This window comes from Gallibacterium genomosp. 2 (genome assembly GCF_000771895.1).
Classification (GTDB): Bacteria; Pseudomonadota; Gammaproteobacteria; order Enterobacterales; family Pasteurellaceae; genus Gallibacterium.
On sequence record NZ_JPXY01000012.1, the window covers coordinates 1 to 43,430 of the forward strand.

A 43,430-nucleotide genomic window follows, 5' to 3' on the forward strand; every position below is an offset into this window, starting at 1 on the left:
ATAGTTTTGGAGGCGTGTACCGGAATCGAACCGATCTACATGGATTTGCAATCCAGTGCATAACCGCTTTGCTAACACGCCATAATTGAGATATTGATGGGTTTCAATTTTGAATGGTGCCCGAAGCCAGACTTGAACTGGCACGCCCCGAAAGGCGAGAGATTTTAAATCTCTTGTGTCTACCGATTCCACCACCCGGGCATTGGAGCGGGAAACGAGGCTCGAACTCGCGACCCCGACCTTGGCAAGGTCGTGCTCTACCAACTGAGCTATTCCCGCTTATTATTAAATGGTGCCCGGGGCGAGACTTGAACTCGCACAGCTCGAAAGCCGAGGGATTTTAAATCCCTTGTGTCTACCGATTCCACCACCCGGGCATTGGAGCGGGAAACGAGGCTCGAACTCGCGACCCCGACCTTGGCAAGGTCGTGCTCTACCAACTGAGCTATTCCCGCTTAGATTAATTATGCTAACAGCATCGCTAATCAACGAGGCGCATTTTACGGAATTGAATTTTTTTGTCAAACGATTATTTTTAATTTCTTGTCTGATTGATGAAAAAAGAAACTTATTAATTAAGGATTAAAAATTAATGCCGTTTTTTTACCCATAAATGTGAATAATTTGATGATTTACATAGAATCCCTTTTCTGTCATAGCTGTTTATGCAAGAATGATGAGTTTGATATAAAAATATTTTAAATTTTGTTAGGAATCATTATGGCACAACAATTAATAGACACCTTATTAGTACAGCTTGGTAATCGTACTGATGCTACAACCGGCGCTGTTGCAACCCCGATTCATCTTTCAACTGCATTTGGTCATACCGATATTAAAGGCATTGCCAAAGATAATTTCGACTATATCAGAACTAAAAATCCGACTCGCCAAGTATTGGAAGATGGTATTGCACGTTTAGAGCAAGGCGATCGTGGTTTTGCCTGTTCATCAGGTATGGCTGCTATTCGACTGATTATGAGCCTGTTTACCAGCCCGGATGAGTGGATTATTTCTAGTGATGTTTATGGTGGCACGTATCGTTTGTTGGATTTTTGTTACAAAAATAATCACGGAGTTAAACCGGTTTACGTTAATACAGCCTCTTTGGAAGCAATCGAAGCGGCAATTACATCAAATACAAAAGCGATTTTTGTGGAAACACCATCCAATCCATTGATGGAAGAGTGCGATGTTTCCGCCATTGCTAAATTGGCAAAAGCACATAATTTGTTACTGATTGTGGATAACACTTTTTTAACACCTGTATTGTTTAGACCGATTGAGCACGGAGCGGATATTGTTATTCACAGTGCAACTAAATATATCGCTGGGCATAATGATGTGTTGGCTGGGTTGATTGTAGCAAAAGGACAGGAACTTTGTGATCGTCTTTATTATATGCAGAATGGTGCTGGTGCTGTGTTGGCTCCATTTGATTGTTATTTAACCATTAGGGGGTTAAAAACACTATCGTTACGTGTTGAGCGCCACCAACAAAATGCGAGACAAATCTCGGCATTTTTAAATGATTTGGATGATGTTACCGATGTGCTTTATCCGAATAAAGGCGGAATGCTATCTTTCCGCTTGCGTGAAGAAAAATGGGTAGTGCCGTTTTTGAAAGCATTAAAATTAATTACTTTTGCTGAGAGTTTGGGAGGTACAGAAAGTTTTATTACTTATCCGGCAACACAAACGCATATGGATATTCCTGAAGAGGAGAGAGTTGCGCGTGGTGTGTGCAACCGCTTATTACGTTTTTCAGTTGGTCTAGAGAATATTGAAGATATTAAATCGGATATTCTACAAGCGTTACAGGCAGCAAAAAAATAGATTCTCAATAGCACATCTTAGCGTGTGCTATTTTTTTAAATGTTCTCTTGGTCTTATTCAAAATGATTTTATGCTAAACTTAGCTCCTTTTTAAAAGCATTATTTAGTCGAATGAAAAAATTTCTTATCTTTTTATTGGTTTTAATCATTAGTGCAGTAGTAGCGACAACATTGATTTATCGTCATCTCACTCAGTTATTGACATTACCGATTTCACATCAGCCGGAGCAGTTATTAACGATTGAGAAAGGGACGAGTAGTAAGCAATTTTCCGAATTGTTATTGCAGCAAGGTTTGATCGACAAAAAGATTTGGGGTTTGCCTTATCTATTTAAGCTACATCCGGAATATACTTTGAAAGCCGGTACATTTTCTCTTAAGAATATCAATAATCTTGAGCAATTATTGTCATTGATACACAGTGGAAAAGAGGTTCAATTTTCTTTAACGTTACCGGAAGGAACGACATTTCAACAGTGGCAAGCAGCTTTGGCAGCAGCTCCGAATCTTCAACACAATTTAAAAGATAAGAATGAAGCTGAAATTTATCAGCTTTTGGGCTTGCCGAAAGAGGCAGTGAAAGTAGGTAAACTTGAAGGTTGGCTTTATCCTGACACCTATTATTACACTGCAAATTCAACCGATCTTGCCCTGTTAAAACGCGCTGCAGATAAAATGCAAAAAACATTGAAACAGGCGTGGGAACAACGAGATAAATCATTGCCGTTAAAATCAGAATATGAGCTGTTAATTTTAGCTTCAATTATTGAAAAAGAGAGTGCCGTAGCGGCGGAACGCCCACAAATTGCCTCTGTTTTTGTCAATAGATTAAAACGAGGTATTAAATTGCAGACTGATCCGACCGTGATTTACGGAATGGGCGAACATTATCAAGGCAATATCCGTAAGCAGGATTTGAATGCAACAACGCCATATAATACCTATGTTATTGATGGTTTACCGCCTACACCGATTGCAATGCCGGATAAATCATCGTTGGAAGCAGCGGCAAATCCGGCGGATACAGATTATCTCTATTTTGTTGCTGACGGTAGTGGCGGACACAAATTTAGTCGTTCATTAAATGAACATAATCGTGCGGTACAGCAATATTTACGTTGGTATCGAAATTGGAAAGCGCAGCAAGGAAATAAAGAATGATAGCAAAATTTATCGTACTGGAAGGTTTGGAGGGTGCGGGAAAAACCAGTGCAAGAGAGACCGTAGTGGCTGTACTGAAAGAACTAGGTATAAAGGAGTTCGTATTCACGCGTGAACCGGGTGGCACACCACTGGCGGAGAAATTACGTCAATTAATCAAGCAGGGCGAAGGTGATGAAGTTATTACCGATAAAGCAGAATTATTGATGCTTTATGCTGCTCGAGTTCAATTGGTGGAAAATGTGATTAAACCAGCATTGGAACAAGGTAAATGGGTTATCGGTGATCGACACGATTTATCATCACAAGCCTATCAAGGTGGTGGACGTGGTTTGGACATTAATTTGTTGATGACCTTAAAAAAGGCGGTACTAGGTGATTTTACACCAGATTTAACGCTCTATTTGGATGTTGATCCTGAAATCGGATTAGCAAGAGCGCGTAGCCGAGGTGAGTTGGATCGTATTGAACAGCAGCAGATAGATTTTTTCCAACGTACTCGTCAACGCTATTTGCAACTGGTTAATGATGATGAGAAGAGTATTACTATTAATGCCAATTTAGATTTTTCAAAGGTAAATGAACAACTTAGAAAAGCAATTACACAATGGTTTCAACAACAAAAATAGTGGATTTACCTTGGGTATTTCCGATTTATCAACAAATTATACAAGCATTTTTAGCTGGTTACGGACATCACGCACTGTTAATTCGCAGTGCTGATAATAATGGAGCTGAGCAATTTTGTTTTGCCTTAGCTCAATGGTTGTTGTGTGAAGATAAACAATCACAAGAAGCTTGTGGGCATTGTCGTCAATGTCAACTTTTTTTGCATCATTCTCATCCCGATTTTTATTTTATTCATAGTGAAGAAGGCAAAAAAATCAGCGTTGATACGATTCGTGAAGTGGCGGATAAGCTATCTCGTCGCAGTCAACAGCAAACATCAAAAGTGGTTTATTTACAAGGAATAGAACAGCTTACGGAAGCTGCTGCTAACGCATTGTTGAAAACATTAGAAGAGCCGACAGAAGATTGCTATTTTATTTTGCAAACTAATGTTGAACATCGTGTATTGGCAACGATTCAGAGTCGTTGTCAGCAATGGGCATTGCCATTACCGACAATGCAACAAGGAATAGATTGGTTGCAACAGCAAGGTTTTTCCGATCTTGAACAAATGAAAACAGCTTTGTTGATGAATTATCAACGTCCATTCGCCGCTAAAATCAGTTTAGAAAAAGGGGAAATTGCGCAACGACTCGCTTTTTTACGACAATTTTGGAAATTTTATCGCAATAAAAATTTACTTATATTGTTGCCCTATTTTGAAACAGAACAGTCAGTTACACAGATTAATTGGTTGGAATCATTTTTATTAGATACTTTGAAATGCAGTTTGCATATTTATCAAAATTGGTTATGTCGGGATTTGCAATCTGGGATTATTGCATTTGCGCAAGCAGTACCGACATTGAAAATTTATCGTGCATTGCTAATTGTTCGGCAAATGCGCGCAGATTTAATGTCGATTAATGGTGTAAATCAGGAACTGATTATTACAGATGGATTAATTAAAATGATAGAACAGGTATTTGAAGGTTAAAAAATGTTTATTGTAGATTCCCATTGTCATTTAGACGCATTAGATTATGAAGCTTTACATAAAAATGTGGATGAGGTGTTGGAAAAAGCGAAACAGCGTGATGTGAAACACTGCTTGGCAATTGGCGTAGGTATTTCTCGCTTTCACCAGCTACAACAGCAGTTATCGCATCGTAATGATATTTCCTATTCTTGTGGTATACATCCGTTGGATATTGGTGAAGAGGTATTTGATAGCACCAAATTGAGAGAGATTATTGCCTTGCCTGAAGTGGTGGCGGTAGGTGAGATCGGTTTAGATTACTATTACAGTGCGGATAATAAGCAGCAGCAACAAGATTGTTTCGCACAGCAGATTGATATTGCTAATGAATTTAAGAAACCGGTGATTATTCATACCCGTTCTGCTGGAGAAGATACTATTCGTTTATTGCAGGAACAGCATGCTGAACGTTGTGGTGGTGTAATCCACTGTTTTACTGAAAATCAATGGTTTGCGGAGCAGGCATTAGCATTAGGTTTTTATATTTCTGTTTCCGGTATTATCACCTTCAGAAATGCAGAAGATATTCGCCAAGTGATCCGTCACGTGCCGCTTGAACGTCTTCTAGTAGAAACGGATTCCCCTTATCTTGCGCCGGTGCCATATCGTGGTAAACAAAATCAGCCTGCTTATGTCAGAGAGGTGTGTGAATATGTTGCAACCTTAAAAGGTGTTTCCGTTGAAGAGTTAGCCCAGATCACTACTAATAATTTTAGCAACTTATTTGGCGTTAATTTGTCACAATAATATGCTAGGATAAAGCAATGTTATCTATGAAATGAGGAAATAATTATGGCTCAGCATTCTACATTACGCCGTTTTTTCTTTTGGTTTTTCCTATTGGTTACGTTATGTGTGCATTTGATTTTGGCTGCAGGAGTAAATTATACCTTTCCAAGTTATGCAATCAAAGAAGTGACGGGCGTTGAAGTCAAACGTGTTGATAAGGATGGCCCGATTACTAAATCTAATCCGGCAGATGGGCCGACACGTGATGTTTATTATATTTATACACAAGATCCCAAAACAGATAAAGTGATGGTGTATCGTAATGAAGACACTCGATGGGGGTTTCCTTTCTACTTCAAGTTTGATTCAGCTAATTTGCAAGCTAAAGCTCAGGGCTTTGCTAACGAGCGTAAATTGGTTGAAGTAAAATATTATGGGTGGCGTATCACAATGTTTGATGAGTTCAGTAATGTCGTTTCGATTAAAGAGGTTGCGCAGGATGCTACTGCTTCAAAACCAATTGTGAGCTATATCTTATATGTCATATTGTTAGTAACATTATTTTTATCTATTCAGTTTATTCGTGGTTGGTTTGACAGCGAATAGACTAGCTTTTTAATTGTTTTGTTATTTTCTAAAGGAGTCATATGAAAAAAACATTTATTCACTATTTTTCAGGTTTTGTTTGTTGTTTAATGATGGTAGCTTCGCCGGTAAAAGCGGAGCCGACTAATAGTGAAGAAACATTAAAAGTCAGTTTTAGGGTTTCAGCTGAAACGGTTGTGCCTCAAGATAAAGTTCAGTTAATTATCAGCACTCAACTCACCGGAGAGCATCTTTCGGCGAAAAGTTCTCAGGAAATTGAGGAGCGGGTAGAAAAGGCGGTCACTAAAATAAAACAATATAAAAATATTAAATTATCCAATAATCAACGACAAAGTTACGCTAATTATGATCAAAAAGGCAAAGTGGCAAGTTGGACGTTAAAAGCGAATTTAGTGTTAGAAAGTAGTAGTTTTAGTGAAATTGCACAATTTGTTTCGGATTTACCGAAAGATTTCCTTGTACAGTCAACCAAATTTTTTGTTTCTACTGAATTGCAAAAACAGCAACGAGATAAGTTATTGCAGTCATTGTTGACACAGGTACAGCAGCAGGCGGAATTAATCAAATCTGGATTACATTACAATCAATATCGAATTATTAATATGAATATCGACCAAAATAATGTTGATTATATGATGAGAGCAGCGCCTTTGCGTATGGCTAAAGTTGCTGAAATACAGGAAGATGGTAATGCTGTTAGTTTTACACCGGGGGAATCTCAATTATCGATTGAGGCAAATGTTGTTATTGCTCTATCGGAAAAGTAGAAATTCCGTTACAATCCGCACTTTATCCCTAAATAATTGGAGAAATTAATGAAAGTTGCAAAAAATCATGTAGTAGGTATTGCATATCAAGTTCGTACTGAAGATGGTGTGTTAGTAGATGAAGCACCTGCGAATCAACCGTTACTTTATTTACAAGGTCATAATAATCTTGTTATCGGCTTAGAAAATGCATTGGAAGGCAAAGAAGTTGGTGAAAAATTTGACGTGAAAGTATCACCACAAGAGGGTTATGGTGAATATAATGACAATTTAGTGCAACGTGTGCCGAAAGATGTGTTCCACGGTGTTGATGAGTTACAGGCGGGAATGCGTTTTATTGCTGACACTGACATCGGACCATTACCGGTTGTTATTACTGAAGTAACGGATGAAGATGTAGTAGTTGATGGTAACCATATGCTTGCCGGTCAAACTTTATTATTCACTGTTGAAGTTGTTTCTGTGCGTGAAGCTACAGCAGAAGAGATTGCACATGGTCATTTACATCAAGAAGGTGAGGGGTGTTGCGGAGGACATCATCATCACGATGATGAAGATGGCTGCTGCAGAGGTGGACACGGTGGCTGTGGCTGCGGTGGGCATCATCACCACTAAGCGAGAGATGGAATTTTGGAGTAAGCCTGATATTTTCGATATCAGGCTTTTTTATTGGTTAAAAAGCAGCGTGGATAATAGATAGTGATTTTTAATTGAAGATTTTGGTAAATATTTAATTCCAAATATTTAATCAAAATTGTTTTTCAAATAACAGATTGATGTTCTTATCTGTATAAGAATACATTGACGGAATATTACTTACCTGTTGTTTCCAATTAAATTGTAGTTTTGGTGTAATATTCCACCATTGCCAATCACGTTTCCATAGGGTTAAGTTAGCTTGATAGATATGATCTTTCCTCGTTTTATTAAGCGGTAAAATGCCCCCTAGTACAGCTTGATCATGATATTTACGTTTTGAAATAGAAAAATTTATCTGACTAGAAATTCCAAGCTTCCATTCCTGTTTCCAACCTAAGCGTAGGCTATGCGTATGATGAGAATATTGCTTTTCTTGTGTATTTTCCCACAGTGCATCAAATCCTATATATATAAATTGAGTGCTTTTCGGTAACCAAAATAAAGTGCTGGAGATGGATTTGCTATTCCCATCTAATATTTTGGTTTGTGAATATTTATTTTTTGCGTATTCAAGTGTGTTAGATAATTGAAAATGATTATTTAGCCAATGCGACCACGCTAGGGAAATACCATAACTTTGTTGATATCGTTTATTAGCTACCCATCGCCATTGATAAAAAGGTAAAATTGCTAATTGTTGAACTGCATTTTTATATTTATAGCCTAGATTAAGGCGATCTTGAATATCAGTATAATAGTGATTATCCCAATAGTATTTACCATTAAGATAGTTTCCTAAGGCAAGATAATGCGTAGATATTAGATTGAAATCTTTTCCTATGTTGTTGCTAAAAGCAATACCGTGTGCCGATTGAGGCAGCATACTTGGATTTTTCCGAAAACCTGTATTCCCAATATTTATATCTGAAGAAACGTTATTGACATTATCGGTTTGGGTATAATAGGCGTTAAATTGACTATACCAACGATTACGTCGTTGAATTGCTTCAAGATATAAATCAATGAGTTGTTCAAGAGCCGGAGGTAAATTATCTGATTTGACAAGCTCAAATTGCGCTTGTGCTTCATTATTTTGTTGATTTAAAAAGAGAGCTTTGGCTAATTCGAGCCGTACCGGATTTAATTTAGGATTGATAGCAAGGATTCGTCGTAATAAATTGATCGATTTGGTATAGTTTTGTTCATTCTGAGCTAAAAGACTTTCAGCGAACAGAACTAAGAACTGATCCGGTTTAGGAAAAGTTAGATATAAAGATAAAAATGTATTAATTAAATTAAAATCTCTTTGTTGAATAGCAAGATTTAATCCTTTTTCAGTAAGGTCTTTATTATTTTTAAATTGTTCTTGCCAAAAATCAATATTAGTGTTTGGCATATTTTCTGTAGATACAACAGAATTTGCTTGAACAGAGAATGATAAAAAAAGGATTAAAGGAAAGAGAAATTTATTTTTCATTATGGTCATAAAACATTAATGTTACAGAATAATCAATACACTTCTTATGAAGTGTATTGATTGGTTATATTATTGTTTGCTACCAGCGAATACGCCTTGCGCTTCAATCTGTGTCGTTCCTTGTTTTAAATTACCGGTTATTGCACCCACAACCTCTTCATATTGTTTACCTGCAACAGAACCGTAGAAATAACCGTTAAGGGTATAACCTTTAATATCACCGTTTACTTCACCGAACATATTAAAAGCACGCCCATTACCCATTTTGCTGATTTCAGCCATATTTTCTTCAGTGTTAATTTCTCCGCCAATAGTAAGTTTTCCATTTTGAGCAAAGTCAAACGCTCCAGTAATTCCCTCATCCTTAATGGTCATATTCATTGTACCGCTTAAGAATTGATTTGCTTGTTCTGGATCAGTGAAAATAGCTTTTCCTTGATAACTGGCATCTAAGTTAGTTGGTAGGGTATTAGGTATATCTTTTGCTGCAAAAACAACACGATAGTCCGGTGAATCAGATGTTCCCATATTGTGTAATCCATAAGCAGTATAGGATTGATGATACGCATTTTCTCCTGTTTGATTGACGAGTGTTTCATAAACTTGTTTATAAACGCTTGCATTACTCTCCGACGCATTAACAATTTTATGTCTTGCATCAACGAGTTCTCCTGCGCCATCTCTCTCAAATCTTACATCACCAATTGCATAAGTACCGCTTGATGAATTGTTACCACCACCGGAGCTCCCACAAGCAACAATACCTAGTGAAAAAAGTGTAACAAGCGCAATTTGTTTAAAAGGAAGTTTTTGCATAGAAATCTCCGTTAAAAGTGTTGTGAAATTAATAAAAAATACAATGAAAGCTTTGTTTTGCTACTAAACTGTTTTAGTAAACAAAAACTTTCTTAGTTTAAAAAAAAAAAAAAAAAACAAGGGGTTGGCTTCAAAAAGATAAAATTTTTAATGGTGAAATAGTGGCAGAAGAAAAGAATTTTTTGAAAAACAACGATCTTTTGTGATCGTTATTTTAGGGCTTAAGTGAAAATAATGATTGCTAATTCTGTAGGCGATAAGAGCCAAAATGAAATCGGCAGTGCTATTCAAGTAGATCCAGAATAGGCTGGGGAATTTGTTCGGGAGAGGGAATAAAAACCTGCTTATGTCGGCTTAATTCACCTTTGCGTAATTCAATTTGTGTTTTTGCAACTTTGAATTCTTTACTAAGAAACTTAATTAAATGTGCGTTAGCTTTGCCATCAACAGGTGGTGCGGTAATAGTGATCTTTAATTCATCACCATATAAGCCGACAATTTGATCCTTGCCGGCTTTGGGCTGCAGGATAATATTTAACAACAGCCCATTTTCAGTACGATTGACTGCCATTACGCAATCATCCAAAGTTGACCAAAGAGATCAAGCAATACGTTATTGAGTAGAATCAGGATAATCCCTAACACCATTACTGAAAAATCAAGCATTCCGGTGCGTGGTAAAATACGGCGGATCGGTGCCAGCAACGGTTCACTGATTTGATATAACACATAATCTAACGGATTGCCGCCACGACTGAACCAACTCAAAATAGCACGTAAAAATATCGCCCAAAAGATGATTTCACCCCACGCTTTAACGACAGAAAGCACGCCTAATAACAGCACATAAGGCAATTCTAATGAAAGATGGCCGGAAACCACAAAATAGAGCAAAGGCAATTTGATTGCACCTAGAATAAACGCAAGCAAAACCGCTGCAAAATCAATGCCATATTTCATTGGCACGATTTTACGTAACGGCAACAACACCGGTTGTGTTAATTTCACTAATGTTTGCGACAACGGATTGTAGAAATCAACTTTGCAATATTGCAACCAGACTTTTGCGACTAAAATAAAAATATAGACGCCGATAACGGTTTGAATGATAAATTGTAAAGTATTCATCCGGATTCCTTTTCATTAAATAATACGTGAAAACTGCTGACGTTTTGCCTGTTGGCGAGAGTAAGTATCAAAACACATACAGATGTTGCGAATTAACAGACGTCCTTTTGATGAAACGGTAATGCCTTCATCATCAATGCTAAGTAATCCGTCTTCAACTAAAGGGGCAAGCAATGCCAAATCTTCAGCGAAATGCTGCTTAAAGTTGATTTGATATTGTTGCTCGATAACCGTAAATTTCAATTTGAAGTTGCAGATTAAGGCTTTAATGACATCACGGCGTAAACAGTCTTCACGTGTCATCACTAAGCCTTTATTTAATGCGATACCGCGAGTTTCAATGTCGGCATAGTAACTTTTCAGTTCTTTTTGGTTTTGTGCATAAGTGTCGCCTAAAAGACTGATTGCAGACACGCCCATTCCCAACAAATCGCACTCTTCCTGAGTGGTGTAGCCTTGGAAATTACGATGCAAAACGCCATTTGCCTGCGCAATAGCCAATTCATCATCCGGTTTGGCAAAGTGATCCATTCCGATAAATTTGTAACCGGAGCTGGTTAAAAATTCGATGGTATTTTGCAGTATAGATAATTTTGTTTCCGGTGAAGGCAACATTTCCTGTTTAATTTTGCGTTGACCGGCAAAACGTGTCGGTAAATGTGCGTAATTGAAAACGCTTAAGCGATCAGGATTTAATTCAAGCACTTTCTGCAAGGTAAACATAAAGCTGTCTAATGTTTGCAACGGCAAACCATAAATCAAATCAAGATTGGTAGATTGAAAGCCCAACTCACGAGCGTGATGCATTAAGTCAAAAATAAACTGTTCATCCTGTTCTCGATTGATTGCTTTCTGAACCTCTTTATTAAAATCCTGCACGCCCATACTGATGCGATTGAAACCGATTTTACGCAGATGATCCAACATCGAAAGCTCAATTTCACGTGGATCCATTTCGATACTGATTTCCGCATTTTCACTAATTGTGAAATGGTTACGCAACATAGACATTAAACGGTCAGATTGCTCTTCCGTCAAATAGGTCGGTGTACCGCCGCCCCAGTGAATTTGGGTAACGGTACGTTTTGAGAATAACGCTGAACGGGTGCGGATCTCTTTTTCCAAGTAGTCCAAATAAATATCCGCTTTATGTTGATGCCGTGTAATGACTTTATTACACGCACAGAAATAACAGAGCTTATGACAGAAAGGAATATGCACATATAATGATAACGGCCGTGTCGGATAACGTTCCGCCGCCATAATAAAATCATCATTGTTATAAACTTCATTAAATTCCAATGCTGTCGGATATGAAGTATAACGCGGTCCTGATTGGTTATATTTCCGAATCAGATTATGATCCCATAAAATTTCTGACATAATAAATACCCACTAATTATGATTATTTAAGCCCCTCAAGTAATTGAGGCAACTCCAACTTGATTTGCTTTTCTAATTTTGCTTCTTTACTTTCTCTGGTGAGATCGAGCTTCCTTCTCTCTTTTTTATCCAATGCCTGACGTTCTTCCTTAATCGGCATATCTCTAACGGTGAGGTAAAGCTCCTGCATCGCAGGGAAGGCATTCAGCTGAATTTTGCCATAGGCTTCCAACAACGGTTTTAAGCGTAACACACCTTCGGAATGATTGCATTCATCACTCAACATTGCTTTGGCTATAATTTCGATACTTTCTAACAATCGATCCATTCGCTGTTGATAAGCCTGCTGTAATAAGCGTTTCTGCTTTTTGATGGCAAGCAGTAGCCAAATAAGATAACTTGCCATTGCAATGATAATGACACAGCCAACAATTAATAGTAATACTGAAATATTCATCGTAATTTATTTAAATTGGTTGATATTGATTTTTTCAAATTGATGGTAAAGATCCTGCTCATCGTCATCTTCCGGCTCAATACCTAATTCTGCCATTAATTCGTCAATACGATCTAAACATTGATCAACGAATTCTTGATCTTTCTTCGAAAGTTTTGCTCCCGCTTCGAGTTGATCAAGCAATTGATTCAGAATTTCGTTATTTTCCAATTCAAATAATTCCTGTTCGGCGGAACGCTCTTTTTTCGGACGAATGACAATCTCAATGGGTTCAACGGATCTGTTTTGTTGCTGATTCACTTCTTCCACAATGAGTGGGATTTTCTTACGGCTGCCGACACGCGGATCTTTTTTGACATTCTCCACAATCATATCCGCTTTTTCAGCGTTAGCATAACGGCTGCCGGAAGGGCGACCTTTATGTTTTTTCTTACGTTTTTCTTCCCAAGCCTTGTTATCCAACTCATATCTTGTTGGTTTTTTACCTTTTTTAGTGCTGGAAATATCGGTTTTATCCTGTTTACGTGCAGGCATTAAATCACTGATTTTTCTTGTTTTTTTCTGACGACTCATAATTAAAAGTTGTTATAAGGATGAATTAAGTTGCGATTATAACACTGAATTGTAAAATTTATCATCCGTTGCTTGAGGTATATTAGCGATTTATATCAAAGGACACATAAGAAAATGAAAAAAGTATTTTTTATAACAGTAATTTTGTTGTTAGCTGCCTGTGTACAGCAGAATGAAGTAAAGCCAGTGATTGGTTTGCCATCGCAACAGATCGTAAAAAGCACTTATGCACCGGTTTATCAGGTCACACAACAGACTTACTATGGGCGAGTCAACCAACATTTTAATGTTGATTCTTTTGTACATGGTGTTATTGATTGGTTTAATGGTAAATATAAACAGCCGATTTCAGAGTTAAAACATCAGCTTTATGAGCAAGGTAAAGGTTTTGATGCCTATATTTATGATTATTACAGCGGCATTATTTTTGCAGCTGATTTACAGACCAATTTTCAACGTTTGAATTGTTGGCAACAAGTTGACATTCCGACATTGGAACAGGCAATTTATGATGCATTACGAGATATGAAAAATCAAACCCCATCCCATAATCGAAGTTGGTTAGATCAATCCAGCGAACAATTTGCACGGCAATGCCTGAGTTAAGGCATTGTTTCTCCAGAAAACAAGAGTGATAAAATCGGTATGTTCTAGGATTTAAAGCCCTTTTCTGCTATAATTCAGCCTAATTTTTTGAATAAAACTAGAGATAATAATTATGTCAAATCAAACGTCAAATTCTTACGATTCATCAAGTATTAAAGTATTAAAAGGGCTTGATGCGGTGCGTAAACGTCCGGGTATGTATATCGGTGATACCGATGATGGTACAGGTTTGCACCATATGGTGTTCGAGGTCGTTGATAATGCGATTGATGAAGCTTTAGCCGGTTATTGTAAAGACATTGTGGTGACTATTCACGAAGACAATTCCGTTTCCGTACAGGATGACGGGCGTGGTATTCCGGTCGGCATTCACGAAGAAGAGGGCGTTTCAGCAGCGGAAGTGATTATGACGGTATTGCACGCCGGCGGTAAATTTGACGACAACTCTTATAAAGTTTCAGGCGGTTTGCACGGCGTAGGGGTGTCGGTGGTAAATGCACTTTCCGACAAGTTACAGCTAACCATTCGCCGTGAAGGACACGTTCACGAACAATTTTATCGTTTGGGCGAACCACAGGCACCATTGGCAGTTATCGGTGAGAGTGATAAAACCGGAACTACTGTGCGTTTTTGGCCAAGTCCGTCTATTTTCAGCGACACTGAATTCCAATATGAGGTCTTATCTAAACGCTTGCGTGAGCTTTCATTTTTGAATTCAGGCGTATCCATTCGTTTAATAGATTTACGTACTAACCGTTCCGATCATTTTCATTATGAAGGTGGTATTCAAGCATTTGTGGAATATTTAAACAAAAATAAAAATCCGATTCATAGTAAACCTTTCTATCTTAATACCGAGAAGGATGGTATCGGCGTGGAAGTTGCATTGCAATGGAATGATGGTTTCCAAGAAAATTTATACTGTTTTACTAACAATATTCCGCAACGTGATGGTGGTACTCACTTAGCTGGCTTCCGTGCTGCAATGACGCGTACACTGAATAATTATATGGAAAAAGAGGGTTACAACAAAAAATCGAAAGTGGCAATGGCAGGAGATGATGCTCGTGAAGGATTAGTTGCGATTGTTTCCGTTAAAGTACCAGACCCGAAATTTTCATCACAAACTAAAGATAAATTGGTTTCTTCAGAGGTGAAAAGTGTAGTCGAATCCGCTGTTGGTGAGCGTTTGCAAGAATATTTATTGGAAAATCCGAATGATGCCAAAATTATTGTAGGAAAAATTATTGATGCTGCCCGCGCAAGGGAAGCAGCACGTAAAGCCAGAGAGATGACTCGTCGTAAAGGTGCATTGGATTTGGGAGGATTGCCGGGCAAATTAGCGGATTGTCAGGAGCGTGATCCTGCATTATCAGAACTCTATATTGTGGAAGGAGATTCGGCAGGTGGTTCAGCAAAACAGGGACGTAATCGTAAAAATCAGGCAATTTTGCCGTTAAAAGGAAAAATTTTAAATGTTGAAAAAGCCCGTTTTGATAGAATGCTTTCTTCTCAGGAAGTTGCTGCACTGATTACCGCATTGGGTTGTGGTATTGGTCGTGATGAATATAATCCGGACAAATTGCGTTATCACAGCATTATTATTATGACTGATGCGGATGTGGACGGCTCACATATTCGTACCCTGTTATTAACTTTCTTTTATCGTCAAATGCCGGAATTGATTGAACGTGGACACGTTTATATTGCTCAGCCGCCACTTTACAAAGTGAAGAAAGGTAAACAGGAACAATATATTAAAGATGACGATGCAATGACCCAATATGAATTGGCGATTGCGTTAGACGGTGCGGCGTTGTATGTCAACTCGACTGCTCCAGCAATGAAAGGATTACCGCTGGAAAATTTGGTAGCGGAATATAATCGAGTTAATAAAATGATTAATCGTGTATCTCGCCGTTATCCAGCGGCAATTTTGCGGGAGTTGATTTATCAGGATGATTTAACACCGGCATTAATGCAGCAAGAAGCGGAAGTGAAGAGTTGGGTGGATACGCTAGTAGCAACATTGAGCCGCAAAGAACAACACGGCACACATTATTCTTCAAAAGTGCAATATAATGCTGAACGTCATTTATATGAGCCAGTGATTACCGTGCGTACTCACGGTATTGATACCGATTACGCCTTGGATTTCCACTTTATCGAAGGCAGTGAATATGCATTATTATTGAAACTTGGTCATCAATTACGCAACCTGATTGAAGATGGAGCATATGTTACTCGTGGTGAACGCCGTTTTAACATTACTTCATTTGAACAAGCAATTGATTGGTTAGTGAAAGAATCTCGTCGAGGTTTGTCTGTACAACGTTATAAAGGATTGGGAGAAATGAATCCTGAGCAATTATGGGAAACGACAATGGATCCGGAAGCGCGTCGTATGTTAAAAGTTTCCATTCGTGATGCGGTGGCGGCAGACCAAATTTTCACTACTTTAATGGGAGATGAAGTTGAACCTCGTCGTGATTTCATTGAAACTAATGCATTGCACGCTAATTTAGACATTTAATTTTAGCTATTAAAAAAACGGTATAACTTACTGTAATGTAGGTTATGCCGTTTTTGTATTGGGTTATTTACAACGTTTTTCTACAAAGTTACTCCACTCTTAAATATTGCCAGTTCTCTAAATTGGTTTATTTCATTTTTTGTTGGTTTTCCGTTTACGATTTCAACAACATTATTAATAAAGTCATTCAATAACTGAGGCATATCAATGTCTTCAACTAAGCGCCCAGCATTGAAATCAATCCAGTTGCGTTTTCGTTGTGCTAATTCACTATTGGTAGAGATTTTCATTGTTGGCACAAAGCCACCATATGGTGTGCCACGACCGGTGGTGAACAACACCATATGACAACCGCAAGCTGCCAATGCACTGGTCGCTACAGCATCATTTCCTGGGGCAGTCAATAGATTTAAGCCTGCTTTGGAGAGGCGTTCGCCATATTTCAATACATCAACAATTTGGCTGTGTCCTGCTTTTTGTGTGCAACCGAGGGATTTATCTTCCAATGTTGTAATCCCACCTGATTTATTTCCTGGAGAGGGATTTTCATAAATAGGTTGATGGTGAGAAATAAAATATTGTTTAAAGCCATTTACCATAGCAACGGTTTTATCGAAAGTTTCTTGATCGCGGCAGTGGCTCATCAAAATGCGTTCTGCACCAAACATTTCTGGAACTTCAGTCAATACTGTTGTTCCGCCGTGAGAGGTTAGGTAATCAGAGAAATTACCTAACAATGGATTGGCGGTAATGCCAGATAACCCATCAGAACCACCACATTCCAAACCGAATTTCACTTCGCTTAATTTCCCTGCTTGGCGGCGATCATTGCGCATTTGTTGATAGAGTTGCTGCAATAATTCCAATCCGGCTTCGACCTCATCTTCAAAATGTTGCGACACCATAAATTTCACACGTTGAGGATCGTAATCGCCCAAAGTTTCCCGAAAGGCATCAATTTGGTTATTTTCACATCCAAGACCGATCACCAATACAGCGCCGGCATTAGGATGTTTAACCATATTTTGTAACATCACTTTGGTGTTTTGATGGTCATTACCAAGTTGTGAACAACCATAGCTGTGAGAAAAGGTAAATACGCCATCAATGTCATCAGCCGGATTTTGTTGCAAAAATCGTTGGCGAATTTGATTAGCGATGCCGACCACACAACCGACAGTCGGGATAATCCAAAGTTCGTTACGGATAGCAACATCACCATTGGCACGTCGATAAAGTTGTACTTCACGATCTGCCTCATTAATTCTAATTGCTGGAAAGTTTGGTTGATAGCTATAGTCATTAATATCGTTTAAATTGGTTTTAACATTATGTGTATGCACATAATCACCACACGCAATAGCACAATTGGCGTGTCCGATTGGGTAACCATATTTGATAATGTTTTCCTGTTCAGCAATATCTTTTATAGCAAATTTATGTCCACGTGGAATATCTTGTTTTAGAATAATTTTTTTATCAGCAGGAGGAATAACCGTGCCTGCGGTCAAATTTTGTAAAGCAACAGCAACATTATCCTGTGTTTGAATTTGAATAAACTGCTTCATAATTTCCTCTAACAATATTGTGATAGTGAATTACGTATTCCTTTATTGAGGATAGCATCAAGTTTTTCTGCAACGTTATCCACTAAATCAGGAATCTGTGTTAAATCCTGCTGCCAATGTTCAGTTTGGCTTAAAACGTTTTGAACTAACTGTTTAGTGGAAAGCTTTTTTTGCTCCCATTGTTGCCACCAGTCTGCAAAATGATCTAACCAAATTTGATCATCCTTCAATGGAATAATTTGTTGATCACGTTTTCCGCGATAAAAAGCAATAAGTGCTGATAATGCGAATGTTAAGCGAGCTGGTAATTTTTTATATTTTTGCTGATAAGCTAATAATTGTGGCAGAATACGAGTACGATATTTGGTCATACTATTTAGGGAAATGGATAATAGTGCGTGCTGAATAAATGGATTTTGGAAACGTCCGATAACTGCATCGGCAAAATGTTGTAATTCTTCTTGTGGTAAAGAGAGTACCGGAATAATTTCTTGTGCTAAAGTATTGATCACAAATTGGCGCAATTGTTGATCTTGCATTGCATCTCCAACATAATCCACACCTGAAAGGTATGCAACCGGTACTAATGAAGTGTGCGCTCCGTTTAAAATAGCCACCTTGCGCTCTTTATAAGGTTTGATGTCATCAACCACTAAAATATTCAGTTTAAGTTGATCCAAACGGAACAATTTTTCTAAAGATTTTGGACCTTGAATCACAAATAAATAAAAATATTCAGCGGTATCTAAGAATTGATCTTGATAGCCGAGTTCGTTAGTGAGTTGCTCTACTTCATTGCGGGGATAACCGGTAACAATACGATCTACCAAAGTAGAGCAGAAAGTATTTGCCTGTTCTAGCCAATCGATAAATTGGGTTGGTAGTTGCCATTCTTGTGCATAGCGGAGCACCAGACGTTTTAATGCTACGCCGTTATAATCGATTAATTCACACGGCAATAAAATAAAACCTTGAGTATTATCACCATTAACAACTTTGAAGCGTTCATAGAGAAGTTGAGTCAATTTTGCTGGATAACTTACAGCTGGACGATCAGTTAATTTATCACCTTCGTGATAACTAATACCTGCTTCAGTGGTATTAGAAAAAATAATTTTAATATCAAGGTTATGAGCTAATTGAAGGTAATCATCAAATTGTTGGTAAGGGTTAATTTCATTATTGACTGAACGAATAATCCGCGCCTGTTTTACCGCCTCGCCTTTTTCATTTAAACCACGAATAATAGTGGTATAAAGTCCGTCTTGGGTGTTTAATGACGGCGGAAAATCGGTATTAATCGGGCGTACAATAGTTACACCGCTATTAAAATCAGTTTTTTCATTTAATAAATCAATTTGCCAATCAATAAAAGCACGTAAGAAATTGCCTTCACCAAATTGAATGATTTTTGTTGGATATTGATTTCCCGGAAAGTTTGTACGGTTGAGTTGTTTCATAGTTATCCCCTTTTATTTTTGATTTAGTTCAATAGCAAAGTAATCACGTGCATTGTCAAAACAGATATTTTTAACCATTTCACCTAATAGTTTGATATCGTTAGGTGCTTCACCATCTTTAACCCAATGACCAATCATTCGGCAGAGAATACGGCGGAAGTATTCGTGACGAGTATAAGAAAGGAAGCTACGACTATCGGTGAGCATTCCTACAAAGTGACTGAGTAAGCCTAGTTGACTTAATTGGGTCATTTGGCGAATCATTCCATCCTTTTGGTCGTTAAACCACCAACCTGTACCAAATTGCATTTTCCCTTTAATGCCAGCTTGTTGGAAATTTCCAATCATTGTAGCTAATACTTCATTATCTCTAGGGTTTAAGCAATAAAGAATAGTTTTTGGTAATTGATCATTTTTTGCTTGAGCATCTAATAAATGGGAAAGTGCTTGTGCTATTGGCTCATCATTGATTGAATCAAAACCTGTATCCGGTCCTAATTGATTAAACATTAATGTATTGTTATTACGTAATGCGCCAATGTGATATTGTTGAACCCAACCACGTTTATGATATTCGTTGCCTAAGAATATAAGAATAGCGGTTTTAAATTTGGCAATTTCTATAGGTTCCAGTTCTTGGTTGGAAAGTTTTTTCTGTAGAATCTGATCCAGTTCATTTTCTGTAGCTTCAGCGTAAACAACCACATCCAATGCGTGGTCAGATACTTTACAACCGTGTTGTGCAAAATAGTCAATACGCTGTTCTAACGCATTACATAACTGATAAAAACGACAGATATCAATATTGGATACTTTCGCTAATTGGGAGATATAGCGATTAAAGGTCGGTAAATTAATATTAATTGTTTTATCTGGTCGGAAGCTTGGTGCAACTTTAGTAGTAAAACTTTTATCTTCTGCGATAAGTTTATGGAAACGAAGATCATCAATAGGGTCATCAGTGGTACCAATAAATTTTACATTCATTTGTTCAATGATACCTTTAGCAAAGAAATTTTCTTGTTGTAGTAATTCATTGCCACGTTGCCAAATATTATCAGCAGTAGTTGGTGAGAGCAAAACGTCCGTAATGCCGAAAGGTCTTCTTAATTCAAGATGAGTCCAATGATAAAGGGGATTACCGATAGTATATGGTACAGTTTCTGCCCATGCTAAAAATTTATCGTAATCACTAACATCTCCTGTACAAAAACGTTCATCAACACCATGAGTTCTCATGGCTCGCCATTTATAGTGGTCTCCCTTTAACCAAATATCATATAAGTTTTTGAACTGGTAGTTTGTTGCAATCTGTTCTGGTGGCAAATGACAATGATAGTCAAAGATAGGTTGATTTTCAGCATATTCAAAGAAAAGTTGTTTAGAGAATTCTGTATCTAATAAAAAGTCATCATTGATAAATACATTCATTTTTTGATCTCCATTATAGGTTATTGGTGGAATAGGAATGGATAATATATTAAACGTGTTATACCAATTTTAAAATAGAAATATATTTTTTTTGTGAGATCGATCTCATTTTTGATAAATATGTATGACATCTTGTTGCTATAAATGCTAGCATTAGTCAGGTTTTAAAAATCATATTAAATGTTTAAATACATTTAATGAAAAATTTGTCATACATTTAACTCACTTTTGGAGATAGCTTATGAAACTAAATAAACTTGTTTTATCCGGATTTTGCTTGGCATTGCCAATGTTATTTTCTAGTAATAGTGTATTGGCTCAACGAGTAACTTTGAAGTTAGCACATAACTTGGATCAATCTCACGTTGTACATCAAGCATTAGAGCAAATGGCTAAAGAAGTACAGGAAAAATCAAATGGAGAATTAAAAATCCGTATTTATCCTAGTGGACAAATGGGAGGTCCGAGAGAAACAATTGAATTAATTCAAAATGATGCTTTGGATATGACTAAAGCTAGTGCAAGTGAAATGGAGGCATTTGTAAAGGAGTTTTCTGTATTTAGTTGCCCTTATTTATTTGATGATGAAAACCATTTTAAAAAGGTTTTATTTGGTTCTATAGGTAAAGAAATTACAGATAAAACAACAAAAAGCGGATTTAATGTATTGGCTTCGTATGTAGCAGGAACAAGAAGTTTTTATGCTAAAAAAGAAATAAAATCTCCTGCTGACATGAAAGGATTAAAAATTCGTGTTGTTTCAACACCGACTACAAATAAATTAATTGAATTATTAGGTGCAGCACCAGCACCAATTCCATTTGGTGAGGTATATACTGCTTTGCAGCAAGGTGTAATTGATGGGGCTGAAAATAATATTCCATCATATAATCAAACTCGACATGTTGAAGTTGCTAAATATTATATTGAAGATCAACATACAAGTGTTCCTGATTATTTAATTATTTCTTCTAAAACTTGGAATAAATTAGATGATAAGCAAAAAGAAATATTAACTGAAGCAGCTCATAATTCAGAAATTTATCAACAAAAATTATGGGATGAAGAAGTAGCGCGTTCAACTGAAGAAGCGAAAAAAGCAGGTGCAAAATTTATTACTGTAGATAAAACACCATTTAGAGATGCATTAAAACCATTGTATGATGATTTTAATAAAGACCCTAGCTTGGCAGAGATCATTAAACAGATAAAAGAATCGAATAAATAATATTTTCTCCTTATCCATAATAAATGGATAAGGAGATTTTTTTATTCATATTTAGGGAGGAAGAGTTATATGCTTTTAACCAATTTGAAAAAGTATATTGATATGTTTATTTCAACATTCTCGGTTATTGTTATGGTATTGCTTGTTATTTGTGTTACCTGGCAAGTTTTCAGCCGATATGTTTTGCAAATTCCTAGTACGGTAACAGATGAAGTGGCTCGTTTTAGTATGATATGGGTAGGGCTATTAGGGGCTGCCTATACTGTAGGATTGCAAAAACATTTATCTATAGATCTTTTTACACATAATTTGACCCATTACAAAAAAGCAATTAGTAATATTTTTATAAACATATGTATTTTTCTTTTTTCTTTAGGTGTAATGGTATTTGGTGGAATTAATTTAGTTTTGAATGTTTATGCATCGGGACAAATATCTTCTTCTATGCAAATTCCTATGGCATATGTCTATATCGTATTACCGATTAGTGGGGTATTAATGATGTTTTATAGCTTAATTTTCTTAATTGAAAATGTGGCTGAATTGAAGGAGACTAAATAATGGAATGGCTTTTATCTTGGGAATGGTTTGTTCCTTTAGCAATGTTTGTATCCTTTTTTGTTCTAGTGTTCTTAGGAGTACCAATTTCATTTTCTATTGGAATAGCAACTTGTGTAGCTGCGGGATTTATGCTTCCCTTTAAGACTGTTTTGATTGTTTCGGGACAAAAAGTAGCGACAGGATTGGATAGTTTTTCTTTACTAGCAATACCATTTTTTATACTTGCTGGTTCATTAATGAATAGTGGTGGAATTGCAACACGATTAATTAATTTTTCTCAAATATTAGTTGGTAGGATTCCAGGCTCTTTAGGGCATGTCAATGTTATGGCTAATATGATGTTTGGATCTATTTCTGGGTCTGCAGTGGCTGCAGCTGCCGCAGTAGGTGGTACAATGGCACCATTACAAAAGCAGGCAGGTTATGATCCATCTTATTCTGCTGCAGTTAATGTATCTTCTTGTATTACAGGTTTATTGATTCCACCTTCCAATGTTATGATTGTTTATGCGTTGACTGCAGGTGGTATTTCTGTTGCAACTTTATTTATGGCTGGCTATGTTCCGGGATTCCTTATGGGATTAGGTATTATGGTTGTTAATTATGTTGTTGCGAAAAAACGTAATTATCCTGTTTCAGATAAACCAACATTAGCTATCGTTGTTAAATATGCATTGGATGCAATTCCTAGCTTATTAATGGTTGTCGTTGTAATTGGCGGAATTTTAGGTGGAATTTTTACTGCAACAGAGGCTTCTGCAATAGCTGTGGTTTATACATTTATTCTTTCTGTTGTTATTTACAGAGAGATTAAAATATCTGATTTACCAAGAATTATTTTAGAGTCTGTTGTAACAACTTCTATTGTATTATTTTTGATCGGTGTTTCTGTAGCAATGTCATGGGCAATGACAAATGCTGATATTCCTTATATGATCAACGACTTATTATTAAGCGTATCTGATAATTTAATCGTCATTTTATTAATCATTAATGTATTGTTATTAATTATCGGTGTGTTTATGGATATGACACCGGCAGTATTAATCTTCACACCTATCTTTTTGCCTATAGTTACTGATTTAGGAATGGATCCAGTGCATTTTGGTATTATGATGATTTTTAATCTCTGTATAGGATTATGCACGCCTCCTGTAGGAAGTGCTTTGTTTGTAGGGTGTTCAGTATCAGGAGTTAAATTGCAAGATTTGATTAAACCGATGTTGCCGTTTTTTGCGGTGTTATTGGTATCCTTACTATTAGTAACTTATATTCCTCAATTGTCACTCTTTTTACCTAATTTATTAGGTATATAGCACCTGTTTGTTGCTACAGTTTTTATAACTGTAGCAACAAAAACCTTGTAAGTTAGAAGTAAAAAAATTCAGATGTGGTATAATTTTAGCCATAATTTAGTCGAAATAGGTGTAATAGCAAAATGAAGTTGAATGACAACCAACGTCTTTATCAACAATTGGCACAAGATCTAAAAAATAGAATTATATCAGGAATTTATAAAGTTGGAGAAAAATTGCCAGCTGAAAGATTTATTGCTGAAGAAATGGATGTGAGCCGAACAGTTGTCCGTGAAGCAATTATTATGTTGGAAGTAGAAGGATTTGTTGAAGTAAAAAAAGGGTCGGGAATACATGTGATTTCTACATCACCAAAGAAATCATCACAATTGAATGAGTTTAAGGGATTAGAGTTTTCAAAATGTGGTCCATTTGAGTTACTTCAAGCAAGACAATTAATAGAAAGTATTATTGCTGAGTTTGCTGCAACACAAGTTACAAAAGAAGATATTATTGATCTGATGGAAATTCAAAAAAATGCTCTTCAAGAAGATCGTTTTAGAGATTCTGAATGGGACTTGAAATTTCATACAAAAATAGCACAAATTACAAGAAATAGTGCATTAGTAACAATTGTTCAAGAAATGTGGCAACAGAGAATTTTAAACCCATATTGGCGGAAATTACATGACCATATTGATTCCCGTTCTATTGATAGTTGGTGTAAGGAGCATGATGATATTTTACATGCATTAATGAAAAAAGATCCTGAAGCTGCAAAGATTGCAATGTGGCGACATTTAGAACATACAAAACAGATGTTGTTCAATGGAGCAAACGATGATTTTGAAATCAGTATTGATAAATATATGTTTTCAGATAATCCAGTAATTCATTTATCAGATAGTATTTTCTCTTCATCAGATAATCTAAATAATAAGAAAGATATTTAATTATTTTATATTTAAGATTTTTAATAAGAGTGATCTGCACCTCAAAAGTTGGATGAACCAACTTATCAAGGTGCAGATTTAACTTAATCATTATCTCTGTTATCTTACTTATTTGTTTATAAATTAAGCTGCTAACGTTAAATTCTAGACAACTTATTCAAGTTGAAATTGTACTTTTAATCTGTGATAAGCGAGTAGACGATATTCCTTCTTCATATCTTATCCTTACTACCCCAAAAATTCTTTGTAAAGATTGAACTAATCGCTTGCAATCAGGGTTTTCAAAGCATAGACTTAGCAAGAAGTGGTAAATTGTGGTAAATAGTGGTAATAAATTCTCTTTTTCGGTTCATTTTATAGGTAACGAGTATGTTTCGAGGCGCATCGTTGATTAATCTTGATGCAAAGGGTCGTTTGGCGATCCCGACTCGTTATCGTGCAGAATTACAGGAAAAAGAGCAGGGACAATTAATTTGTACTGCCGATATTCGTCAACCTTGCCTTTTACTTTATCCTCTCTCTGAATGGGAAATTATTGAGCAGAAATTACTGCAATTACCGAATTTTGATGAAACTGGACGACGTTTACAACGTGTTATGTTGGGATATGCAACAGAATGCGAGTTGGATAAGACCGGTCGTATATTGCTTAGTCCCGCATTAAGACAACATGCCGCCCTAGAAAAAGAAATTATGCTGGTCGGTCAGCTTAACAAATTTGAGATTTGGCAAGCCGACAGATGGCAGCAGCAAATCGAACAAGACATTCAAATTGGTAGCAGTGGTACGATGGCAACGTCTGAAGAGTTAAAAACTTTGTTTTTATAAGTGAATTTTTATATGGAACAAGTCATCTATTCAGATCCTTCACACTTTACTGTTTTATTGAATGAAGCAGTGGATGGTTTAGCAATCAAGCCGAACGGTATTTATATTGACGGTACTTTCGGTCGTGGCGGTCATTCTCGTCGTATTCTCTCCTTGTTAGGCGAACACGGTCGCTTGATTGCGATTGATCGTGATCCGCAGGCTATCGCCGCTGCGCAATCCATTCAGGATCCTCGTTTTTCCATAGAACACCACAACTTTTCAGAAATTAATGAAATTTGCGAAAAATATCAGCTAATCGGCAAAATTGACGGCATTTTGTTGGATTTAGGTGTTTCTTCGCCACAGCTTGATCAAGCGGAACGCGGCTTCAGTTTTATGCAGGATGGGCCTTTAGATATGCGTATGGATACGACAAAAGGGCTTTCCGCAGCACAATGGTTACAACAGGTTTCGGAAAGTGATCTTGCTTGGGTGTTAAAAACATTCGGTGAAGAGCGTTTTGCGAAACGTATTGCGAGAAATATTGTTCAATTCAATCAACAAGCCAAATTAAACGGTACAGAACCACTTACCCGCACCCTTCAGTTGGCACAATTAATTGCACAATCTATTCCGGTTAAAGAGAAACATAAACATCCGGCAACCCGGAGTTTTCAGGCAATTCGTATTTTTATTAATAGCGAATTGGAGGAGTTAGAGAAAATTTTAACGGCAGCCATTGAGGTGTTAGCCCCGCAAGGGCGCTTATCAATTATTAGTTTCCATTCGTTAGAAGATCGTTTAGTCAAACGTTTTATGAAAAAACAGAGCAAAGGTGACGATATTCCAAGAGGCTTGCCGTTGACAGAAGATCAAATTGAACGCAATCAAAAATTGAAGATTATCGGTAAAGCAATTATGCCAAGTGAACAGGAAATTGCTGTCAATAGCCGTTCTCGAAGTGCGGTATTACGTGTTGCAGAGAGGTTATTATGATTTTTAATCGTTATGATCGTTATCCGTTATGGCGAATTATTGTGGATGATATTTTCCAAGCCAATAAAACAGTGATGTTGCTGTTGATCGCTTTATTGATTATTGCGGTGTCAACCATTTGGGTAACGCATTTAACCCGTTTGGCGATCAGCGAAAAGAATCAGTTGCAGACGGAATATCAAGCATTGCAGAGCGAAGCACTTAATTTGCGTTTGGAAGACAGTGCATTGAGTGATCGCACACGTATTGAGGGGATTGCAAAACAGTTGGGAATGCAATCTACGCAAGATGATCAGGAAGTGTTAATTATTGAATAATTAGAGGACAGTAAATAATAATGGCAAAGGTGAAAAAAAAATCTTCTAGTTATAGTCAGAACTCAAGCAGTTTTGTGAAGGGTAGATACTGGTCTACCATCGTTATTGTCTTGGCTCTATTAGCAGCATTGGTGGCAAGAGCAGCTTATGTGCAGCTGGTGCAGTCAGATGTCTTAATTTCCGAAGCAAATAAACGTTCACTCCGTACTGAACAAATTCCTTATATCCGTGGTGATATTTTAGATCGTAACGGTGAGTTGCTTTCTGTCAGCGTGGAAAACTACTCCGTTATTGCTGATCCGAAAGAGATTTTCAGCAAAAACTCATTAATGGAGAAAGATCGTTGGCAGCGTTTATCTGAAGCGTTAAATACTTCATTGAACGGGCTTATTTCACGTTTAAATAAAAATCCTAAATCCCGATTTGTCTATTTAGATCGTCAAATTTCACCGACTATTGCCAATTACATTCGTGAATTGAAAATTACAGGCGTTTCTTTGCAGAAAGAGTATCGCCGTTTTTATCCGACCGTTGAGGAGTCTGCTCAATTATTGGGTTATACCGATATTGACGGTCAGGGAATTGAAGGCATTGAAAAGAGTTTTAACGCATTGTTGACCGGAAAATCAGGTTTTAAAACATACCGTAAGGATAAATCTGGTAATGTAATTGAAAATATTTCAACTACGCAAAAATATGATGCACACGATGTAACATTAAGTATTGATAAACATTTGCAATCAATGGTATTCCGTGAAATCAAAAAAGCAGTAGCGGAAAATAAAGCAGAATCTGGCACTGCTGTATTGGTTAGTATCAGTACTGGTGAGATTTTGGCTATGGCGACTGCACCTTCGTATAACCCAAACAATATTTTAGGATCACAAGCGGAAATGCGTCGTAACCGAGCAATTACCGATACATTTGAACCGGGGTCTACTGTAAAACCGTTCGTAGTATTAACGGCATTGACGCAGAAAATTGTATCACCGGATACTATTGTAAATACCAAACCATTTGTAGTGAATGGGCATACTATTCGAGATGTTGCCCCGAGAAACGAACTTTCCATTACCGGTATTCTGCAAAAATCGAGTAATGTTGGTGTAAGCCGTTTATCGTTACAAATGCCGATTTCGGTGTTGATGAATACCTATCATAAAGCAGGTTTCGGTATGCCAACCAATTTAGGTTTGGTGGGTGAACAGTCTGGAACTTTGCCATACAATCGTAAGCGTTGGGCAGATATTGAGCGTGCAACCGTAGCATATGGTTATGGTTTGACCGTTACGCCACTACAATTGGCTAGAGCTTATGTTACTTTAGGTAGTTTCGGTTTATATCGCCCGTTATCCATTACAAAAGTGGATCCTCCAGTTATTGGTGAACGTATTTATTCAGAAAAAGTGACACGTGAAGTGGTGCATATGATGGAAAGTGTTGCTTTACCTGGAGGAGGGGGTATTGCTGCAGCAGTACCGGGGTATCGTGTTGCAATTAAAACTGGTACGGCGAAAAAATTGGAAAATGGTCGCTATGTTGATAAATATATTGCTTATACTGCTGGGGTAGCGCCGGCTAGTGATCCGCAATTTGCATTGGTCATTTTGATCAATAATCCGACCGCTGGTAAATATTATGGTGGTTCAATTTCTGCACCGGTCTTCTCAAAAATTATGGGGCATACCTTAAGAGTGAAGAATATTAAGCCGGACGGTATTGAGGGTGAAACGAAAAGTGCTAAACGAATTGTGCATATTGATTCACTTAAAACAGAAAATCAACGCCATAATTAAGGATAAAGAAGATGCAGCGATTAAATCAATTTTTTTCGATTTCATTACCGGAAAAAACGTTAAATGAATTACAGTTAGATAGCAGAGCAGTACAGGCAGGTGATGTTTTTATCGGTCTAATTGGGCATCAGGTTGATGGCAGAGTGTTTGCTGCACAGGCAGTGTCAGCTGGTGCTGTTGTTGTTATTTTAGAAAGTGAAGATCCTCAGGATCAGGCTCGAATCGAATGGTATGATAGTATCCCTTTCATTTATGTTTATCAGCTTTCGCATCAATTATCCTCATTGGCAGGAGCGTTTTATCATAATCCTTCTCAAAAAGTAACTTTGGTGGGGGTTACTGGCACGAATGGTAAAACAACGGTTGCTAATTTATTGACACAATGGACACATTTGTTAGGCAAAAAAAGTGCGGTAATGGGGACGATTGGTAACGGTTTTTATCAGCAAGTTAAAGCAGCAACGAATACTACTGGTTCAGCGATTGAAATTCAGCGCAATTTGGCAGATTTTGTAGCACATCAAGCCAATTTTGTTGCGATGGAAGTTTCTTCGCACGGTCTAGTGCAACACAGGGTTGCTGCATTGCAGTTTTCGGCTGTGGTATTTACTAATTTAAGTCGAGATCATCTAGATTATCATCACACTATGCAGGCTTATGCCGATACTAAGAAAATGTTATTTACTGATTTTAATGTGCCAAATCGTATTATTAATGCGGATGATGAGGTTGGTAAGTTGTGGTTGCAACAAATGGACGATGCGATAGAAGTGAGTTTGCAAAATGATTTTAAGCCACAGCATAAACGTTGGTTAAAAGCGACAAATTTGGTTTATCACCAACAAGGAGTAACAATTGATATTGATTCGAGTTGGGGTAAAGCTGTTTTCCATTCGCAGTTAATTGGGGAGTTTAACGCTTGCAACTTGTTATTGGTAACGGCAACTTTGTTGTCTTTGGGATATTCGCTTTCTGAATTGAGTTGTAGTGTTAATCAATTACAAGGTGTTTGTGGAAGAATGGAATGCTTTACTGCAGAAGGCAGACCGACTGCTATTGTAGATTATGCGCATACGCCAGATGCATTGGATAAAGCTTTGCGTGCGGCACGTTTACATTGTGATGGACAGTTGTGGTGTGTTTTTGGGTGTGGCGGTGATCGTGACAAAGGCAAAAGACCACAAATGGCGAAAATTGCCGAACAACTTGCAGATCATATTGTGATTACTGATGATAATCCACGCACGGAAGATGCGGTGGCAATTATTAATGATATTGTGCAGGGGCTAGACTTTCCAAATAACGCTACTATAATTCACCAGCGGAAACAGGCATTGATTTATGCTTTTGCCTGTGCCAACGCCAATGATGTGATTCTTGTTGCTGGAAAAGGTCACGAAGATTATCAAATTATCGGGCATACTAAGCATCATTTTTCTGATCGCGAAATCGTTTCTCAATTATTAAATTTTACATAGATATCATAACAAATGATAAAAGTAAGTTTTGCTGCTTTAAGTGAGTTGTTGTCAGCAAAAGAGGTAAACTCGCCTCAGGCTGAACTTGAAGTGGATAAGGTAACAACAGATAGCCGCACAGATTGTTGCGGCAGTGTTTTCTTTGCTTTACGTGGAGAAAGTTTTGATGCACACCGTTTTTTGTCGCAAGTATCGCAACAAGGTGCAAAAATTTTGGTAGTTGAACAGGCTAATCCTGCTATTTCGGTTCCTCAGTTGGTTGTTGCTGATACTAAAAAAGCATTGGGACAGTTAGCATTATGGGTTCGTCAACAGGTTAACCCTAAAGTGGCGGCTATGACGGGATCGTCAGGTAAAACTACCGTAAAAGAGATGACGGCAGCAATTCTGCAACAAACAGCGAAAAATGCTGATGAAGTGTTGTTTACTGCCGGTAATTTTAATAATGATGTCGGTGTGCCGTTGACATTATTAAGATTAACTGATCAACACCGTTTTGCTGTGATTGAATTGGGCGCAAATCACGCCGGTGAAATTGCGTATACCACGCAATTAGCTAGACCGGATGTAGCTTTAGTGAATAATGTTGCACCTGCTCATTTAGCCGGTTTTGGTTCGCTACAGGGTGTGGCGAAAGCGAAAGGTGAGATTTATCAAGGTTTAACTGAAAATGGAATTGCTGTTATCAATAAAGATTGTAACTATTTGCCGATGTGGCAACAAAATATTGCCAAGCATTCGATCAAATGTTTTTCTATGACGCATTCTGAAGCCGATATTTATGCGAGAGCGATTCAATACACAAATATCGGTTTTTCATTTGTACTTTGTACTCCACTGGGAGAAATTGAGATCGAATTGCCATATTTAGGTTTGCATAATGTCAGTAATGCATTGGCGGCAGCTTCATTGGCAATTTCTTTAGGGGCAAGTTTGAATGATGTCAAAAAAGGTTTGGCATTAGGTAAACGTGTGAAGGGGCGTTTATTTCCAGTCGCAGTCAATTCTCAACTAACATTGCTTGATGATACATACAACGCCAACGTTGATTCATTAAAAGCAGCAATTGCTGTGTTGCAATCTGCATCTCAACAAGTGAAAGTATTAGTGGTCGGTGATATGGCAGAATTAGGCGATAGTACGGAAGATTGTCATCATCAGGTTGCGGATGCGGCATTGAAGGCGAACTTGGATCAAGTGATGAGCTTTGGTCAATATAGTCGTGTGATTAGTGAAACTTGTGGCGGCAAACATTATCAGAATAAGACAGAATTAATTGCCGATTTACAACAGTATGTAGCTCAACAAATGAAGTCCGGAAAAACAATTTTAATATTAGTTAAAGGATCACGTTCTATGAGAATGGAACAGGTGATTGATGTATTTAAAGGTTTTGAACAATGTTAGTTTGGATTAGTGAATTTTTAGTTCGATATCACACATTTTTTAATGTTTTTTCATATATTACCGTACGTGCGATTTTGGCGTTATTGACCGCTTTATTATTCTGTTTATGGATTGGCCCTAAAGTGATTCGTAAACTACAGTTATTGCAAATCGGTCAAGTGGTGCGTAATGATGGGCCGGAAAGTCATTTCAGCAAACGTGGCACACCGACAATGGGCGGTATTATGATTTTGGTTTCCATTGGTGTCAGTACATTGTTGTGGGCGAATTTGGAAAACCCTTATGTTTGGTTTGTGCTGTTTGTGCTGTTTGGCTATGGTGCGGTCGGTTTTGTTGATGATTATCGTAAAGTCGTGCGTAAAAATACGGATGGATTAATCGCACGGTGGAAATATTTTTGGCTTTCAGTGATTGCACTTGTGGCAGTAATCGGGATGTACCTGCTAGGCAAAGATAGCAACGCGACTTTGTTGGTAGTGCCATTCTTTAAAGAGATTATGCCACAACTAGGTTTGTTCTATATTGTTTTATCCTATTTTGTGATTGTCGGTACTAGTAATGCAGTGAATTTGACTGATGGATTGGATGGTTTGGCTATTATGCCTACCGTGTTGGTATCGGCTGCATTTGCCTTAATTGCGTGGGCGACAGGTAACGTGAACTTCGCTGATTATTTGCATATTCCATATATTAAATACAGTGCAGAGCTGGTGGTGGTTTGCACTGCAATGGTAGGAGCAGGATTAGGTTTTCTTTGGTTCAACACTTATCCGGCTCAGGTTTTTATGGGAGATGTTGGCTCACTTTCATTGGGGGGCGCAATCGGTACAATTGCTGTCTTGGTACGTCAAGAGTTTCTCTTAGTCATTATGGGCGGGGTATTTGTCATTGAAACTTTGTCGGTTATTTTACAGGTGGGTTCTTATAAATTAAGAAAACAGCGTATTTTCCGTATGGCTCCAATTCATCACCATTTTGAATTGAAAGGTTGGCCGGAACCCCGTGTTATCGTGCGTTTCTGGATCGTTTCTTTAATTTTAGTGTTACTTGGCTTAGTAACATTGAAGCTACGTTAACTGTAGTTGGAGGCGAAAAATGGCAAATCAATATAATTATACAGGCAAAACAGTAACAGTAGTGGGATTGGGAAAAACCGGATTATCCTGTGTTTCTTATTTCGCAGATAAAAAAGTCAATTTACAAGTAATTGATACTAGAGATAAACCGGCAGGTTTAGAGCAATTGCCGAAAGGTATTGCTGTACATACCGGAGGTTTAAATCAGGATTGGTTATTACACAGTGATTTGATCGTGTTAAGTCCGGGAATTTCACTAAAAACACCGGAAATTCGTAAAGCGATTGAAAATGGTGTTGAAATTGTTGGAGATATTGAACTGTTCTGTCGTGAAGTGGATGTGCCAATTGTGGCTATTACTGGTTCTAATGGTAAAAGTACTGTTACTACATTGGTTTATGAAATGGCGAAAGCCGCAGATTTAGAAGTTGGTATTGGTGGCAACATTGGCGTTCCAGCATTATCATTATTAGGAAAAGGTTATCAATTATATGTGCTTGAATTATCAAGTTTTCAATTGGAAACCACTTACAGTTTAAATGCGGCAGCGGCAACCATTTTAAATATTTCCGAAGATCATATGAATCGTTATGATGATATGGAAGAGTATCGTCAGGCGAAATTACGCATTTATCGTCACTCAGAGACGATTGTAGTAAATAATGAAGATCGGGCAACTTATCCTGATTATCGTGAACCGCAACATCGCTTGTTAAGTTTTGCTGAAAAACACGCCGACTATTATTTACAGGAAATGTGGGGACATACCTATTTAGCAACTGACAGCCGTTTGTTGTTGGATGTTGAGAAAATGAAACTGATTGGTCGTCATAATTATATGAATGCGTTGGCGGCGATTGCATTAGCTCAAGCGGTCAAAATTCCGCAACAGGGTATTATTGATGCGTTGCAATCTTTTGCAGGTTTAGATCATCGTTTTCAAACAGTGCATTATGAAAACGGTGTGCGTTGGGTGAATGACTCTAAAGCTACCAATGTGGGCAGCACTGAAGCAGCATTGAATGGCTTACAGGTTACTGGCAATTTATATCTATTATTAGGCGGTGACGGTAAAAAAGCAGATTTCAGTGATCTTAAGCCATTAATTAATAAACCGAATATTTTCTGTTACTGTTTTGGTCAAGATAAATTGTCGTTAGCAGAATTGTCATCACAAAGTGTTGTCGTTGATACAATGGAACAAGCGATTGAGCAGATTAGACCGAAATTAAAAGCCGGCGATATGGTACTGCTTTCCCCAGCTTGTGCGAGTTTGGATCAATTCCCGAATTTTGAAGTGCGTGGACAAGAATTTGCACGTCTGGCAAAACAGTCAAATTGAGAGATAGAAGCGGATGTTGTCGAAGTTTAAAAACTGGTTTAATCGTTGGGGAAGAATTACGCCACACTCTTCTCTTTATGATCGTGCGCTATTTTTGCTATTTATCATTTTATTGTTTATCGGTTTTGTTGCAGTAACCACCGCCTCTTTTCCGGTGGCGGCAAAACTTTATGACGATCCGCTCTATTTTACGATTCGTGATGCGGTTTATATTGTTACCGGTTTAGCCTGTTTCTTTTTTGTGTTGCAGATTCCGACCGAAAAATGGGAAAAATGGAGTCATTGGCTTTATTTGTTGGCATTGTTGTCGCTGATTGTGGTGCTGATTGTCGGTAGAAATATCAATGGTGCAACGCGTTGGATTTCGCTCGGTTTTGTTAATTTCCAACCGGCGGAATTAGCGAAATTAGCATTAATTTGCTATTTATCCAGTTTTTTTGTGCGTAAATATGATGCCGTTTTGACAAAAAAGCTAATCTTCGGGCGTCCTACTTTAGTTTGTGGCATTTTAATTATTTTCCTGCTTTGCCAACCGGACTTAGGAAGTAGCGTTGTTTTGTTTGTGATCACTTTCGGTATGTTGTTTGTGGTCGGTGCAAAACTGTTCCAGTTTGTATTATTAATAGGAATGGGTGCCGGCGCGATTATGTTCTTAATCCTGATTTCGCCTTATCGAATGAAGCGTGTGACTTCCTATTTGGACCCGTTTGCTGATGCTTTCGGTTCAGGTTACCAGTTGTCAAATTCATTAATGGCGTTCGGTAACGGTGAATTTTGGGGGCAAGGTTTAGGTAATTCGGTATTAAAATTGGAGTATTTGCCGGAAGCGCATACCGACTTTGTTATGGCGATTATTGGTGAAGAGTTCGGTTTTGTCGGTATTTTGCTGATTATTATTCTGCTGTCCGCTTTGGTATTCAGAGCATTTAAGATCGCGAAAGAATCCCTAAAACTTGAAGCCCGTTTCCGTGGTTTTTTTGCCTTTGGTATCGGTTTTTGGATTTTTTTCCAAGGTTTTGTCAATTTGGGCGTAACTATCGGTTTATTACCGACCAAAGGATTGACCTTCCCATTAATTAGTTATGGTGGTTCAAGTTTAATTATTATGTGTGTCGCGATGGGGATTTTATTGCGAATTGATCACGAAAATAGAATGGCAACAGGGCACGCACATTTACGAGATGATTAAGAGAGTATTATGACGAAAAAATTACTGGTTATGGCAGGTGGCACCGGCGGACACGTTTTCCCTGCGATTGCAGTTGCTAATGTATTGCAACAACAAGGGTGGCAGGTTGAATGGCTTGGTACGAAAGATCGTATGGAAGCACAGCTTGTGCCGAAACACGGCATTGCTATTCATTTTATTGAAATTTCCGGATTGCGCGGTAAAGGTATAAAAGCATTATTAGCGGCACCGTTTAAAATTTTACGGGCGATATTGCAGGCGAGAAAAATTATTAAAACTTATCAGCCGGATGCCGTTTTAGGAATGGGCGGTTATGTTTCCGGTCCAGGCGGTGTAGTGGCAAAATTGGCAGGGGTGCCGATTGTTTTACACGAACAGAATGCGGTTGCCGGTTTGACAAATAAATGGCTGGCAAAAATTGCAACACGTGTGTTGCAAGCTTTCCCGACCGCTTTTGCTGATGCCGAAGTGGTCGGTAATCCGGTGCGTGCCGATCTCTTTGCTTTGCCGACACCGCAACAACGTTTCAGTCAGCGAGAAGGGGCGTTGCGTATTTTGGTTGTCGGAGGCAGTCAAGGCGCAAAAGTCTTGAATCTATTAATGCCGAAAGTGGCAGCACAATTAACAAAAGATGTGGTCATTCGACATCAAGCAGGGAAAGGTAACAGTGAAGCGATAAAAGCGCTGTATCCGCAAAATATTAATGTGAATGTTTCTGATTTTATTGATGATATGGCGGCAGCTTATGCGTGGGCTGATGTGGTGATTTGTCGTTCTGGTGCACTAACCGTGTGTGAAATCGCCGCTGCCGGCGTGCCGGCGATTTTTGTGCCGTTCCAACATAAAGATCAACAACAGTATCTTAATGCACGTTATTTAGCAGATGCCGGTGCGGCGGAAATTATCCAACAAGCCGAGTTAACTCCTGAACGGGTGGTTGAATTTTTGCAAAAATGGGAGCGTCCAACTTTATTGGCTATGGCAGAAAAAGCACAATCCAAAGCAGCACCGACGGCAGCACAGCGAGTGGCGGAAACGATTATTTCAGTGACTAATTAAGAGAGCAGTATGGAAGATAAGATTAAACAGAATTTTCAACATCAGGTGCGTATGGTTGTGCCTGAAATGCGCCGCGTGAAGCAGATCCATTTTGTCGGAATTGGTGGTGCCGGAATGAGCGGCATTGCCGAAGTATTGTTAAATGAAGGCTATCAAATCACCGGTTCAGATATTCAAGAAAATGCGGTGACTTTGCAGTTGGCGGAAATGGGCGCAAAAATTTTTTTACAGCATAGTGCCGACAACATTGCCGGCGCAAGTGTTGTTGTGGTTTCCAGTGCGATTAAGCCGGATAATCCGGAAGTGATTGCCGCGCGTGAAGCCAGAATTCCGGTTATTCAACGCGCCCAGATGTTGGCGGAAATTATGCGCTTTCGTCACGGCATTGCGGTGGCAGGTACGCACGGTAAAACCACTACAACTGCGATGATAGCGATGATTTATGCGCAGGCGAAATTAGATCCGACCTTTGTTAACGGTGGCTTGGTGAAATCTGCCGGTACCAATGCGCACTTGGGTTTAAGCCGTTATCTGATAGCAGAGGCGGATGAAAGCGATGCCTCTTTCTTGCATTTACAGCCGATGGTTGCAGTGGTAACCAATATTGAACCGGATCATATGGATACTTATCACGGTAATTTTGAAGAGATGAAACAGACTTATATCAATTTCTTACATAATTTACCGTTTTATGGTTTAGCGGTGTTGTGTGCGGATGATCCTGTGCTACAGACGCTATTGCCGAAGGTTGGTCGCCAAGTGATTACTTATGGTTTTAGTGATAAAGCGGATTATCGTATTGAAGATTATAGCCAAACGGGTTTTCAAGGGCATTACACCGTGATTTGTCCGGATGGGCAAAGAATGGAAATTCTGCTGAATGTGCCGGGCAAACATAATGCTTTAAATGCAACTGCGGCATTGGCAGTGGCAAAAGAGGAAGGTATTGATGATGAATCTATTTTAGCCGCATTAGCAGACTTCCAAGGTGCCGGTCGCCGTTTCGATCAGTTAGGCTCTTTTATTCGCCCTAACGGTAAGGTGATGTTAATTGATGATTATGGACATCATCCGACCGAAGTCAATGTGACTATTCAGGCGGCACGTCACGGCTGGGAAAATAAACGAATTGTGATGATTTTCCAACCACACCGTTACAGCAGAACACGAGATCTGTTTGATGATTTTGTGCAAGTGTTATCGCAGGTTGATGTATTGATTATGTTGGATGTTTATCCGGCAGGGGAAGCGCCAATTGCCGGTGCGGACAGCCGTTCTCTTTGTCGTTCAATTCGTAACTTGGGTAAGATTGATCCGATTTTCTTGGCAGATCCGGAACAGTTGCCGGAAATTATGGATCAAGTGTTGCAAGATGGAGATTTAATTTTAGCGCAGGGAGCAGGAAGTGTGAGCAAGCTATCTCGTCGCCTTGTGGAGTTATGGAGTAAATAATGGATATTGAACAATTAAAACAACAAAAAATAGCGGTATTATTGGGTGGAACTTCGGCAGAACGTGAAGTGTCATTAAATTCGGGGGCGGCGGTATTAAAAGCATTGCAGGACGAAGGTTTCACGGATGTGCACGCTATCGACCCAAAAGAGTTTCCGGTGGAAGATTTAAAAAAACAGGGCTTCCAACGCGTATTTAATATTCTACACGGGCGCGGCGGTGAAGATGGTTCTTTGCAAGGTTTATTGGAACAGTTAGGTATTCCTTACACCGGTTGTGGCGTGATGTCATCTGCATTAACAATGGATAAAATGCGCACCAAATTGTTATGGAAAGCGGTTGGTTTGCCGGTTGCCGAGATGGTGGTGATTACTAAAGAAACACGTTCTCAACTTGATGCGCAAGCAGTGGTAGCTAAATTAGGTTTGCCATTAATGGTGAAACCATCATTGGAAGGTTCCAGTGTCGGTTTAACCAAAGTGAAAAAAGTGGAAGAGTTAGCGGCAGCGGTGGATACCGCCTTGACGCACGATGATACGGTATTGATCGAAGAGTGGCTTGCCGGACAGGAATTTTCGGTACCGGTTTTGGGCGGTAAAGTGTTGCCTTCCATTTTAATTAAACCGGCAGGCGAATTTTATGATTATGATGCTAAATATCTTCTCGACAGTACGCAATATTTCTGCCCATCAGGTTTAAGTGAAGAGCGTGAAAATGAATTGAGAAATTTAGTGAAACAGGCCTATGATATTGTCGGTTGCCGCGGTTGGAGCCGCATTGATGTTATGACTGATGCGCAAGGGCGTTTCCGTTTGGTGGAAGTGAATACCAATCCGGGTATGACAAGCCACAGTTTATTCCCAATGGCGGCAAAAGTTGTCGGTTATAGTTTCTCTCAATTAGTAGTAAAAATTTTGGAGTTAAGTGCTGAATGAGAAATCGCACAAAATATTCTCGCTCCGTTTATTACCGAGAACCTAATGAGAAAAAACGCATATCTCAAGTTGATTTAAAGACTTGGATCAAGTTTTTTTTATTTTTGTTTATCATTGGTCTTGGCTATTACAGTTACTCACATCGCATCGAATTATTTGAAAAATTGGATCCGATGCCGATTAGTTCATTTAATTTGGTGGGTAAGACACAATTTACTACAAATGACGATGTGCGTGAAATGTTGAAAAAATATGCGGAAAGTCATCAGGGATTAAGAGGATATTTTGCTCAAGATGTCGAATCTATTGAAAAGATGTTTGAATCGCTTTCGTGGATTAAGACTATTTCCATTCGTAAAATATGGCCGGCGCAATTAAATATTAATGTGGTGGAATATGTTCCGGTTGCTAAGTGGAATCAGGTCAATTATTTAACGGCTGACGGGACAATTTTTAGCTTGCCGAAAGAAAAAATTAATGATGAAAAATTGCCTAATTTATCCGGTCCGGATTTTCAAGGAATAAATGTATTAAAAACTTGGTATGAATTAGGCAAAATTTTGCAAGGAAAGAATATTAATTTAAAAATTGTCAGCATTGATGACCGCGGCTCGTGGAACGTAACTTTATCTAATGATATTATATTGAAGCTTGGGCGAGGCGAATGGAAAGAGAAAATTGATCGTTTTTTAACGATTTATCCACAAATAGAAATTCCTGAAAATAAAAAAATCGCTTATATTGATTTAAGATACAATACAGGCGCAGCAGTAAGTTTTACTGACGCACCTGAAAATACAACGGCACAAGATATATTAAGTGAATAATTATGGCTAAGATTGATGAACCCCAAATAATAGTCGGCTTGGAAATCGGAACTTCCAAAGTCATTGCGGTTGTCGGTGAGTTATTGCCGGACGGTGTGGTAAATGTTATCGGTGTAGGTAGCTGTCCTTCAAAAGGAATAGATAAAGGTAGCATTACTGATTTAGAAGCAGTAGTAAATTCTATTCAGCGTGCAATTGAAGCGGCGGAATCGGTTGCGGATTTGAAATTAATCGCACGAGTGACATTAGCTATTACAGGGGAACATATTCAAAGCCTGAATGAAAGTGGTTTCGTGCCTTTGTCGGGTGAAGTTACGCAGGCGGATATTGATGAGTCAATGCATATTGCCAGCTCAGTGAAAGTCGGCGATGGTTTAACCGTACTTCACGTTATTCCGCAAGAGTTTTCTGTTGACCGTCAGATGAATATTAAAAATCCATTAGGATTGCAAGGTGTTCGACTAACCGCACAAGCCCATTTGATTGCTTGCCATCAGGATTGGTTAATTAATTTGCGTAAAGCAGTAGAGCGCAGTGGATTAATTGTTGATCAAATCGTCTTTTCCGGATTGGCGTCCAGTTATTCGGTATTGAGTGAAGAGGAAAAAGAGCTTGGCGTTTGTTTGATAGATATTGGTGCCGGCACAATGGATATCCTCGTCTTTACTGATGGTGCATTGCGTTACAGTAAAGTTATTCCTTATGCCGGTAATCGTGTAACCGATGATGTGGCACAAGGAATTTACACTTCGCGCAGCAATGCCGAAAACATTAAAGTAAATTATGGCAGTGCAGTGCTGTTATCTGCGTCAGAAAAGCGCACATCTCCGGATAAACTGATTGAAGTGCAAGGCATTGGCGGACGCCCACCAAGAGGTTTAACCAGAGAGGATTTATCTATTATTACTTCAGCACGTTATAGAGAGTTGTTGGGAATGGTAGATGAAGAGTTACGGCAGTTAAAACAGGAGCTAAAAAATAATAATGTGGCTTCAGATTTGATTGCAGGTGTTGTATTGACCGGTGGTGGTGCATTGATTGACGGCATTTTGGATTGTGCTACCGAAGTGTTCGGGCAACAGGTTCAGGTGAAAATCGGAACACCGTTGAATATTACCGGTCTAACTGATTATGTGGATAAACCGCAATATGCTACAGTGTTGGGATTATTGCAATATACTTACTACAATGGTGAATCTCAACAGCCGCTTAAAACAAAAGGTATAGGCAAAGAGTTATCAAAAACAAATAAAGTTGCAGGTTTCTTGAAGAAATTTATTGATAAAGTGAAGTCTGAGTTTTGATGTATAACGTTCGGTCATTAATTTAAAAAAGGAGAAGAATGACGTGTTTATTGGTGATATTAACCACAAGAGTAATAAAGTAAGTGATATCAGTATGCAATATTATGAAATGATTAGCGTAAGATAGGCAAAATAGCCTGTTAGTGGTTATAAAATAGCACTAAAATAAAGTTTACGTTTTGATATTATTGATTTTTGGCATACAATAAACAGAATAACAAATCGTTTTAAATGGTTATATAAAAGAGAGAAACAATTATGTTAATTGAGCCTATTATTGATGAAACCACAGCGGATGCGGTCATCAAAGTCATTGGCGTCGGTGGTGGCGGCGGTAATGCCTTAAACCATATGGTGCAGGATGAATTCAAAGGTGTTGAATTTTTTTCCGTAAATACGGATGCGCAAGCATTGCGTAAAAGTTTAGCACAGCAAACTATTCAAATCGGTGCAGAGATTACTAAAGGTTTAGGTGCTGGCGCAAAACCAGAAGTAGGGCGCCAAGCAGCGGAAGAAGACCGTGAAGCATTACGTAGTATGCTTGAAGGTGCGGATATGGTGTTCATCGCAGCCGGTATGGGTGGTGGTACAGGAACAGGTGCCGCTCCGATTATTGCAGAAGTTGCAAAAGAGTTGGGTATTTTAACTGTTGCTGTGGTCACTAAACCGTTTAAATTTGAAGGTAAGAAAAGAATGCAATTTGCTGAATCCGGTATTCAGGAGTTAGCCAAATATGTTGATTCTTTAATTACTATTCCAAATGACAAGCTATTAAAAGTTTTAGGTAAAAACATCTCTTTCCTTGAAGCGTTGGCAGCTGCGAATGACGTGTTGCGTAATGCAGTGCGAGGTATTTCCGATATTATTACCTCTCCGGGCTTTATCAATGTGGACTTCGCCGACGTGAAAACAGTGATGTCGGAAATGGGTTACGCTATGATGGGAACCGGTATTGCAACCGGGGAAGTGGGTGATGGACGTGCTGAAAAAGCCGCTCAGGATGCAATTGCCAGCCCATTATTGGAAGATATTGATATCTCCGGTGCAAAAGGGGTATTGGTCAATATTACCACTAGCGGATTTAATTTTGGGTTAGGTGAATTTGAGGCAGTCGGTGAAACTATCCACGCATTTGCTGCAGAAGATGCAACTGTTGTTATTGGTACCAGTGTCAATCCGGAACTTCCGGAAGATGAATTACGAGTTACCATCGTCGCAACAGGAATCGGTGGCAGAGTGAAAGATGAATCACAGATTAAGATTGTTTCAAATAATACTCAAGCACAAGATGCAAAAGCAAAACAGTTTGCTTATAATATGCCGCCTCTTGGCGAAGCGACTCGTCCGGATCAGTTTGGTGCGAGAACAGACTCAACCGTCACTTCAACGAGCGGTAATGCAGTGAAAAAACCGGCATTAGATGAGTCCAAATTATTTGATCTACCAACATTCTTGCGTGATAACGCAAATTAAATAAACAATGAAAAGTTTCAATGTGCCGCAAGGTGCATTGATAACTGGAGTAATTATGATTAAACAAAGAACGCTTAAACAAAGCATAAAAGTAACAGGTATTGGTCTTCACAGCGGTAAGAAAGTGACACTCACTTTGCGTCCTGCACCGGTAAATACAGGTGTAATTTACTGCCGTACAGATTTGCCTGAAGTAGTCACTTTTACTGCAGATCCTAATATGATCCGCGATACTATGCTTTGTACTTGTATGATCAACGATGACGGCGTGCGTATTTCAACTGTTGAACATTTGAATTCTGCATTAGCCGGATTGGGTATCGATAATATTATTATCGAAGTTGATGCACCGGAAATTCCAATTATGGATGGCAGTGCAAGCCCATTCGTCTATCTGTTATTAGATGCCGGCATTGAAGAGCAAGATGCAGCGAAGAAATTTATTCGTATCAAGAAACCTATTCGTGTTGAAGATGGTGATAAATGGGCAGAATTTAAACCTTATGACGGTTTTAAATTAGATTTCACCATTGATTTCAAACATCCGGCAATCGGTAAAGATGTTGCTCATTACCAGTTGGATTTTTCAACAAAAGCATTTATTCAACAAATCAGTCGTGCAAGAACATTCGGTTTTATGCGTGATATTGAATATTTGCAAGCGAACGGTTTAGCTTTGGGCGGTAGTTTGGATAACGCGATTGTGTTGGATGATTATCGTATTCTTAACGAAGAAGGTTTACGTTTTAAAGATGAATTGGTTCGTCATAAATTACTTGATGCCATCGGTGATCTTTATATGGCAGGACACAATATCATCGGGGAATTTACTGCGTTTAAATCAGGACACGGTTTGAACAATAAATTGATTCGTGCCGTGTTGGCTGATCAGGAAGCGTGGGAATTAGTATCTTTCGATGAAAATGAATATGCAACACAAGGTTATTTAGCAGCGAATCAAGTATTAATTTAAAATCATATTGTTTCTCTCATCATAAAAAACGCACTTTATGTGCGTTCAGACTGTTGACAAACCTCTAGACATACCTCTAGAGGTTTGATCTAATAGGCATATCGAAAAAGGAAATGCCTATGCTAAAAAATACTGTCTCTC

40 protein-coding genes and 5 tRNA genes are annotated in these 43,430 nt (G+C 38.4%); 30 read left to right on the top strand and 15 right to left on the bottom strand.

The window, feature by feature from the left end:
* Positions 1–7: 7 nt before the first annotated feature.
* The 5 genes from P375_RS01980 to P375_RS02000 form a co-directional block, all read right to left on the bottom strand.
* Positions 8–81 (bottom strand) — tRNA-Cys (locus tag P375_RS01980).
* A gap of 33 nt (positions 82–114) precedes the next feature.
* A tRNA-Leu gene (locus P375_RS01985) sits at positions 115–201 on the bottom strand.
* 2 nt (positions 202–203) lie between these two features.
* Positions 204–279 (bottom strand) — tRNA-Gly (locus P375_RS01990).
* A gap of 11 nt (positions 280–290) precedes the next feature.
* A tRNA-Leu gene (locus P375_RS01995) sits at positions 291–377 on the bottom strand.
* Between the two features lie 2 nt (positions 378–379).
* Positions 380–455 (bottom strand) — tRNA-Gly (locus P375_RS02000).
* 265 nt (positions 456–720) lie between these two features.
* Between P375_RS02000 and P375_RS02005 the strand changes: the two genes are divergently transcribed.
* From P375_RS02005 to slyD, 8 genes are all read left to right on the top strand, one after another.
* Positions 721–1,836, top strand: a complete 1,116-nt coding sequence (locus tag P375_RS02005; RefSeq protein ID WP_039133773.1) for a methionine biosynthesis PLP-dependent protein — start codon at positions 721–723, stop codon at positions 1,834–1,836.
* Positions 1,837–1,947: 111 nt separating this feature from the next.
* Complete coding sequence (gene mltG, locus P375_RS02010; protein ID WP_039133776.1) at positions 1,948–2,997, top strand: endolytic transglycosylase MltG; 1,050 nt, start codon at positions 1,948–1,950, stop codon at positions 2,995–2,997.
* The gene (tmk, locus tag P375_RS02015; protein ID WP_039133778.1) at positions 2,994–3,626 is read left to right on the top strand and encodes a dTMP kinase; all 633 of its coding nucleotides are present in this window, start codon (positions 2,994–2,996) and stop codon (positions 3,624–3,626) included. The genes mltG and tmk overlap by 4 nt, the downstream gene beginning before the upstream one ends.
* Positions 3,605–4,603, top strand: a complete 999-nt coding sequence (gene holB / locus P375_RS02020) for a DNA polymerase III subunit delta' (protein ID WP_039133780.1) — start codon at positions 3,605–3,607, stop codon at positions 4,601–4,603. The genes tmk and holB overlap by 22 nt, the downstream gene beginning before the upstream one ends.
* A gap of 3 nt (positions 4,604–4,606) precedes the next feature.
* Positions 4,607–5,392 (top strand): YchF/TatD family DNA exonuclease, encoded by a 786-nt coding sequence (locus P375_RS02025; protein WP_039133783.1) that lies wholly within the window; start codon positions 4,607–4,609, stop codon positions 5,390–5,392.
* Positions 5,393–5,437: 45 nt separating this feature from the next.
* Positions 5,438–5,980 (top strand): DUF1523 family protein, encoded by a 543-nt coding sequence (locus P375_RS02030; RefSeq protein ID WP_039133786.1) that lies wholly within the window; start codon positions 5,438–5,440, stop codon positions 5,978–5,980.
* Positions 5,981–6,021: 41 nt separating this feature from the next.
* Complete coding sequence (locus P375_RS02035) at positions 6,022–6,747, top strand: SIMPL domain-containing protein (protein WP_052121775.1); 726 nt, start codon at positions 6,022–6,024, stop codon at positions 6,745–6,747.
* 48 nt (positions 6,748–6,795) lie between these two features.
* Complete coding sequence (gene slyD / locus P375_RS02040; protein ID WP_039133789.1) at positions 6,796–7,362, top strand: peptidylprolyl isomerase; 567 nt, start codon at positions 6,796–6,798, stop codon at positions 7,360–7,362.
* A 133-nt stretch (positions 7,363–7,495) separates the two neighbouring features.
* Here slyD and P375_RS02045 read toward each other — a convergent pair whose 3' ends face one another.
* From P375_RS02045 to yihI, 7 genes are all read right to left on the bottom strand, one after another.
* The gene (locus P375_RS02045) at positions 7,496–8,863 is read right to left on the bottom strand and encodes a porin family protein (RefSeq protein ID WP_052121776.1); all 1,368 of its coding nucleotides are present in this window, start codon (positions 8,861–8,863) and stop codon (positions 7,496–7,498) included.
* A 69-nt stretch (positions 8,864–8,932) separates the two neighbouring features.
* Positions 8,933–9,679 carry a hypothetical protein gene (locus P375_RS02050; protein WP_013745318.1) on the bottom strand — a complete coding sequence of 249 codons (747 nt, stop codon included), beginning with the start codon at positions 9,677–9,679 and terminating at the stop codon, positions 8,933–8,935.
* 283 nt (positions 9,680–9,962) lie between these two features.
* A complete protein-coding gene (gene yggU, locus P375_RS02055) occupies positions 9,963–10,250 on the bottom strand; it encodes a DUF167 family protein YggU (RefSeq protein ID WP_039133792.1) in 288 nt (95 codons plus the stop codon).
* Positions 10,250–10,807: a YggT family protein gene (locus tag P375_RS02060; protein WP_039133795.1), complete on the bottom strand. Its 558-nt coding sequence runs from the start codon at positions 10,805–10,807 to the stop codon at positions 10,250–10,252. The genes yggU and P375_RS02060 overlap by 1 nt, the downstream gene beginning before the upstream one ends.
* Positions 10,808–10,822: 15 nt before the next feature.
* On the bottom strand, positions 10,823–12,190 hold the full coding sequence (gene hemN, locus P375_RS02065) for an oxygen-independent coproporphyrinogen III oxidase (protein ID WP_039133797.1): 1,368 nt from the start codon (positions 12,188–12,190) through the stop codon (positions 10,823–10,825).
* A gap of 22 nt (positions 12,191–12,212) precedes the next feature.
* On the bottom strand, positions 12,213–12,647 hold the full coding sequence (locus tag P375_RS02070) for a DUF2489 domain-containing protein (RefSeq protein ID WP_013745314.1): 435 nt from the start codon (positions 12,645–12,647) through the stop codon (positions 12,213–12,215).
* 6 nt (positions 12,648–12,653) lie between these two features.
* Positions 12,654–13,220, bottom strand: coding sequence for a Der GTPase-activating protein YihI (yihI, locus tag P375_RS02075; RefSeq protein ID WP_021461592.1), 567 nt, complete (start codon positions 13,218–13,220; stop codon positions 12,654–12,656).
* A gap of 114 nt (positions 13,221–13,334) precedes the next feature.
* Here yihI and P375_RS02080 point away from each other — a divergent pair, with 114 nt between their 5' ends.
* Positions 13,335–13,826: a hypothetical protein gene (locus P375_RS02080; RefSeq protein WP_039133799.1), complete on the top strand. Its 492-nt coding sequence runs from the start codon at positions 13,335–13,337 to the stop codon at positions 13,824–13,826.
* A 112-nt stretch (positions 13,827–13,938) separates the two neighbouring features.
* Positions 13,939–16,359 (top strand): DNA topoisomerase (ATP-hydrolyzing) subunit B, encoded by a 2,421-nt coding sequence (gyrB, locus tag P375_RS02085; protein ID WP_039133802.1) that lies wholly within the window; start codon positions 13,939–13,941, stop codon positions 16,357–16,359.
* 80 nt (positions 16,360–16,439) lie between these two features.
* Here the strand turns inward: gyrB and P375_RS02090 are convergent, their stop codons facing one another.
* Genes P375_RS02090 through uxaC form a run of 3 tightly spaced genes read right to left on the bottom strand, consistent with a single transcriptional unit; the run spans position 16,440 to position 20,818 of the window.
* Positions 16,440–17,927, bottom strand: a complete 1,488-nt coding sequence (locus tag P375_RS02090; RefSeq protein ID WP_039133805.1) for a UxaA family hydrolase — start codon at positions 17,925–17,927, stop codon at positions 16,440–16,442.
* Positions 17,928–17,935: 8 nt separating this feature from the next.
* Positions 17,936–19,387, bottom strand: a complete 1,452-nt coding sequence (locus P375_RS02095; RefSeq protein WP_039133808.1) for a tagaturonate reductase — start codon at positions 19,385–19,387, stop codon at positions 17,936–17,938.
* Positions 19,388–19,399: 12 nt separating this feature from the next.
* Positions 19,400–20,818: a glucuronate isomerase gene (gene uxaC, locus P375_RS02100; RefSeq protein WP_039133812.1), complete on the bottom strand. Its 1,419-nt coding sequence runs from the start codon at positions 20,816–20,818 to the stop codon at positions 19,400–19,402.
* A 241-nt stretch (positions 20,819–21,059) separates the two neighbouring features.
* Here uxaC and P375_RS02105 point away from each other — a divergent pair, with 241 nt between their 5' ends.
* The 20 genes from P375_RS02105 (at position 21,060) to lpxC (ending at position 43,289) form a co-directional block, all read left to right on the top strand.
* Entirely contained in the window at positions 21,060–22,046 is a 987-nt protein-coding gene (locus P375_RS02105) for a TRAP transporter substrate-binding protein (RefSeq protein WP_039133815.1), read from the top strand.
* Between the two features lie 69 nt (positions 22,047–22,115).
* Complete coding sequence (locus tag P375_RS02110; RefSeq protein WP_039133818.1) at positions 22,116–22,607, top strand: TRAP transporter small permease; 492 nt, start codon at positions 22,116–22,118, stop codon at positions 22,605–22,607.
* Positions 22,607–23,923, top strand: coding sequence for a TRAP transporter large permease (locus tag P375_RS02115; protein WP_039133826.1), 1,317 nt, complete (start codon positions 22,607–22,609; stop codon positions 23,921–23,923). Before P375_RS02110 ends, P375_RS02115 begins: the two co-directional genes overlap by 1 nt.
* A gap of 122 nt (positions 23,924–24,045) precedes the next feature.
* Positions 24,046–24,855: a transcriptional regulator ExuR gene (gene exuR, locus P375_RS02120; RefSeq protein WP_021461583.1), complete on the top strand. Its 810-nt coding sequence runs from the start codon at positions 24,046–24,048 to the stop codon at positions 24,853–24,855.
* Positions 24,856–25,224: 369 nt separating this feature from the next.
* Complete coding sequence (mraZ, locus tag P375_RS02125) at positions 25,225–25,683, top strand: division/cell wall cluster transcriptional repressor MraZ (protein ID WP_013745303.1); 459 nt, start codon at positions 25,225–25,227, stop codon at positions 25,681–25,683.
* Positions 25,684–25,695: 12 nt separating this feature from the next.
* Positions 25,696–26,661: a 16S rRNA (cytosine(1402)-N(4))-methyltransferase RsmH gene (gene rsmH / locus P375_RS02130; RefSeq protein ID WP_039133829.1), complete on the top strand. Its 966-nt coding sequence runs from the start codon at positions 25,696–25,698 to the stop codon at positions 26,659–26,661.
* Positions 26,658–26,978, top strand: coding sequence for a cell division protein FtsL (gene ftsL, locus P375_RS02135; RefSeq protein WP_039133832.1), 321 nt, complete (start codon positions 26,658–26,660; stop codon positions 26,976–26,978). The genes rsmH and ftsL overlap by 4 nt, the downstream gene beginning before the upstream one ends.
* A gap of 20 nt (positions 26,979–26,998) precedes the next feature.
* Positions 26,999–28,774, top strand: coding sequence for a peptidoglycan glycosyltransferase FtsI (gene ftsI, locus P375_RS02140; RefSeq protein WP_039133835.1), 1,776 nt, complete (start codon positions 26,999–27,001; stop codon positions 28,772–28,774).
* A gap of 11 nt (positions 28,775–28,785) precedes the next feature.
* On the top strand, positions 28,786–30,252 hold the full coding sequence (gene murE, locus P375_RS02145) for a UDP-N-acetylmuramoyl-L-alanyl-D-glutamate--2,6-diaminopimelate ligase (protein WP_039133838.1): 1,467 nt from the start codon (positions 28,786–28,788) through the stop codon (positions 30,250–30,252).
* A 12-nt stretch (positions 30,253–30,264) separates the two neighbouring features.
* Positions 30,265–31,659, top strand: a complete 1,395-nt coding sequence (gene murF / locus P375_RS02150) for a UDP-N-acetylmuramoyl-tripeptide--D-alanyl-D-alanine ligase (protein WP_039133841.1) — start codon at positions 30,265–30,267, stop codon at positions 31,657–31,659.
* On the top strand, positions 31,653–32,735 hold the full coding sequence (gene mraY / locus P375_RS02155; RefSeq protein WP_039133844.1) for a phospho-N-acetylmuramoyl-pentapeptide-transferase: 1,083 nt from the start codon (positions 31,653–31,655) through the stop codon (positions 32,733–32,735). Before murF ends, mraY begins: the two co-directional genes overlap by 7 nt.
* Positions 32,736–32,754: 19 nt before the next feature.
* Entirely contained in the window at positions 32,755–34,077 is a 1,323-nt protein-coding gene (murD, locus tag P375_RS02160) for a UDP-N-acetylmuramoyl-L-alanine--D-glutamate ligase (RefSeq protein WP_039133846.1), read from the top strand.
* 13 nt (positions 34,078–34,090) lie between these two features.
* Complete coding sequence (gene ftsW / locus P375_RS02165; protein WP_039133849.1) at positions 34,091–35,266, top strand: putative lipid II flippase FtsW; 1,176 nt, start codon at positions 34,091–34,093, stop codon at positions 35,264–35,266.
* 9 nt (positions 35,267–35,275) lie between these two features.
* Positions 35,276–36,325, top strand: a complete 1,050-nt coding sequence (gene murG, locus P375_RS02170; protein ID WP_039133852.1) for an undecaprenyldiphospho-muramoylpentapeptide beta-N-acetylglucosaminyltransferase — start codon at positions 35,276–35,278, stop codon at positions 36,323–36,325.
* Between the two features lie 9 nt (positions 36,326–36,334).
* A complete protein-coding gene (murC, locus tag P375_RS02175; RefSeq protein ID WP_013745293.1) occupies positions 36,335–37,777 on the top strand; it encodes a UDP-N-acetylmuramate--L-alanine ligase in 1,443 nt (480 codons plus the stop codon).
* Positions 37,777–38,712 carry a D-alanine--D-alanine ligase gene (locus P375_RS02180; RefSeq protein ID WP_013745292.1) on the top strand — a complete coding sequence of 312 codons (936 nt, stop codon included), beginning with the start codon at positions 37,777–37,779 and terminating at the stop codon, positions 38,710–38,712. Before murC ends, P375_RS02180 begins: the two co-directional genes overlap by 1 nt.
* Complete coding sequence (locus P375_RS02185) at positions 38,709–39,539, top strand: cell division protein FtsQ/DivIB (protein WP_021461574.1); 831 nt, start codon at positions 38,709–38,711, stop codon at positions 39,537–39,539. Before P375_RS02180 ends, P375_RS02185 begins: the two co-directional genes overlap by 4 nt.
* A 2-nt stretch (positions 39,540–39,541) precedes the next feature.
* Positions 39,542–40,843, top strand: coding sequence for a cell division protein FtsA (gene ftsA / locus P375_RS02190; protein WP_039081310.1), 1,302 nt, complete (start codon positions 39,542–39,544; stop codon positions 40,841–40,843).
* 258 nt (positions 40,844–41,101) lie between these two features.
* Positions 41,102–42,316, top strand: coding sequence for a cell division protein FtsZ (gene ftsZ, locus P375_RS02195; protein ID WP_013745289.1), 1,215 nt, complete (start codon positions 41,102–41,104; stop codon positions 42,314–42,316).
* Positions 42,317–42,371: 55 nt separating this feature from the next.
* Positions 42,372–43,289 carry a UDP-3-O-acyl-N-acetylglucosamine deacetylase gene (gene lpxC / locus P375_RS02200; protein ID WP_039084218.1) on the top strand — a complete coding sequence of 306 codons (918 nt, stop codon included), beginning with the start codon at positions 42,372–42,374 and terminating at the stop codon, positions 43,287–43,289.
* Positions 43,290–43,430 lie beyond the last annotated feature (141 nt).

What these genes read in the sequence shown, in the direction of transcription:
- P375_RS02025 (WP_039133783.1), top strand. Translation starts at nt 4,607, where the DNA reads ATGTTTATTGTAGATTCCCATTGTCATTTAGACGCATTAGATTATGAA.
- murD (WP_039133846.1), top strand. Translation starts at nt 32,755, where the DNA reads ATGGCAAATCAATATAATTATACAGGCAAAACAGTAACAGTAGTGGGA.
- murE (WP_039133838.1), top strand. Translation starts at nt 28,786, where the DNA reads ATGCAGCGATTAAATCAATTTTTTTCGATTTCATTACCGGAAAAAACG.
- yihI (WP_021461592.1), bottom strand. Translation starts at nt 13,220, where the DNA reads ATGAGTCGTCAGAAAAAAACAAGAAAAATCAGTGATTTAATGCCTGCA.
- hemN (WP_039133797.1), bottom strand. Translation starts at nt 12,190, where the DNA reads ATGTCAGAAATTTTATGGGATCATAATCTGATTCGGAAATATAACCAA.
- murG (WP_039133852.1), top strand. Translation starts at nt 35,276, where the DNA reads ATGACGAAAAAATTACTGGTTATGGCAGGTGGCACCGGCGGACACGTT.
- P375_RS02080 (WP_039133799.1), top strand. Translation starts at nt 13,335, where the DNA reads ATGAAAAAAGTATTTTTTATAACAGTAATTTTGTTGTTAGCTGCCTGT.
- yggU (WP_039133792.1), bottom strand. Translation starts at nt 10,250, where the DNA reads ATGGCAGTCAATCGTACTGAAAATGGGCTGTTGTTAAATATTATCCTG.
- mraZ (WP_013745303.1), top strand. Translation starts at nt 25,225, where the DNA reads ATGTTTCGAGGCGCATCGTTGATTAATCTTGATGCAAAGGGTCGTTTG.
- P375_RS02070 (WP_013745314.1), bottom strand. Translation starts at nt 12,647, where the DNA reads ATGAATATTTCAGTATTACTATTAATTGTTGGCTGTGTCATTATCATT.
- P375_RS02005 (WP_039133773.1), top strand. Translation starts at nt 721, where the DNA reads ATGGCACAACAATTAATAGACACCTTATTAGTACAGCTTGGTAATCGT.
- slyD (WP_039133789.1), top strand. Translation starts at nt 6,796, where the DNA reads ATGAAAGTTGCAAAAAATCATGTAGTAGGTATTGCATATCAAGTTCGT.
- rsmH (WP_039133829.1), top strand. Translation starts at nt 25,696, where the DNA reads ATGGAACAAGTCATCTATTCAGATCCTTCACACTTTACTGTTTTATTG.
- ftsW (WP_039133849.1), top strand. Translation starts at nt 34,091, where the DNA reads ATGTTGTCGAAGTTTAAAAACTGGTTTAATCGTTGGGGAAGAATTACG.
- P375_RS02090 (WP_039133805.1), bottom strand. Translation starts at nt 17,927, where the DNA reads ATGAAGCAGTTTATTCAAATTCAAACACAGGATAATGTTGCTGTTGCT.
- ftsI (WP_039133835.1), top strand. Translation starts at nt 26,999, where the DNA reads ATGGCAAAGGTGAAAAAAAAATCTTCTAGTTATAGTCAGAACTCAAGC.
- lpxC (WP_039084218.1), top strand. Translation starts at nt 42,372, where the DNA reads ATGATTAAACAAAGAACGCTTAAACAAAGCATAAAAGTAACAGGTATT.
- P375_RS02095 (WP_039133808.1), bottom strand. Translation starts at nt 19,387, where the DNA reads ATGAAACAACTCAACCGTACAAACTTTCCGGGAAATCAATATCCAACA.
- P375_RS02180 (WP_013745292.1), top strand. Translation starts at nt 37,777, where the DNA reads ATGGATATTGAACAATTAAAACAACAAAAAATAGCGGTATTATTGGGT.
- P375_RS02185 (WP_021461574.1), top strand. Translation starts at nt 38,709, where the DNA reads ATGAGAAATCGCACAAAATATTCTCGCTCCGTTTATTACCGAGAACCT.
- mraY (WP_039133844.1), top strand. Translation starts at nt 31,653, where the DNA reads ATGTTAGTTTGGATTAGTGAATTTTTAGTTCGATATCACACATTTTTT.
- P375_RS02060 (WP_039133795.1), bottom strand. Translation starts at nt 10,807, where the DNA reads ATGAATACTTTACAATTTATCATTCAAACCGTTATCGGCGTCTATATT.
- P375_RS02045 (WP_052121776.1), bottom strand. Translation starts at nt 8,863, where the DNA reads ATGAAAAATAAATTTCTCTTTCCTTTAATCCTTTTTTTATCATTCTCT.
- ftsA (WP_039081310.1), top strand. Translation starts at nt 39,542, where the DNA reads ATGGCTAAGATTGATGAACCCCAAATAATAGTCGGCTTGGAAATCGGA.
- murC (WP_013745293.1), top strand. Translation starts at nt 36,335, where the DNA reads ATGGAAGATAAGATTAAACAGAATTTTCAACATCAGGTGCGTATGGTT.
- exuR (WP_021461583.1), top strand. Translation starts at nt 24,046, where the DNA reads ATGAAGTTGAATGACAACCAACGTCTTTATCAACAATTGGCACAAGAT.
- P375_RS02050 (WP_013745318.1), bottom strand. Translation starts at nt 9,679, where the DNA reads ATGCAAAAACTTCCTTTTAAACAAATTGCGCTTGTTACACTTTTTTCA.
- P375_RS02105 (WP_039133815.1), top strand. Translation starts at nt 21,060, where the DNA reads ATGAAACTAAATAAACTTGTTTTATCCGGATTTTGCTTGGCATTGCCA.
- ftsZ (WP_013745289.1), top strand. Translation starts at nt 41,102, where the DNA reads ATGTTAATTGAGCCTATTATTGATGAAACCACAGCGGATGCGGTCATC.
- P375_RS02110 (WP_039133818.1), top strand. Translation starts at nt 22,116, where the DNA reads ATGCTTTTAACCAATTTGAAAAAGTATATTGATATGTTTATTTCAACA.
- murF (WP_039133841.1), top strand. Translation starts at nt 30,265, where the DNA reads ATGATAAAAGTAAGTTTTGCTGCTTTAAGTGAGTTGTTGTCAGCAAAA.
- gyrB (WP_039133802.1), top strand. Translation starts at nt 13,939, where the DNA reads ATGTCAAATCAAACGTCAAATTCTTACGATTCATCAAGTATTAAAGTA.
- holB (WP_039133780.1), top strand. Translation starts at nt 3,605, where the DNA reads ATGGTTTCAACAACAAAAATAGTGGATTTACCTTGGGTATTTCCGATT.
- mltG (WP_039133776.1), top strand. Translation starts at nt 1,948, where the DNA reads ATGAAAAAATTTCTTATCTTTTTATTGGTTTTAATCATTAGTGCAGTA.
- ftsL (WP_039133832.1), top strand. Translation starts at nt 26,658, where the DNA reads ATGATTTTTAATCGTTATGATCGTTATCCGTTATGGCGAATTATTGTG.
- P375_RS02035 (WP_052121775.1), top strand. Translation starts at nt 6,022, where the DNA reads ATGAAAAAAACATTTATTCACTATTTTTCAGGTTTTGTTTGTTGTTTA.
- P375_RS02115 (WP_039133826.1), top strand. Translation starts at nt 22,607, where the DNA reads ATGGAATGGCTTTTATCTTGGGAATGGTTTGTTCCTTTAGCAATGTTT.
- uxaC (WP_039133812.1), bottom strand. Translation starts at nt 20,818, where the DNA reads ATGAATGTATTTATCAATGATGACTTTTTATTAGATACAGAATTCTCT.
- P375_RS02030 (WP_039133786.1), top strand. Translation starts at nt 5,438, where the DNA reads ATGGCTCAGCATTCTACATTACGCCGTTTTTTCTTTTGGTTTTTCCTA.
- tmk (WP_039133778.1), top strand. Translation starts at nt 2,994, where the DNA reads ATGATAGCAAAATTTATCGTACTGGAAGGTTTGGAGGGTGCGGGAAAA.